We start from the raw sequence: 57,671 nt of genomic DNA, 5'->3' as shown, positions 1-57,671 counted from the left end.
TTTTTTGCGCGTACGCCGCCTCGAATACCTGCTCTGCGCGACAAATGCGCCGGTTTGTGCGGGGGACGAGCAGATGCTATAGGCTTGTCGCTTCCTCCGACCAGCATCCTCAGTGAGACCAAGATGGGTGGCTTTTTTCAACGCCAACTTGCCGTTTATGTCGAGTACCATCGCGATCCGCGGAACACGGCGATGCATGTCATCGGTATCCTTTTGCTGTTCACGGGCGCTGTAATGCCACTGACGCTGGTGAACGTCCCGCTGTTCGGATTCGAGTTCAGTCTTGCGCTGATTCTGGCGTTGCCGGTCCTCATCTATTGGCTGCTGCTGGATGTGGCGCTCGGGACCGGCATTCTGGCCGTGTCGATCGTGCTGTTTTCAATCGCGACGACCATTGCGGCGCAAGTCAGCACCGTCGCGATGTGGGCGATTTTCGCCACGCTGGTCGCGCTCGGCTTCGCCGCGCAGGCGATCGGCCATAAGGTTTTTGAGGGGCGCGAGGCCTCGTTGTTCACCTTTCCGTCTCATCTTTTGCTTGGACCGATGTTTGTAATGGCGAAATTTTTCATTGCGTTGGGTTTTCGTCGTGACCTTGCCGCGATTCTCGCGCCTGTTCCGACCAATTCCCTTTCAACCCGATAAGATTCCAGAGCGGAACAGCAGCAAACCTTCTTCATGGCTCTCGTACTGGTTACCGGTGGCAGCGGTTTCATCGGACATCATCTTGTAGAAGCGCTCCGCGCCAGAGGGCAGCGGGTGCGCGTTCTCGATGTGCGGCCGCCGGCCGCGCCGTGTGCTGACGTCGACTACGTCGCGGGCTCGGTGCTCGACGGCGACGCGGTGGATCGCGCGCTCGCGGGCGTCGATCAGGTCTATCACCTCGCCGGCCTGCCCGGCATGTGGGTCGCCAACAAGCAGGATTTCCACGAGGTCAATTGCCGCGGCACCGAGGTCGTGTTGACGGCGGCGCAACTGCGCGGCGTGTCGCGCTTCCTGCACTGCTCGACGGAATCGATCCTGTTCCCCTATTCGCAGCTCCGCGGCGTCCCGGCCGAGGAGGCGCTGCAGCCGGCCGACGCGATGCCGGGCGCCTATACGCGGTCGAAGTCGCTTGCCGAACATTGCGCGGCAAAGGCCGCGGCGGCGGGCTTCCCGCTCGTCATCGGCACGCCGACCATGCCGATCGGGCCGGTCGATCACAATCTCACGCCGCCCACCGCGATGCTGTGGTACTTCCTGCAAAAGAAGGTGCAGCCGCACATCAACTTCCTCGTCAACCTGGTCGATGTGCGCGATGTCGCCACGGGCCTCGTGCTCGCGATGGAGCGCGGCCGCATCGGGCACCGTTATATTCTCGGCGGCGACTGCGTCCGGCTCGGACAGATCCTGCGCATGATGTCAGTGATCAGCGGCCGCAAGCATTATCCCATCGCAGTGCCCGGCAGGCTCGCCGAGCTTTCGGCGATGATGCTCGAATACATCTCCGACCACGTCACGCACCGGCCGCCCAACGGCACGGGCGAGGGCGTGCGCATCGCGCTTGCCGCCAGCGACCTTTCGATCGACAAGGCGCGTACCGAGCTCGGCTACGCGCCGCGCCCGATCGAGCCGTTGCTGCGCGAAACCATCACCCATCTGCTCGCACGCGGCGGCCTGCAAACGCCGTCCGGCATCGAACGTCACGCGCTCAGCTCGCGCGCGAGCTGAGCCCAAGCCCAAAAGCAAGAACCTTTCCGTATGTCCTTTGATTTCAGCAAACTTCTCTCTTTCGCCTGGGGTGGCTGGACCACGACCTGGCCGACCAAACTCCTGGCGCTGATCTGGCTCGCCTGGCTTGCGAGCTGGGTTGGAGCCTCGTTCTGGCAGGGCCGCACCAAGAAGCAGGTGATGACGCTGGACTCGCAACGCTATCGCCTGCCGATCCTGATCGGCGGCATCCTGTTCACACCGTGGACTGCGGGAGTGCTGAACGAGAAGCCGCTGTGGGTGTTCGGCGAGACCGGCGTCTACATCGCGGCGCTCGTTGTGCTCGCCGGCATCTCCTTCACCTGGTGGGGACGTCTTCATCTCGGCAAGTTCTGGTCGAACACCATTACCCACAAGGAAGACCACCGCGTCATCGACACAGGCCCGTATGGCATCGTGCGTCATCCGATCTACACCGGCCTGATCGCCGGCATGCTCGCGACCGGCATCGCGGTCGGCACCGTGACGGCGATCCTCGGCGCCATCCTGATCTCGCTCGGCATGTGGCAGAAGGGCCGGATGGAAGAAGTCTTCCTGTCGAAGGAGCTCGGCGAAGATGCCTACGGCGCCTATTGCCGCCGCGTCCCGATGATCATTCCGTTCCTGTCGCCGCGGTAACATCTGCGCGCGGGCCTGCCGCCCGACATCCGGTTCCGACGGAACGAATTGTCGCATCCGGACATTCCCCCTTCATTCGGCAAATGGAGAATGGGAATGAGGAAATATCTCTTTGCAGCAGCCATGATCGGCGCAATGGCGGTTCCCGCGCTCGCGGACGAGGTGGGCGTCGGCGTTCGCGCCGGCCCGGTCGGCGGTGGCGTGACGGTTGGTGAATCCCACGAATATCGAGATCGCGATCGCGATCGCACCACCATCATCAAGCAGCGCGAGCCGCGTGAGGACAGGACGACCGTCATCAAGAAGCAGAATGAGGACGGCAGTCGCGAGAAGACCGTCATCCATCACGACAACGACTGACAAAAAGGGCCCGCGAACCGGGCCCTTCTTCTTGCAGCCTTTTCGCGAGCGTCAGCGTAGCGACTTCAACGCACCGACTTGGGCGGCGTGGCGGCGGCCTGCGCCGGCATGGCCGGCAACAGATGACGCGGGATGATGACATCCTGAGCGGCAGCAAGGGGCGCGCTTTCGGACAACCCATTGGCCTGCGCGAGCGACCAGACCGGCACGTGATATTGCGTGGCGATGCGATCGAGCGTGTCGCCGGCACGCATCGGTAGCTTCACGCCCGAGTCCCACAATTCCACCAGCGTGTCGCCAGGAACGAGATAGCGCAGCGGCACGGGGTCGCCCTGCGCCTGCGCCGGCACGCGCGGCAATTGCGCGACCATGTCGACGATCTGGCGATGGATGTCTTCAGACTTCTCGATGTTGATGTGGGTGACGCGCTTGTTCTGCTTCAAATCGAAGCTCGCATAATGGCCGCGATAGCCGGGCTCGGCGACCACGTCGCCGCCGCCGAGCACGCTGTCGGACAGATAGATGTTGATGAAGCGCTCGACGTTGAGCGGCACGTTTCCAGTCGCGTGCGCGGGATCGATGGTGATCACGAGGCTGACCGGAATCTTCTCCTCGGCAAGCATCTCGGCGAAGATGATCGAGCACAGCCCGCCCATGGAATGCCCCATCAGCACGATCGGCGCAGGCTGTTCGCGGTAGGCGGAGATCGCGCGCTGGGCGACCAGCCGGCAGATCGTGAATTCGTAGACGTCGGCCTTGAAGCCGGCTTCCGTCAACCGCTCGGCGAGGCGGTCCATGCCGGTCGAGAAGATCGGCCCCAGCGCACCGCGGAAGAGATAGACGCGCGGCGACGGCCCAGGCTCGGCCTCAGCGGGCAGCGGCGGCGGTTGCGGCAGTGACGGCGCCACGATCGCGACAGCCTTCTTCGGCTTTGCCGGCGAAGCGACCGCCACGGCGGTCGACAAGCCGAGGAGCACGCCGGCCGCCAGCAGGACCAATCGCCTCAAAACAACCATGCGTCCTGCAACCCCACCGCGGGAAGGCGGGCGCCTTCCCTGTTCCGGCCTTACTGACCACCGATTTGGCAGAATTTGGGGCACATAGCCTGCTCAATTGCACGCCAACGCCAATGCGCCCGCCTACCGCTCGCTTATCGAGAACCGGCGATGCGTCTGAACCAGTCGTCCAGAAGCGCCTTCTCGTAGCCGTAGCGGCCACCCAGGCGGCCGGAGGGGTTCATGAGATAGTTCATGTCGCTCAGATCGTCCTCGCCGCTCGTCGTGCGCCGGCCTCCGCCACTCAGCGTGTAGCGCAGCTTGATGCGCGGCGGCGTGACGTCGCGCATCACTCGCACGTCCGAGCCACGCCCCCTTGGCTCGTCCTGGCCGGCAAGATCGACATCCAGAACATCGATGCTCAGATTCTGCCCCGGAGCGAGAAGCCGCCTGCCCTGGCTTTCGAGATAGGCGCGAAACTCGGCCAGCGTGGCCTCGCGCGATCCGCCACCGTAAGCATCCGCGTCGGTGTACCGCTCAGGATTGATGAGGCGGACCTTGACGGCGGCAATGCCGGACGACGGACAGACCAACGCAGCCATCAGCACGGCGGCGGCAACCAACCCCCTGATCATGTGAGCCTTGCTTTTCCGAATGCGTTCAGTCGAGCTTCCCACGAACTCGGGAACGCCAGAATTGACATCGATAGTCCGTTTCGGCACTTAGAATCGTTCAATCGGGCCGGCACGTGCTCTCGCCTGATCATCTGGCGGCGTGATCGGCCCTGACGTTCATATCCGAGATCGCTCATATCCGAGATCGCTCATGACGACGCCAGCCTACATCGAACCGCTCAGCGGCACGCTCTATCCGCTGGACCAGCCGCGCTGGTGCTCCGACGACCGCAAGCCGCTGATGGTGACGCCGCTGCGCGGCATCTCGCGCGACGAGGTCGATCGCAGCGTGCGCTCGCTGTGGCGGTATCGCGCGGCGCTGCCGGTCGATATCGCGAGCCCGATCTCCATGGGCGAAGGCTGCACGCCCCTCGTGCAGAAGGAGTGGGGCGCGTTGAGGCCCTACTTCAAGCTCGAATGGTTCAATCCGACGGCCAGCTTCAAGGATCGCGGCACCACGGTGATGCTGTCTTTCATCCGCCAGCTCGGCATCAACGCAGTGCTCGAGGACAGCTCGGGCAATGGCGGCGCATCGGTCGCCGCCTATGGCGCCGCCAGCGGAATGAAGATCAAGATCCTGGCACCCGCGTCCACCTCGCCGATGAAGATCGCGCAGGTGCGCGCTTATGGAGCGGACATCCAGCTCGTGGAAGGGCCGCGCGAGGAGTCGGAGGCGGAAGCGATCCGCCAATCCAGCCACATCTTCTATTCGAGCCACAACTGGCAGCCCTTCTTCCTCGAAGGCACGAAATCGCTCGCTTACGAGATGTGGGAGGATTTCGGCTATTCGGCCCCCGACAACGTCGTCGTTCCCGTCGGTGCCGGCAGCAGCCTGCTCGGCTGCTATCTCGGCTTCAAGGAACTGCTCGCGGCGGGGCAGATCGCGCGGATGCCAAAGCTGTTCGCCTCGCAGCCCCTGAACTGCTCGCCGCTCGATGCGAGCTTCACGGCAGGCGTCGATACGCAGGTCTCGCGCGAGGTCCACAAGACCATCGCCGAGGGCACCGCGATCAAGAGCCCGCTACGCCTGCGGCAGATGGTGGCGGCATTGAGGGAAACCGGCGGGGGCACGGTGGCCGTCCCCGAAGAAGGCATCGTCGCGGGGCTGAAGAAGCTCGCGGTCACAGGCCTGTTTCCCGAGCCGACATCGGCAAGCGCCGCCGCCGCGCTCGACGAGCTTGCCCGGCGTGGCGCCATTCGCCCCATTGAGCGCACCGTCGTCGTCATCACGGGAACGGGAATCAAGGCGGCGTCGCTGATCACCGAGATCCTCGGCTAGCGCCGACGCGGCGGGGCGAGACGCCCCGCGGGACTCGCCTAGTTCCGAGCCGGCGCGGCAGCCGCGGCCGAACGCGCGACCGGCTTCGGCGCACGCGGCTCGGCCTGCGGGGCCGCGGGTGCACGCGAGCGCATCACCGCGGCATCGATCTCGGCGATCACGCGGCGCTGGATCAACTCGTTCTTGTCGATCGTGATGTGACCGGCGCCGGAGCCACGCACGTCGACATTGTCGAGCTTGCCGCGGAAGCCATCCGCCGCGCGCACCGGCTCGCCGGGGCCGTCGCCGATATAGAGATTGATGTAGCGCTCGGCGCCGGTCGAGAGCTTGGTCTTGAACACGGAGTCGAGGCCGATCGCGAGCTTCACGGGCACGCCGAGACGATTGAGCTTGGCGATCATGTCGGGCAGCGCGGTCGCACCCGAGGAATGCCCGACCAGAATGATGGTCTTCAGCCGCCCAGCCTTGTAGGCGGCGGCGGCCTCATCCGCGAGCGAGGACCACGAGACGAAGTTCGCAACCGTCACCGGGATGCCCTGTGCCTCGAGCCGCGAGCCGATGGTGTCGAGCCCGAGCGAGAAGATGTTGAGCACGCCGCGCAACAGATAGACATGCGTCGTCGCCGCCGGGTTCGGCGCCGTCGGAGCAGCCGTGGCGGGCCGCGGGCTGATGGCGAGTGCCGTCACCAGGCACAGGCAGAGCGCCCATGTCTTGAGTGCTGACAAGTGGCTTGCGCCGGCTGCGTAACGGCCGTTCGGTCTCATCGATCTTTTCCCTGGGAACACGCTTTCGCAATTGGCCGGAATCGTAGCCATGGCCTGCTCGCAGACGCAACAAAGAGCCGCGTGAGCAACAATCTTATCCGCGGCCCGTGACTGTTGCGCAACAGTTGCCCGGAACCCGTCACTGAAGAGGCTGTTTTGAGACCATTTTTCTCCAGGGAATTGCAGCCGGGGAAAGGCGTTCCTATTTCAGGGCTCCGCTGACCTGCCCTCCAGGGGCGGGTTCCAGCGTCCCCTCCCCAGTCCTTTCGGCCATCATGTCCTCCATCATCTCCGTCGCCAACCTGTCGAAGACCTATGGGTCCGGCTTCAAGGCGCTGAAAAACGTCAACCTCGACATCAAGCGGGGCGAGATCTTTGCGCTGCTTGGCCCCAACGGCGCCGGCAAGACCACGCTGATTTCGATCATCTGCGGCATCGCCAATCCGACCGAAGGCAAGGTCATGGTCGGCGGCGAGGACATCGTCAGCTCCTGGCGCAAGGCGCGCTCGCTGATCGGCCTGGTGCCGCAGGAGCTGCACACCGACGCATTCGAGAGCGTGTGGGCAACGGTGAGCTTTTCCCGGGGCCTGTTCGGCAAGCCGAAGAACCCCGCCCACATCGAGAAGGTGCTGAAGGACCTCTCGCTCTGGGACAAGAAGGACAACAAGATCATCACGCTCTCCGGCGGCATGAAGCGTCGCGTGATGATCGCCAAGGCGCTGTCGCACGAGCCGCAGATCCTGTTCCTGGACGAGCCCACCGCCGGCGTCGACGTCGAGCTGCGCAAGGGCATGTGGGAGGTGGTGCGCACCCTTCAGCAATCCGGCGTCACCATCATTCTCACCACCCACTACATCGAGGAAGCCGAGGAGATGGCCGACCGCATCGGCGTCATCAACAAGGGCGAGATCGTGCTGGTCGAGGACAAGGCGACCTTGATGCAGAAGCTCGGCAAGAAGCGGCTGACGCTGCATCTTGCGCAGAAAATCGATGCGCTGCCGGTGAGTCTGGCGCCCTACGCCCTTGAGCTTCGCGAAGGCGGCGCGACGCTGGTCTACGACTACGACACCAAGGGCGAGCGCACCGGCATCACCAGCCTGCTCGGCGACCTCCGCAGCGCCGGCATCCGGTTCGCTGACCTCGACACGACGCAATCGTCGCTCGAGGATATCTTCGTCGACCTCGTGAGGACGTCATGAATCTGCACGCCGTTCGTGCCATCTACCTGTTCGAAATGGCGCGCACCTGGCGCACGCTGGTGCAAAGCATCGTCTCGCCGGTGGTCTCGACCTCGCTGTATTTCGTGGTGTTCGGTGCCGCGATCGGATCGCGCATCGACCATGTCGAGGGCGTGAGCTACGGCACGTTCATCGTGCCGGGCCTCGTGATGCTGTCGGTCTTGACCCAGAGCATCGCCAACGCCTCCTTCGGCATCTACTTCCCGAAATTCGTCGGCACGATCTACGAAATCCTCTCCGCGCCGATCTCCTATTTCGAGATCGTGCTCGGCTATGTCGGAGCGGCCGCGACCAAGTCGATCATTCTCGGCCTGATCATTCTCGCCACCGCCGGGCTTTTCGTGCCGCTGCATATCCACCATCCGATCTGGATGCTGACCTTCCTTGTGCTGACCGCGGTGACCTTCAGCCTGTTCGGCTTCATCATCGGCATCTGGGCCGACGGCTTCGAGAAGCTCCAGATGATCCCGATGCTGGTGGTGACGCCGCTGACCTTCCTCGGCGGCAGCTTCTACTCCGTGAACATGCTGCCGTCGGGCTGGCGCACGGTCGCGCTGCTCAACCCGGTGGTCTATCTGATCTCCGGCTTCCGCTGGAGTTTCTTCGAGATCGCCGATGTCAGCGTGGCCTTGAGCATTGGCATGACCACGGCCTTCTTGGTGGCCTGCCTGGTCATGATCGGCTGGATCTTCCGCACCGGCTATCGGCTGAAGAATTGACGTCTGCCGTCATTCCGGGGCGTGCGAAGCATGAACCCGGAATCTCGGGCCACAACCTCTAGATTCCGGGCTCGCGCGCTCTGCGCGCGCCCCGGAATGACGATCTGAGCCGTCACCTGTAGCAATGGAAGTGGTGGTAGCCGTCATAATAACCGCGGCAGCGATGGCGCCAGCCGTGATGGGGAATGCCGAACACGCCCTCGACCGCGCCCACGGCGCCGCCGACACCAGCCCCGACAGCGCCTCCGACCACGCCGCCGACAGGCCCGGCGACGCGGTTGCCTTCATAGGCACCTTCCTGGGCGCCGCGCACGATGCCCTGGGTATGTCCCGGCTCCGGCAGGAGCGCAAGCAGCAGGCATGCGGCAAACAGGGGGCGTAAAGGCAAACCAGCCGGCAACGCGGCCGCGGTTGAGCGAGCTTTGTTCATCTCAATATCCCAGTGGATGGACCGGCGACTTGACCGGTGACGGCAGGCGGTTTGAAACGCCGCTGCGGCCAAATGGTTGCGCATCCGTGACGGCGAATTGGCGATGCGCCGCGCTCGCGAAAATGTCACGCCGCACGCGCGGATTCGTGATGAAGCAGCCTTGCTTACGCCCGGCGCCAAGTTAACGATGGGCAAGTCGGGCCACTGGAACCGAAACCTGATTGCGGGCATAGTACACGCCGGGGGACGGAGAGCCGCGGCGCTTGCGCGAACGGGCCGGAGGCCAGGAGTAAAATGCGTACCTTATTTGTTGCAATCGTCTCATTGATGCTTTTCAGCGCGGGCACCGCGCAGGCCAAGGTCGACATCACCATCGACAAGGACAATCAGCGGATGACCGTCGCGGTCGACGGCGTCGCGCGTTATCACTGGCCGGTCTCGACCGGCATCCCTTCCCGCGAGACGCCGAGCGGCAGCTTCCGCGCCTTCCGCATGGAAGAGGATCACTACTCCAAGGAATTCGACGACGCGCCGATGCCGCACTCGATCTTCTTCACCAAGATCGGGCATGCGATCCACGGCACCGACTCGGTCGGCCGGCTCGGCACGCCAGCGTCCCATGGCTGTGTGCGGTTGTCGCGCGAGAATGCCTCGACGCTCTATGCGCTGGTGCAGGAGCAGGGCGTGCTCAACACCACAGTGACTCTGACCGGCTCGGCCCAGGTCGCCTTGATGCGCAATCCGCGCAGCCGCGGCACCAGCGCGGTGGCGCGCGCCGCGCAGCCGTACGGTGACCAATACACTGCAGCCGGCGAACCCGTCGACCTGACGCCGCAGGCGCAGCCGGGACGCCGCGTGGTGCCGCAGGACGACGGCTATATCTACCCGGCCGACGGCAGCGACACCGGCGCCCGCTATCCAGCACCGCGCAGCTCGCGCCAGGTCTATGATGCGCAGGTCTATCAGCCGCAGCGGCAGTACCAGACTTACGATCCGAGCTACGGCCAGCAGGGCTATTATCAGCAGCAGCCCCGCCAGTACTATCAGCCGCGCACCTACTACAACTATCAGAACTGACGGCTGAAGCGACCGGCTATCTGGACGCGCTAACCACCTTCGCCGACCAGCACGAACGGCGCCCAGACGGCGGGATCGGCATTGCGCGGCGAGGCGCGGTCGGCGATCAGCGCCCGCATGGAGCGGCGCAGTGCCTCGGCGCGGCCGATGCCGGGATGTGAGGCGAGTTCGGAGAACGCGCCGGTGGTCAGCCGCACGGCCGCCTCGGAATCGACCGGCCAGTGCGACACCAGCAGCGCGCGGGCACCGGCGTAGAAGAATGCGCGCGCAAGGCCCGACAGGCCCTCGGCACCGGGCCTGTCGCCGGCCGCCGTGTTGCACGCCGACAGCACCGCCCAGTCGGCATCGAGCTTGAGCCTTGCGATCCGGCTGGCGGTGAGCAGGCCGTCGTCCTCGCGCGTCGGCTTGTCCGGCAAGGTCAGCACCAGGGCGGGCTCGGCGAGACCGTTGACCTCGCCGGCCACGAGACCATGCGTCGCGAAATCGACGACGCGATACTGATCGAGCGGCAGCGTGCTGACATTGGTGACGGTCGCGGCCGGACCGAGCTTGACGTCGTCCTGCGGCGAGGCGCCGAGCGCGCGCGCCACCGCCTGCAATTCGCCCGCGGTTTCCGGGAGCGCCGGCAAGCCCGTGCGCAGCCGCTCCAGATCGACGCTCGTGCCATCATAGTAGCTCTGGTAAGGCTGCACATTGCGCCCGGCGCTCGCGCGCTTGTCGCCGCTCGCGCGCTGGAACACAGGATCGCCGAACCCGACGAACGGTCTCGACGCACGCGAATCCTTCGCAAAGCTGCGTAGCGCGCGCAGGCTCGCCACCGAGGGCAGCACGGTGATCACGCGCTCATTGAGCAGCCAGGCCGCCTGCCGGTAGCGATCATCCTTGCCGAGCGCTGGATCGGGTTTCTTCGTCACCAGCACGTGGAACGGCAGGCTGGTCAGCGCGCCCGCGGGAACCACCAGCAGTTTCGGCTTGCCGGAGATGTCCGCCATGACCGGACCAAGCAGCGCGGCGTAGAGCTCAAAGGCGGCATCGAGATCGAACGATGTCTGCGTCGCCTCGGAATTGGCAAGTCCGAGCCGCAGATGCGCGACGCGGTCGCTGATCGCCTTGCTGCCGAGCGCGATCTGGCGCAGCGCGCTCGTCTCACGTGTCACGGCGAACACGTAGGTCTTGTCGTCCAGGACGAGAAAGGCGACCTGCGCCTCATCGGGCTTCAGTAGAGCCTGCGCCTGCGCGATCGGCAGCGGCTCGGGATCCGACAGTTCGGCGTAGGCGGGAAAGCCCTTGTCGAGCAGGGTCGAGGCCTCGTCGTAGGATTTTTGCGTTCGCGCGATCTCAGCGCGAAGGCTGCTGATCAGCACGTCGTTGCGCTTACCGTCGGGCTGGCCGAGCTCGGTCGTGACGCGCTTGTCGAGCGTGTCGAGCATGACTTTCAGGTCCTGCTGCCGCCGCACCAGCACCGCGATTGCGTCACTGCCGGCGCCGAACCGCACCGCCATCTGCGACAGCGCCGCGCCCGCCTTGGTATCATGGGCCCGCTGCGCGGCGCCAAACGCCTCGTCCCTTGCCGTATCGTCAGGCCTGCCGTCCGAAACGCGCCAGATCGCTTCGATCAACGCCGGGTCAATCTCGGTGAAACGGGTGAACTGCGTATTGCGCAGCGCGTTCAACGCCGCCGATGCCCGCCGCAGCATCGCGAGCGCATCGGTCCATTTGCCTTCGCGCGCGTCGACGTCGGCGAGATTGACCATCGTGGCAATGGTGTCCTGATGGTTCGCGCCGAGCCTCTCCTGTGCGATGGCGAGCGCACGGCGAAGTTTTTCCCGTGCATCGGCGAGCTGACCGGTCCTGAGATCGAGCACCGCGATGCTGCGAAGATCGCCGATGAGCTGCGGATGGGCATTGCCCAGCAGGCGCTCGTCGATCTCGAGCGCGCGGCCGAGATATTGCCTGGCCTCGTCGGCTCGTCCAGCCTCCACCAAGGCCTGACCGAGCGAGTTCGCCGCGACGGCGGTCTGGGCGGCGCCCTGGCCGAACTTCCGCTCCATCAGCAGCAGCGAGCGCTGGTAGAGCGGGATCGCCTGTTCGGCTCGGCCGAGGCTGCGATAGCTGTTGGCGAGGTTGGTGAGGATGCGCCCGACATCGGCGCTGTCGGCGCCGAACGCCTTCTCGTCGATCGCAAGCGCGCGCTCCTGCAGGCCCACGGCCGCCTCGACCTTTCGCTGGTCGACATAGTTGTTGGCGAGGTTGACGAGCGCAATCGCCGTGATCGGGTGGTTGGGGCCGTATTGCTTTTCATAGGCCTGAAGCATCTGCTGATAGAGTTTTTCCGCTTCGGCAAAGCGCGACTGCCGCTCCAGAACGATTGCCAGATTGCCAGTCGCCCCCGTAACGAGCGGATGATCCTCGCTACGCCGCGCGCGGCCGACCGCGAGTGCGCGCCGGAAGATCGCCTCGGCATCGGCAAAGCGGCCGACGGCCTGATAGAGGTTGCCGAGATCGTTCAGCGTCTTCTCGTGGTTGGGAGCAGCTTCAGCATCGCGGCCATAGGCCTTGTCGAGTGTGTCGAGCGCCTGCTTCAGGAGACGCTCGCCGTCGTCGAAGCGTCCGAGCAGGCCGTACACGTCGCCGAGATCGTCCATCGCTGTGGCAATTTCGTGCGGCGGTGCATTCGGGGTGTTTTGCCAGCTCGCCAGCGCGGTTTCGAAATAGCGCGCGGCCTCACCAAAATTCTCCTTGTCGCGCGCAAGCCCGCCGAGAGCGGCAAGGGTGCTTGCAAGCCTGACGTCATTGGCGCCGAAGGAAGATGTGCCGAGCGCCAGCGCACGCTCGGCGATCGCCGTCGCCTCGGTGCGTCGGTCGAGCATGCCGAGGGAGGTGACCAGGATGTTCGAGGTACGCAGCGTCGAGGCAACGTCGGTGTTGCGCAGCTTGATCGCGAGCGCCGCGTTGAGCTTGTCGACGGCCTCGCCGTAGCGTCCGAGATTGTGCAGGCACAGGCCTTCATTGTGCAGCACCCCGGCATAGTTCATGTTGTCGGTGCCCTGCCGCCGGCGAACCAGCACCTCGAGCTTCTCGGCGGCCGCCAGGGCCTCGGCCATGCGGCCCGCCTGGATGCTTGCCGCCATCTGCGCCTGGAGCGAATCAAAATCATTGCCGCGCTGGGCGAAAGCGGGCTCGCCGAATAACGAGACCGCCAGCATGAGGGCGGCGAAGACGCGAGCGCGGCGCATATGGAGGCCCCCGTCACACGCTTCAAATGACAATGGCCTCAAGAGTAAAGGCCGCAGCCGCCGCTGTCGACAGCATGCGAGGACGCCGGGCCGCGGCCTGAAAGCCACGGTCTCCGATCTTCAGCACTCGGGCGAAGCCAACGGGCGCAAATGCCTGTAGACTGGCCAAAGCCGTCGAAAACCGGTTCAAACCTCCTGCTTCCCTCTTGCCCTGCGTGCCCCGATGCCATCCCCTGCCCTGACGATCCTAACGGCCTTTTGTGTTCTCATCGCTGGACGGGCCATGGCCTTCGATTCAACCTTCGATCTCGAAGCGCATCGCGGCGGGCGCGCGCTGCTGCCGGAAAACACCCTGCCCGCCTTCGCCAACGCGCTGTCGATGGGCGTCGACACGCTGGAGCTCGACGTCGGCGTCACCGCGGACGGCGAGGTCGTCGTGTCGCATGAGCGCGGCCTCAATCCGGATCTCGCGCGCGACGCCGCAGGCGCCTATGTCGGTGCTCCGGGGACGCCGTTCGTAAAACTGCGGCTCGACGAGGTCAGGACGTATGACGTCGGTCAGATCCGCCCTGACAGTGCCTACGCCAAGCAGTTTCCCGAGCAGCGCGCGGTGCAGGGGACGCGGATTCCGACGCTGAAGGAGGTGTTCGCGCTAGTCGAAAAATCCGGCAATACGCGCGTGCGCTTCAACATCGAGACCAAGATCGATCCGAACCATCCGGACGAGTCGCCGGATCCGCGAGCCTTTGTCACGCATCTTCTCGGCCTCATCGACGCCGCGGGGTTTTCGGGCCGCGTCATGATTCAGTCCTTCGACTGGCGGACGCTGCTTCTGGTCCAGCAGCAGGCACCGAAAATTCCGACCGTCTATCTGACGCTGCAGCGCGGCTCGGCGCCGACCAACGCCCTCGACAGAGCCACCGAGTGGACGGCGGGCTTCAATCCGGCCGATCATGGCGGCTCTCTGCCACGCACGATCAAGGCGGCCGGCGGCGCGGTCTGGTCACCCTATTTCGGCGACGTGACCGCGGCTCTGGTCACGGAAGCTCACGAGCTCGGCCTGCGCGTCGTCGTCTGGACCGTCAACAAGGCGGACGACATGGCGCGGATGATCGAGATCGGCGTCGACGGCATCATCTCCGATCGCCCCGACCTGTTGCGGCAGGTCGCCGGCGAAAAAGGCATCGCGCAGCCCGCAGGCACGCCGGTCAGTCCGTAGGTCTCCCCTCGCGCGGGCGCCGGGCTACGAACTTTCAGCTACTCCCCGTCCCGCAGACGCCGGTACAGCGCGCCGATGATGTTGGAGTAGTCGTCGGTCCAGACCCGCACCTTGTCGTCGGCCTCGGTCTCCTCCCATTGCTTGGAGGAGGCGAGCTTTCCGACATCGGCTTCCTCGCGCGCGGAGACGACGACGTCGGTCGCGAAGATGTAGTCCGCATCACGCCCGGAATCCTCGTTGTAGACCCAGCTCTTGAGATCGTTGGCATCGGCAATGCCGACCACGACCGGCTCGAGGTCGAGATGGCGGTTGGAGATGTGCATCACGACTGCGCCGTGCGGGGCGAGCTTGTCCTTGTAGATCTTCATCGCTTCTTCGGTCGCAAGATGGATCGGGATCGCGTCCGAGGAGTAGGCATCGACGATGATGAGGTCATAGATGCCGTCAGGCTCCTTGGCGAAGGTCAGACGCGCATCGCCGATCACCGGCTTCAGGCCCGGCGCACAGCTCGAGATGTAGCGGAAATATTTGGGATCGCTCGCGGTATCGACCATGGTCTGGTCGATCTCGAAGAACTTCCAGCTTTCGCCGGGTTCGGCGGCGCAGGCGAGCGTGCCGGAGCCGACGCCGATCGCGGCCACCTTTAGCGGTGCGCCCTTGCGCTCGCGCATGGCAGCGATGGCCTGACCGATGCCGCCATCCCTGTGATAGTAGGTGATCGGCTCGGGCCGCCCCTCGACCGGCGTGCCGTCATTGTTGCGGAAACGCTCGGCGCCGTGGATCGTGGTGCCGTGCATCAGCACGTGGAAATAACCGCCGGGCGTCACCACGATCTTGTGCACGCCGAAGAAGCTGCGCACCGTCTCGACGCGGCCTTCATCCGCCGGGTAGACGCGGGTCAGCGCCAGTGCGAGCACGATCGTTGCAAAGATCTTCCAGCGGTTGGCATTGAGCGCGAGCGCCAGAAGCGCTGCGAGCAGGCCGACGGCGCCGGCGATCCAGACGCGGTGATCCTCGAACCAGGTCGTGACCTGCTCTGGGATTTGGCCGGTTGAATAGGACGGCGCCACCAGTGCGATGGCGAGCGCGGCGAGCACGAGCCAGTACCACTTCATGATGGAAGCAAGCCGCTCGCCTGCCGATGGCCGGCATAGCGCGGCGAGCGCGATCAGGATCGGATATTCCGCGATCCAGGAGAAAGTGAAAGGCGCGACGAGGCCGGCGAACAGGCCGCCGACCATGCCGCCGAATGACAGCGCGACATAGAAGCCGGTGAGATATTTTGCGGCCGGTCGCGTGCGCGCCAATTCGCCATGGCAGGCCATAGCGATGACGAAGAAGCAGAGCTGGTGGCCGCCCAGCGTCAGCAGCAGATTCTGCTCGCCGCCGAAAGCCAGCAGGATCACGGTGCCGGCAATCGCGAGCGGCTGGAGCCTCAGCATCCATCTGTGCGGCAACAGCGGCCGCGACTGGAACACCAGCACCCAGGTCAAGAGGTAGAGCGACAAAGGCACCACCCAGAGAAGCGGTGCGGCGGCGACGTCAGTCGAGATATGCGCGGTTACCGCGATCAGGAGGCCGGAAGGCACCGCAGCAAGGAAGATCCACCGTGTGCGAACGAGCCAGCTCGGGGCCGGCGAGCTCGTGTCCTCGGTTCGCGCCTCAGCCACCGCCGGCGCCGGCGAGCGCAACAGCAGCACGCCACAGGCCGCGATCAACAGGATCAATAACCCATAGCCGACGGTCCAGAGCCAATTCTGTGTGCGCAGCGTGAACACCGGCTCCAGCAGCACCGGATAGGACAACAGCGCGAGGAAGCTGCCGATATTGGAGGCGGAGTAAAGGAAATAGGGATCGGGACCATCGGGGTGGCCAGTGCGGACGAACCACGCCTGCAACAGCGGATTGTTGGCGGCGAGCGCGAAGAACGGCAGGCCGATCGACACTGCAAACAGGCCGAGCAGCCAGAACGCATAGCCCGAGGTCGGAGGCTCGCCGAACGAATGCGCAATCCCGAGCGGCAGCGTCAGCAAGGCCACTACCAGCAGCACGAGATGGATGACGACGGGAATCACGCGGTTCCTGATCTGCATCAGGAAATGCGCATAGGCATAGCCGGCGAGCAGTAGCGACTGGAAGAACACCATCGCCACCGACCACACCGCCGGCGAGCCGCCGAGCCGCGGCAGCACCATTTTCGTGAACAGCGGCTGCACCGAGAACAGCAGCAGCGCGCTGACGAAGATCGCGGCGGTGTAGACCGTCAGCACCAGCCGGTTGCGCGAGGCGGACGGCTGCTCGGTGACGGTGGGAGGCACGATCGAATCCATGAAAGCTCCGGCAAAACCCCGGCGGGCGCCGGGCGCGCGCAATGGAGCACAAGGCGCATGAACGGGCAATAAAGGGTGGGACTGTCGCGACAGCGAATGCCTGATATACAGGCGTCATTTCCGGGACCGCCTCTGCGGCGGCAGTCGAGAATGTTGAAGCTTTCATGACCGAAACCGACGTCGTCATCATCGGCGCGGGCCATAACGGCCTCACCTGCGCGGCCTATCTCGCGATGGCGGGGCTGCGGGTGACGGTGGTCGAGCGGCGCAAGGTTGTCGGGGGCGCCGCGGTGACCGAGGAGTTCCACCCCGATTTCAGGAATTCGGTCGCCGCCTATACGGTGAGCCTGCTCAATCCGCAGGTCATCAGCGATCTCAAGCTCGCCGAGCACGGCTTGCGTATCGTTGAGCGGCGTGCGCAGAATTTTCTACCCGCAGCCGATGGCAGCTATCTCGTCACCGGTGAAGGGCGAACGAAAGACTCCGTGGCCCGGCTCAGCGCGCATGATGCCGAGGCGCTCGACGGCTTTTCGCGCGAGCTCGAGGCCATCGCCGACGTGCTGCGCCAGTTCGTGCTGCGCGCGCCTCCGAACCTCGTGGAGGGCTTTGGCACGGGTAGCATCCGCGAGAGCATCAACGCTCTGCAAAGCGCCAACATCCTGCGCCGCTTGAGCCTGGAGCAGAGCCGCAGCCTGCTCGACCTGTTCACGCGGTCGGCCGGCGAGATGCTGGACGATCGTTTCGAGCACGATCTCGTCAAGGCGCTGTTCGGATTCGACGCCATCGTCGGCAACTACGCCAGCCCATATGCGGCTGGCTCGGCCTACGTGATGCTGCATCACGCCTTCGGCGAGGTGAACGGCAAGAAGGGCGTCTGGGGCCACGCCATCGGTGGCATGGGCGCAATCACGCAGGCGATGGCGCGCGCCGCGCGCGACCAGGGCGTTGCGATTCAAACCGACGCCGGCGTGCGCGAGGTGATCGTCGAGCGTGATCGTGCTGTGGGCGTCGTGCTGGAGAGCGGCCAGAGCATCCGCGCGAAATACGTTGCCTCCAACGTCAACCCAAAGCTACTCTATACGCGCCTCGTCGCAGCGGACGCCGTCCCTGCCGACTTCCTCGCCCGCATCCGGCACTGGAAGAACAGCTCTGGCACCTTCCGCATGAACGTCGCGCTGGATCGCCTGCCGTCCTTTACGGCGCTCCCTGGCGACGGCGATCATCTGACCTCCGGGATCATCATCGCGCCGAGTCTCGCCTATATGGACCGCGCCTATCTGGATGCGCGCGAGCAGGGCTGGAGCAGCTCACCTGTCGTCGAGATGCTGATCCCCTCGACGCTCGATGACACGCTCGCACCGGCAGGCAAGCACGTCGCCAGCCTATTCTGCCAGCACGTCGCGCCGGAGCTGCCTGAGGGCCAATCGTGGGACGACCATCGCGAGGAGGTCGCCGACCTCATGATCGCGACGGTGGACAAATACGCACCGGGCTTTGCCGCGAGCGTGCTTGGCCGCCAGATCCTCTCCCCGCTCGATCTCGAGCGGCAATTCGGCCTGCTCGGCGGCGACATCTTCCACGGCGCACTGACACTCAACCAGCTCTTCTCGGCCCGCCCGATGCTGGGACACGCCGACTACCGCGGGCCGCTGAGGGGCCTCTACCATTGCGGCTCCGGCGCGCACCCCGGCGGCGGCGTCACGGGCGCGCCCGGCCACAATGCGGCGCGGACGATCTTGAGGGATCACCGCTCTCTGTTCGCAGGCCGTGGATAAGCGTGTGGATAGCCCGTGCACAGGCGTGTCCAACGCGTAGGGAAAGCTAGCGTGATAATCGGGAGAAACCCTGGGGACCGACTGGGGACATCCTCGCACGACGGCCGGGATATCCCTGTGGACAAGCCGGTGGACAAACCTTGGGCTAACGAAGGGAAACCCTGTGCAGCGGGTAGCGTCTCACTTTGAATCTGGAGGCCTGTGGCCAGAGACCAGTTGGATATGAAGGTCTTGGGCCACTATTTGACGCGCCCATTCGGCCTGGTCTTCCATTATCAATTTTGCGACCAGCAATTCGTCGACGATTGACGCGCCGACTTCTTCGCTCCAACGAAGGTCTGCGGCGTTTCGCTTCTCATCTATCACACGTCACTCCCTTTCGAAGCTTAGAGACACCACCGGACACCGTCAGAAACGACTGCGCCCGCAGGGGGCGTTCCCCCGCGGGCGTCGATCGCTGTCTTCAATGAAATAGCCCCCGCTCGGAAAAGGGAGGCGGAAATTACTTCAAGGAGCTGCTAACTGAACCGAACTTGTCATTCAGGCTGGTACCCAGGTTGTTGACCACGGTAATGATCGCCAGGGCGATGCCGGCTGCGATCAGACCGTATTCGATCGCGGTGGCGCCAGACTCATCAGACCAGAACTTTTGAACCATGCGCTTCAAGATTTGCCTCCAATTTCCAGTTTCGTTGGCTGCACCCAACATCCGGTAATCTACGGAGCGGAACCTAAAGTTGAATAAACACGGGAACCACAAGTTTTGAGAATGATGCGAGGCGATAACTCATTAAATTGGATCGAATTGAGCGAGTAAATTTGAATCAAATGCCCCCATTCCCCACCCACCGCGCGAGCTTTGCGATAGGCGACGAGGCCGCCGCCAAGCGTGTCGTCGACATCCTGACCGAGGTCTTTTTCGATGGTGACGCGGCGGTCGCCGCATTCGAGCAACCCGACGGGCGCTGGGATGTCACCCTGCACTTCGCGGATGCGCCGGATCAGGATTTCCTGAGGGGAATCATCGCTGAAGCGGCAGGTAGCCAGACCGCGGACACGCTGGTGTTCGACAGCGTCGAGGCCAAGGATTGGGTCAAGGCGAGCCTTGCGGATCTGGTGCCCGTTCCGGCCGGGCGCTTCGTCGTCCATGGCAGCCACGATCGCGATCGCGTGCCACCGAACAAGCTGGCCATCGAGATCGAGGCGGCGCTGGCCTTCGGCACCGGCCATCACGGCACGACGCGCGGCTGTTTACTGTTGCTTGACCATGTCTTGAAAGGTTCTCGGCCGAAGCGCGTGCTCGACCTCGGCACCGGGACCGGCGTGCTGGCGATCGCAGCGGCCAAGGCGCTGCATCGCGTGGTGCTGGCGAGCGACATCGACCCGCCCTCGGTGCGCGTGGCTCGCGAGAACGCGAGCCTGAACGAGGCCGGTCACCACGTGCATGCGATCCGTGCCACCGGCTTTGCCGCGCCCGATTTTGCCGCGTGGGGACCGTTCGACCTGGTGCTGGCCAACATTCTAGCCAACCCCCTGCGGCAATTGGCGGGCCCCATGACGCGCCGCCTCGCGCCGGGCGCGCAGGTCATCCTCTCCGGGCTCCTGACGCCCCAGGCGCCCGCGGTCATCGCGGCCTATCGCGCGCGCGGGCTGGTGCCGGTGCGGCACTTGCGGATCGAGGGCTGGAGCAGCCTGTTGCTGCGGAAGATGGGGTGAGGTGCTGTAGGGCGGGCAAAGGCGCGCTCTTCGCGCGCCGTGCCATCATCGATCCGCACCGGGCGATAGAAGTGGTGGGCACGCTTCGCTTTGCCCACCCTACGGACTACGCTGTCGACGATGCAGCGCTTGCTACTCCGTCGATTTGTCGTCGCGGCCAATCGGAACGCGCTTCTCGCGCAACATCCGCTTGGCGCGGCGCTCGGCGAAACGGTCGATCATCTGGTAGATGACGCCGCGCGGCTTCTCGGGCTCGGGAGGAGAGGGTCCGCGACGGACCGGAGGCGAGATCTTTTCAAACATAAACGCAGGCATCGTGTGTCCCCTCGCCATTGAGATGAACCACTTGCTCTTTTTGCCCTGTCATCCGGACGAAGCGCGGAAGCCGCATCCATTACTCCACTCAACGCGAATGGAACTTCGCAAGCACAGTCTATGCCAATGCACAACGATTGCGTCCACATTGCGGAGCAATCACCATCACCCTAAGATAGTCACAGCATGTTCGAAGCTCACTTCCAGACATTCGAGGAGCCGGAGGCCGGCGTCGCATTGAGCGCGCGGCTTGCAGCACTTCGCGAGGAACTCGCCCGCCGCAAGCTGACCGGCTTCGTCATTCCGCGCGCCGACCAGCAGCAGAATGAATATGTGGCCCCGTCGGAGGAGCGGCTGGCCTGGCTCACCGGCTTCACCGGCTCGGCGGGACTGGCGGTCGTGCTGCCGCAAGAGGCGGCGGTGTTCGTCGACGGCCGCTATACGCTGCAGGCGGCCAAGCAGGTCGACGCAAAGGCCTGGGCTGTGGAGTCGCTGATCGATCCACCGCCGGAAAGCTGGCTGTCCGCGCATCTGAAGACGGGCGACCGCCTAGGATTTGATCCGTGGCTGCACACTTTTGCGGCAGCCGAACGCCTATCCGCCGCCTGCGCCAAGGCCGGCGCCGAGCTGGTGGCCGTCGATTCGAACCCGGTCGATGCCATCTGGCACGACCGGCCGCCCGCTCCAATCGCGCCGGTCGTGATTCACGCCCTGCAACATGCGGGGATCGCGGAGGCGGAGAAGGTCGCGCAGATCCGCAGCGAGATCGGCAAGCTGGGCGCCGATGCACTGGTGCTGTCGGACAGCCATGCGGTGGCCTGGAGCTTCAACATTCGTGGCAGCGACGTCGCGCACACGCCGTTGCCGCTGTCCTACGCCTTGGTGCCGAAGGACGGCCGGCCGACCGTGTTCATCGACCACCGAAAGCTCTCCAACCTGACGCGCGACCATCTCGAGCAATCCGCCGATGTGCACGAGCCAGATGCATTGACGCCGACGCTGATGGCGCTCGCCAAGAGCGGCGCAGCGATCGCGCTGGACAATGCGACGGCCGCCGACGCGCTCAGCCGGCTGATCACGAGCGGCGGCGGCAAGCCGCTGCGCGGCGCCGATCCGGTGGCGCTGCTGAAGGCGGTCAAGAACGCCACCGAGATCGCTGGGACGAAGACTGCGCACCGGCGTGACGCGGTGGCGTTGGCCCGCTTCCTCGCATGGGTCGATCGCGAGGCACCCTCGGGCAAGCTGACCGAGATCGACGCAGTGGAGGCGCTGGAGACGTTCCGCCGTGACACCGGCGCACTAAAGGACGTGTCGTTCCCGACCATTTCCGGAACGGGCCCGAACGGCGCCATCGTGCATTACCGTGTCACCCGCAAGAGCAACCGGCGGATCGCACGCGGCGATCTGCTCTTGATCGATTCCGGCGCGCAGTATGAGGATGGCACCACCGACGTCACGCGCACCATGGCCGTTGGCGAGCCGACCGCGGAGATGCGCGACCGCTTCACGCGCGTGCTGCGCGGCCATATCGCGATCGCACGCGCAGTGTTTCCCGACGGTACAACCGGCGCGCAGCTCGACACGCTGGCCCGGCAATATCTCTGGGCCGCCGGCGTCGATTTCGAGCACGGCACCGGCCACGGCGTCGGCAGCTATCTCTCCGTTCATGAAGGGCCGGCGCGCATTTCGAAGCTCGGCACCACGCCGCTCAAGCGCGGCATGATCCTCTCCAACGAACCCGGCTACTACAAGACCGACGGTTTTGGCATTCGTATCGAGAATCTCGAGCTGGTGGTTGCCGCCGACATCGCCGGCGCCGAGAAGCCGATGAACGCCTTCGAGACGCTGACGCTCGCGCCGATCGACCGGCGCCTGATCGCTGTCGCGATGCTGAGCACGGATGAGCTCGACTGGCTCAACGCCTACCACGCCCGCGTCAGGGCCGAAGTGCGGCCGGCGCTCGATGATGCGACGAAGGCTTGGCTCGATGAGGCGACGGCGGAGCTGACATAGTGCATAGCACCGTCGCGTTCGCCGCAACTCTCGCCCCAACCTCCGCTGTCATTCCCCGCGCAGGCGGGGAATCCGGTATTCCAGAGGCACTGGTCGTATCCTGAGAAGCCGCGGCGTACTGGATCGCCCGGTCGAGCCGGGCGATGACACCTGTTTTGTGGCGACGCCTCGTGGGATGACGGTAGATTTGCGGTGCCGGCATCGCGCATGGCCGTATTCCGAAACATCGGTATTCGCTGATCCCGTCATGCGGCTAGTGTCGATCCATGCATGGCATGATGGGCAAGCCGACGCTCTCGGCGCAACAGAACCTCGCGACCTCTCGCGTGATGCTGATGTTGCTCGTCGCCATGACCGGCGTCGCGCCGATCTCGCTTTACATGCTGGTTCCGGCGCTGCCGGTGCTGGCGACGACGTTCGGTCGCGACATCTCGGTCGCGCAGATGACGGTGTCGCTCTACATGGTCGGCATCGCCTGCTCGCAGATCATCATGGGACCGCTGTCCGACCGGTTCGGCCGGCGACCGGTGCTGCTCGCAGGGCTCGCGCTCATGGTCGCGGCAAGCATCGCCTGCATCTTCGCGGATAACCTGCCGCAACTGATCGCAGCACGCTTCTTCCAGGCGCTGGGCGGTGCCACGGGCATGGTGGTGAGCCGCGCCATCATCCGCGACCTCTACGAGCGCGAGCGCGTCGGCGCGATGATCAGCCTCGTCGTCGCCGTCATGATGATCGCGCAAATGCTCTCACCCCTGACCGGCGGCCTGATCGAGACTGCGTTCGGCTGGCGCGCGATCTTCTACGCCATCACGGGAGGTTCGCTCTTAGTCTCCGTCGGCATCGCGCTGACGCTGCCCGAGACGCGCCGCGCTCGCGCCGCCGGCAGCGGCTTTCGCGGCGACGTCGGCAGCCTCATCCGCAATCGCGCCTTCGTCGGCTATGTGCTGTGCCAGGTGCTGGCCTCGCAGATCATTTTCACCTTCGCCGGTGGCGGCCCCTACATCGTGGTCACGCAGATGGGCCGCAGCAGCGCCGAATATGGCGCGTGGTTCGCGACCACGGCGTTTGCGTATCTGGTCGGCAATCTCCTTTGCGTGCGCTTTTCGCCGCGGCACTCGCTGGAGAGGCTGATCTGGTTCGGGCTCGCACTGCAGCTCAGCGGCAGCGTCCTGAACCTTGTCTGGAGCCTGACCGGCTGGAACGAGGCACCAGGCTGGCTGTTCGGCACGCAGATGATCGTGATGGTCGGCAATGCCTTCGTGATGGCGAACTCGGCCGCGGGCGCCATCAGCGTCCGCCCCGAAGCCGCCGGCACTGCGTCAGGCGCGATGGGCTTCCTGCAACAGGGCATCGGGTCGCTGGTATCGCAATTCGGCGCCTATCTCGGCGGCCACTCCACGACGACGCTGCCGCTGACTTCAGCGATAACGGCGATCTCACTGCTGTGCGCCTCCACCATGATCTTCATCGTGCCGCGACGCGAGGTCGTGGTCAGCGAAGAACTGATCGAGCAGGCGGAAGAGGAAGAGAGCGGGATGATGTGAGGGGTCGCCGCGAGCGACAGCTGTTCCAACACTCTCGGTGTCATCCCCCGCGAAAGCGGGGGATCCAGTACGCCGCGGCCTCTCCGTATCCTCGCACGGCCCCTGGAATACTGGATCGCCCGCCTGCGCCTGCGCGGGCGATGACGGCGAAGCAAGAGGCAGCAGCGAGCGCCAAAACCTCACTCCCCGATCAGCTTCAGCCACTCATCCTCGGTCAGCACCTTGACGCCGTGCTTGTTGGCGTCAGCCAACTTGGACCCTGCGCCGGGGCCGGCGACGACGAGATCGGTCTTCTTCGACACCGAGCCCGACACTTTCGCGCCCAGCCGTTCCGCGGTCGCCTTGGCCTCATCCCGCGTCATCTTCTCCAGCGAGCCCGTGAACACCACGGTCTTGCCGGCGACGGCCGAGTTGCTCTTCGGCTTCTCGGCGTCGATGATGTCGACTTCGCCGGTCAGCCGCTCGACGATGCCGCGGTTGTGGCTCTCGCCGAAATAGTCGGCGATGCTCTTGATCACGGTGTCGCCGATCTGGTCCAGCGCATCCATGTCGGCAATTGCCTCCTCGTCGCCGTGAGCGACCTTCAGGCAGGCGTCGTGGAAGGCATCCCATGAGCCATAGCCGCGCGCCAGCGCGAGCGCCGTGGTCTCGCCGACATGACGCATGCCGAGCGCATAGATGAAGCGCTCCAGCGCGATGTTGCGCCGGCTTTCGATGGCGCCGAAGAGGTTGCGTATCGAGGTCTCGCCGTAACCCTCGATCTCCTCCAGCTTCAGCTTCGCATTGCGCTTCTGCAGCGTGAAGATGTCGGCGGGCTCCTTCACAAATCCTTCGTCGAAGAAGTACTGAAGCTGCTTCTCGCCGAGGCCATCGATGTCGAACGCCCGCCGCGACACGAACAGCTTCAAATGCTCGATCTTCTGATAGGGACAGGCGAACTCGCCGGTGCAGCGGGCGCGCGACCCCTCCTCGCCCGTCGCCGTCTCCTCGCGCACCACATCGGTGTGTAGCGGGCACGGGCACTTCTTCGGGAACTGGAATTCCTTCGCATTCTTCGGCCGCTTGTCGATCACGACGTCGACGACCTGCGGGATGACGTCGCCAGCGCGTTGGATCACGACGGTGTCGCCGATCCGGATGTCACGGCCCTCGCGCAGCACCTCACCCTTGTTGCCAATGCCCTTGATGTAGTCCTCGTTGTGCAGCGTGACGTTCTGCACGATCACGCCGCCGACGCCGATCGGTTCGAGCTTGCCGACCGGCGTGAACGAGCCGGTGCGACCGACCTGGATCTCGATGTCGCGCAGCACCGTCATGGCGCGCTCGGCCGGAAACTTGTGCGCAATACCCCAGCGCGGCGTGCGCGACACGAAGCCGAGCCGTTCCTGCCAGTCGATGCGGTCGACCTTGTAGACCACGCCGTCGATGTCGTAGTCGAGCTCGGCACGCTGCTCTTCGATTGAATGATGAAACGCGAGCAGCTCCTCAACGGAGTGACAGAGCTTGGTCAGCGGATTGGTCTTGAAGCCGCAGCGCTCGAACCAGTGGATCATGCCACTCTGCGTGCCCTCCGGCATGGCACTCATCTGCCCCCACGCATAAGCAAAGAAGCCAAGCGGGCGCGAGGCGGTGATCCCGGGGTCCTTCTGCCGCAGCGAGCCTGCGGCCGAGTTGCGCGGATTGGCGAAGATGGTGTCGCCGGCCGCCTTCTGCCGCTCGTTGAGCGCAAGAAAAGCCTTCTTGGTCATGTAGACCTCGCCGCGCACCTCGCAGATGTCGGGGACGTTGCGGCCTTTGAGCTTCTTCGGCACGTCCTCGAGCGTACGGATGTTGGCAGTGACGTCCTCGCCCTCCGCGCCGTCGCCGCGTGTCGCCGCGGTGACGAGCTCGCCGCCCTCATAGCGCAGCGACATCGAGAGCCCGTCGATCTTGGGCTCGGCGGAGAAATCGATCCTGTCGTCGGCAAGCTTCAGGAAGCGCGCAATGCGACCAACGAAATCACGCACGTCCTCTTCCGCAAAGGCGTTGTCGAGCGACAGCATCGGCACTGCGTGCCGGACCTTCTTGAAGCGTCCGGACGGCGCCGCGCCGATCTTCTGCGACGGCGACTCGGCGCTGACGAATTCCGGAAAGCGCTTCTCGATCGCATTGAAGCGCTGGCGCAGCGCGTCATATTCGGCATCCGTTATCGTCGGCGCGTCGTCCTGATAGTAGCGCTTGTCGTGCCCCTCGAGTTCGAGGGCAAGCCGCACGTGCTCGACCTTGGCCTGCGCCTTGGTGAGATCGGCGACGTCGGGAAGCGTCTTCGTTTTGGATTTTGCTGCTCTTGCCATGACCGTTGAATACGACAGACGCTGCGCGAGGTTAAGGGCGTGTGGAAATCTCGTGCCCCGGACGCTGCGCAGCGCAAAGCGGTGCGCTGCTGATCCGGGGCCCATCTTGAGGCACCATTGTGGGTCCCGGCTCTGCGGAGCAGCGCTGCGCGCTGCACCGCGTCCGGGACACGAGATCTACGCCGTCGCCGCCCTCAACAACCGCTCCGCCGCCGCCCTCGCCTCCGCCGTGATCTCCGCCCCCGCCAGCATCCGCGCGATCTCCTCGCGGCGGTGGTCGGCGGCGAGCGCATTGACGCGGGTGGCGACGCGCTTGCCCTTGTCGAGGGCGTCCTTGGAAATCAGCAGATGCTGGTCGGCGCGTGCGGCGACCTGCGGGGCGTGGGTCACGGCCATCACCTGCACCTGGCCGGCAAGCCGCGCGAGCCGTGCGCCGATGGCATCTGCCACCGCGCCGCCAACGCCGGTGTCGATTTCGTCGAACACCAGGGTCGGCGCCGAGCCGCGGTCGGACAGCACGACCTTCAGCGCGAGGAGGAAGCGCGACAGCTCGCCGCCGGAGGCAACCTTCATCAGCGGCCCCGGCTTGGTGCCCGGATTGGTCTGCACCCAGAACTCGACGCGATCGAACCCCTGCGGTCCCGGTGCGCGCTCATCCGTCTCGACCTGGGTCATGAATTTCGCGCGTTCGAGCTTGAGCGGCGCGAGCTCGGCATTGACGGCCTTGTTGAGCTTTTCGGCCGATTTCTGGCGTGCAGCCGAGAGCTTCTCGGCAGCTGCCGCGTAGCGCGCATCAGTCTCGATCGCGGACTGCTCGAGCTTCTTCAACTGTTCGGCGCCGGCGTCGATCAGCCTGACATCGGCCGCGTACTTCGCGGCAAGCGCTGCCAGGCCATCGACGGGCGTCGAATATTTGCGCGAGGCTGCACGCAGCGCGAACAGCCGCTCCTCGATACGCTCGAGCTCCAAGGGGTCGAAATCGGTGGCGGCGAGCGCGGCCTGGAGATGCTGGTCGGCCTCCTCCAACGAATTGATCGCGGCGTCGATCGCCTTCACCGCGGGCTCGACCAGCGCCGGTGAATTGACGCCGCGGCGTTCCAGCCTTCGCACTGCCGCCGAAAGAGCCGCGACCGGCGAATTGTGACCGCCGACGATTTCCTGCGCCTCGCGCAGGTCGGAGGCGATCTTCTCGCCCTGCATCATGGTGGTACGGCGGGAGGCCAGGGCGGTCTCCTCGCCGTCCTTCGGCGCAAGCTGCTTCAATTCGTCCGAGGCATGACGCAGATAATCCGCCTCGCGCGCGGCGCGCTCCATGCCGGCGCGATGCTCCTCCAGCGCGGTGTTGGCGGTGCGCCGCGCATCCCACAGCGCTTCAACGGCCGTGACATCCTTCTCCAGCCCGGCAAAGGCATCGAGCAGGCGGCGATGCGTGGAAGCATCGACCAGCGCGCGCTCGTCATGCTGGCCGTGGATCTCGACCAGCGCGGCACCGACCGCTTTGAGGGTCTGCACGCTGATCGACTGGTCGTTGATGAAGGCGCGGGTGCGGCCGTCGGCGAGCTGCACGCGGCGCAGGATCATCTCGCAAGAATCTGCAAAACTCGCCTCTTCCAGCCCGTTCTCGGCGAGGATCTTCGTCGCGGGATGGGCCTTGGGCACGTCGAACACGGCCGTGACCTGCCCCTGCTCCGCGCCGTGGCGCACGAGGCCGGCGTCGCCGCGGCCGCCGAGCGCCAGCGCAAAGGCATCGAGCAGGATGGATTTTCCCGCGCCGGTCTCGCCGGTCAAAACCGCAAGGCCGGTCGCGAATTCGATATCGAGCCGTTCGATCAGGACGATGTCACGGATCGACAGACGCGCCAGCATGGAACCCCAAAATTTCCTAGCCGCCGAGGCCCATCTTCTTGAAGGTCCTGCTGATCCAGGACCCCTGATTCTCGCTCGGCTCGAGACCGCCGGATTTTACAAGATTATAGGCGTCCTTGTACCAGCGGCTGTCAGGAAAATTGTGCCCGAGCACGGCGGCGGCGGTCTGCGCCTCGCCAACGATGCCGATCGCCATATAGGCCTCGGTCAGGCGGTAGAGCGCCTCCTCGACGTGGCGCGTGGTCTGGTACTGCGTGACCACGGTCTTGTAGCGGTTGATCGCGGCCGTGAAGTCGCGCTTCTGCGCGTAATAGCGACCGACGGCCATCTCCTTGCCGGCGAGCTGATCGCGCCCGCCCTCGATCTTGGCCTTGGCGCTGGTCGCGTATTCGGAGTTCGGATATTTGCGCACCACCTCTTCGAGCGAGGCGATCGCCTTCTCGGTGCGGGTCTGGTCGCGGCTGATGTCGGGGATCTGGTCGTAATGGGAGGCCGCGATCAGATATTGCGCGTAGGCCGCGTCCGGGCTGCCGGGATGCAGGGTGACGTAACGGCTCGCAGAGCCGATGCAGCTGTCATAGTCGCCCGCCTGGTAGGACGCGTAAGCCGACATCAGAAGCGACTTGCGGGCCAGGTCGGAATAGGGGTGCTGCCGGTCGACCTCCTCGAACTTCTTGTTCGCCGCCTTGATGTCCTTCTTCTCGTTCATGAGGTACAGGCCCTCATTGTAGAGCTTGTCGGCCGGCTCCTCGACGAAGGTGTCGTCCTTGGCGGTGAACTTGTCCCACAGTTCGCCCGCGCCGCAGCCGCCGAGCGGCAGCGCGAGCACGAGGAACGTGGCAGCCTGCAGCAACCGTCGCGCCGAGGGCGCGAGCGAAGCCGTGAGTGATTCGCGCGTCATACGCTGTGCTGACATAAATTAAGACCTGACGCCCTGTGATGCGCTGCCCGCCACGCCATGACCCCGCCACGGCCGCGAAATCTGTTTGCCCGTGCTTCGGCGCCCTGCCATGCGACCCAAGCCGGTATAGCCCAAAAACGATCGGTAACGTCCCGGATAGGCAGGCATTTCGCCCGGATTAAGGCGACGGTGCACTGAAGCTAGTCGATCATGGTTACCAGGAAATGCGCTGGCTAGCCAAAGCGGCCGGAATCGGCCGTTCAGGACACGTCCGGCCCGTAGGCGGCGGCAATCCGGCCACCCACGATACCGCTGCCGACCTCGACCACCGGACGCGTGGTGCGGCGAGCCGCCTCACCTTCTACCACCCGCCAGGCAGTCCGATCGGCAAGCAGCGCGGTCAGGACGGCGTGGTTGAGCTTGTGGCCGCCGCGGACCGAACGGTAGGCGCCGAGCAGCGGAAGGCCGGCCAGCGCCAGATCTCCCACCACGTCCAGCACCTTGTGGCGCACGCATTCGTCGGCGTAGCGCAGACCTTCGGTATTCAGCAGCCGCTCCTCGTCAAACACGACGGTGTTCTCGAAGGAGGCGCCGCGCGCAAAGCCCGCGCTCCAGAGACGCGCCTGATCGCACATCAGGCCGAAGGTGCGGGCCCGCGCGATCTCGCGGCGGAAGCGCTCCGGGCTGAGCTCGAACGTGTAGGCCTGCCGGCCGATCACGGGATTGGCGAAATTGATCTCGACCTCGGCACGGAAGCCGTTGGCGTAAGGCCGCAGCTCGCCGAAGGAATCACCAATCGCAACCGAGACCGGCTTCAAAATCTGGATGAACCGGCGCTGTGCCGGCTGGCTGACGATGCCGGCCTGGTCGATCGCCGCGACGAACGCCGCTGCGCTACCGTCCATGATCGGAACTTCCGGACCGTCGATTTCGATGGTGGCGTTGTCCACGCCCATGCCACGCAGTGCCGCAAGCACGTGCTCAGCGGTCGACACCAGTGCGCCGTCGCGGTCGCCAAGCACGGTCGCGAAATCGGTTGCGATGACCTGTTCGGCGGTGGCCTGCACTTCGCGGTCGCAACCTTCGAGACCAGTGCGGACAAAAACCAAGCCTGCATCGACAGGTGCAGGCCCCAAGGTCAGCGTGACGGGGAGACCGGAATGAACGCCGACGCCAACCACTGTGGCCTGCGCGCGGAGCGTTGTTTGCCGGCTAAATTTCATCGGGAACTGCCCACCCTACGACCCACTGCGACTTATACTGAACCGAACTGGCCGTCCGAGGCACCAGCTCGAATCTCCGTATCCCCAAGTCACGCGCAGACCATAGTCACTGCCCCAAACAAGCCAACTCACGCTTTTTTACCAATTGTTACCCCAACTCTGCCGCATTCGGGCGTGGCGTGAACCAATTTGCGCCACGTTTGGAGGTGGTTTCGGCAACTTTACTCCACCACGGAATACATAATTAATCATTTAAAATCAGTCAGTTGGTCTCGCAGCCCGGAATCCTCCCGGCCAAAAGCAAAGGTCCCGGCGATCGATTCGCCAGGACCTTTTCCGCTCGGAGGATTGTAACAATCCTCACGTCGCCTGCCGGCGGAGGAAGGCCGGGATGTCAAGATGGTCGTCTCCCTGTGGCCCCGGCGCAACAGGCGCAGGGCGGCCATGGACGTCCAATCCCTGCGGCGCCGGCCGGCGGGCATACTCCGATACCGGATCGCTGGCTGCGATCTGCTGAGCCACGCTGCGCTGCGGCTTGCGCTCGGGCATTGGCGGCATCGCCGGGCCGGTGGTGCGCGCCGTAACCGGCGGCTCACTCTCCTCGTCGCGACGGCCAAGGCCGACATTGGCAAGGCGCTGCAGCAGCGACAGGCGGGTCTTCTGGGTCGGCTCGTCCTCGGCCTCGCGGCCCTGGCGAATCTCGGCCTGAGCCGGCATCGGCAGGTCCTCGAGGCGCGGCATCCGCGGCGCACGCAGCGGCGGACGCTCCGCCTGCGGCGGGATGAAGGTTTCCGGCGTCATCGGCTCCTGCATCGCGACGGGTGCTGCTTCCGGCTCGGGGAACAGCGAGGGCTTTTGCGCGATCGGGCGCACGGTGACGTCGCCATAGGTTTGGGGCGCCGGGGCATGCGGCACTTCGGGAGCCACAGCGGCGGCAATCGCAGCCAATGCGGCACGCTCGACATTGGGACGCGGCGCCATGGGGGCGGCAGCGACCGGCGCGGCTGCGGCCGGCGGGATCTGCGCTTCCAGCTTCTGGGCGCGCTCGGCGAGCCGCTGGTTGTCCGCGCGCAACCGCGCGGTGAGATCGGCGAGCCGGGTTTCAGCCACGGCGGCCGGAGCCTGCGGGGCGGCAACGGCGACCGCCGGTGCGCTGGAGGCCTGGCTGTTGCGGGCGATCGCCGCCTGCTCGATGCCGGTGGCAACGACCGAGACGCGGATCAGGCCGTCGAGGGCTTCGTCGAAGGTGGCGCCGACGATGATGTTGGCGTCCTGGTCGACCTCCTCGCGGATGCGGGTCGCGGCTTCATCGACCTCGAACAAGGTGAGGTCCTTGCCGCCGGTGATCGAGATCAGGAGGCCCTTGGCACCCTTCATCGAGGAATCGTCGATCAGCGGATTGGCGATCGCAGCTTCGGCCGCGGTCAGTGCGCGCTTGTCGCCGGAGGCTTCGCCCGTGCCCATCATCGCCTTGCCCATCTCACGCATCACGGCGCGGACGTCGGCGAAGTCGAGGTTGATCAGGCCTTCCTTCACCATGAGGTCGGTGATGCAGGCAACGCCCGAATAGAGCACCTGGTCGGCCATCGCGAAGGCGTCGGCGAAGGTGGTTTTCTCGTTGGCGACCCGGAACAGGTTCTGGTTCGGGATGATCAGCAGCGTATCGACGACCTTGTGCAGCTCGTTGATGCCGGCTTCAGCGGTGCGCATGCGGCGGCCGCCTTCGAAGTGGAAAGGCTTGGTCACCACGCCGACGGTGAGGATGCCCATGTCGCGCGCGGTCTTGGCGATCACCGGAGCTGCACCGGTGCCGGTGCCGCCGCCCATGCCGGCGGTGACGAACACCATGTTGGCGCCCGAGAGATGGTCGCGGAGCTCGTCAATCACCTCTTCCGCGGCGGCCGCACCGACGTTCGGCTGCGAGCCGGCGCCGAGGCCTTGCGTGACCTGCGTACCCATCTGCACGATGCGCTGCGCCTTCGACATCGTCAGCGCCTGCGCGTCGGTGTTGGCGACCACGAAGTCGACGCCCTGAAGGCCCGCCGTGATCATGTTGTTGACGGCGTTGCCGCCGGCGCCGCCGACGCCAAACACGGTGATCCGCGGCTTCAGTTCGTGAATATCAGGAACGTTGATGCTGATGGTCATGGTTGCCTCTCGATCACGCGCGCGTGGGTTCGCCCCGGCCGGCGGCCGCGGGAGTTGGTGAAAATCCGGGAACGTGGAAGCCTGTCATCAGAAGCCCTCGCGAAGCCATCGTCCGACCTTTCCGAAATAACCGCCGGTCCCTGTCTTGATCTGCCGCGTATGCCGCGGTTCGACATGTTCAAGGTGAACATATTGCGGGTAGACCAGGAGCCCGGCGGGCACCGCGAAGGCGGCGTTCTTCGCCTCATTGGGCAGCCGGCCGAAGCCGAGCGGGCGACCGATCCGCACGGGACGGCCGAGAATTTGCGTGCCGAGCTCGACGAGCCCGGTGAGCTGCGAGGCGCCGCCGCTGAGAACGATGCGGCCATTCGGCTCGGCCGCGAAGGGCGATTCCTTCAGCTTGTCGCGGACCATCTCGAAGATTTCCTCGGCCCGGTGCTTGACGATGTTGGCGATGGTGGCGCGGGAGACGATCTGCGGCAGATCCTGCTCGTCGCCTGCGGTCGGCACCGACATCAGCTCGCGCGAGTCCGATCCGCCGGTGATGACCGTGCCGTAAAGCGTCTTGATCCGCTCGGCGTCAGCGATGGTCGCCGACAGTCCGCGCGCCAGGTCCATCGTGATGTGATGACCGCCGAGCGCAAAGCCTGCCGCATGCACGAAGCGGCCGCCGGAATAGACGGCGATGGTCGTGGTGCCCGCCCCCATCTCGACGACGGCGGCGCCGAGATCGGCCTCGTCGTCGGTCAGCACGGAGAGGCCGGCGACATAGGGGCTCGCCGCCATGGCTTCGACGTTGATGTGGCAGCGCTCCACCGCCAGCATCAGGTTGCGCGCCACGGTGGCGTCGCAGGTGACCACGTTCATGTCGACGCCGAACTGGCGCGCGATCATGCCGCGGGCATCGCGGATGCCCTTGACGCCATCGAGCGTGTAGCCGACGGGCAGCGCGTGCAGCACGGTACGGCCCTCGCCGGTGGCATGGCGCATGCCGGTGGAGGTGACGCGACTGACGTCGGCCGGCGTGACCGCACCGCCGCGGATGTCGGCGGCGGCTTCGACCATGTGCCCGGCGAGCCTGCCGCCGGAGACCGACAGCAGCACGGATTCGACCCGCACCTTCGCCATCTTCTCCGCAAGCCCGACGGCCTGGCGCACCGCCTGCTCGCATTCGCCGAGATCGATCACCGCGCCAGCTTTCATGCCGCGCGACTGGATCTGGCTGTAGCCGGTCAATTCCACCGCATGGGTACGGCCGCGCAGCGCCTCGCTTGGCGCGGACGGCTTCAGCCGCGCGATCATGCAGGCGATCTTGCTGGTGCCGATGTCGAGACAGGCGACGAGCCCGGCGCGCTTATGCGGCATCGGGCGGGTCTTCGGCGTCTGGGTGCGATCGAGACCGGTCATGCGGAATCACCGGCCTTCTTCTTGGACTTCTTGTCCTTGAACATTTCTTCGCGCGCCTTCGCGACGTCGTCGGAGAGCTGCACTACGAGACGATCGGGCAGGCGCATGTCGACGGCGACGATATCCTTGGAGAACAGCTTCTCCTCCTTGTCGAGCTTGGACAGGGCGGCAAGCGCATTGCCGACGTCCTGCTCGGGCAGCCGCACGTCGAGGCCGTCCTTGAGCCGCAGATTCCAACGGCGCTCGCCGATGAAGATCGCCGCCTTGGTCACCGACTGCACCTGCGGGTAGCGCGCGAGCAGCGCGAGGAAATCGCGCGCCTGGCTGGCTGCGCCCTTGCCGACCACGAGCGGCAGCGTCAGGAAGCGGCGCGAAACGTAGGGCTCGAGCACAGCGCCATCGTCGGCGATCACAGAGAGTCGGCCAGCTTCCTGCCACAGCGCGAACGCCTTGCGCTCGGTGATGTCGATCTGGAGCTGGCCAGGATAGAGCTTCAGCACAGTCGCGTCCGCGATCCAGGGATTGGCCTTGAGCTTGTCGCGCAGGCCGTCGGCATCGAGGAACAGCAGCGATGAGCGGCCGCTGACGCCGCCGATGGCGAGGATCTCGTCCTGGCTGAGCTGCTTGCGGCCGTTGATGACGACGGACGTGATGCGGAAGCCGGCGGAATTGGCCAGCGCATTGCGGGCATCGCTGACCGCGATGATGAAATCCTGGAGATGGCCGCCCTTGACGATGCCGAGACCGGTAGCGCCTGCGAGCAGGATGACGGTCAGGCTGATGCCGACCCGGCGCGGCAGGAAGCGTTCGACCAGCGCGACGATGCGCGGCGTCGGCTCGCGCTCCGGAAGGGCCTTGGCGCGGGCACGCTTTTCCTCGAGCTTCTCTTCGCGCTTGTCTTGGCGCTTCTGCTCGACCCACTCGCGCAGAAGCACGACCGCTCCAATAGCGGCCGCCTTCAGGTCAGCTTGGGGCCTCAGCGATCGAAGTACTGACCGGGTGAGACTGCCTGCACCATCCATTGCACGAGCTCATCAACAGTTAGCCCGCGGAAAATTCGCGGGTTCTGACGCCCATGACGTCTCGGACCGGCCGGCCGGGTCAGCAGAAGAAGCCTCTCCCCTTCAAAGCGTTGGCCGGAGTCGGGAACCCCCGCGACAGCCCACGCGCCGGCAGCCAAATCGCCATATGCGCCGCCAGCGTTAACCTTCGGACTTCCTGGTAAACAAAAGGTAAACTTCGTTAACGGCTGGAGCTTTTTGCCTCGTCTTGTGAGGCATTTATGCCGCTATCCCCGGCATTTTACCGATTTTGGGTTCCAAAACCGGCCGTTTCGTCCGGCCGGCCGTTAACCAGCCTCAATTATTTCCGCACCCGCCCTTCGGCGAGCTCGATCAGGTCATGCAGGAAGTCGACGAACTCGATCCCCTGCGCCTTCAGCGCCTTGGGATAGAGAGAGGACTTGGTGAGGCCGGGCAGCGTGTTGGTCTCCAGGTAGACGAGCCCCTTGTCCGACACGATGAAGTCCGACCGGGAATAACCGGTGCAGGACATCGCCCGGTGCGCTCGCATCGCCTGGTCCATCAGCGCGGCCGTGACCTCCGGCGAGAATCGGCCGGGGCAGATCTCCTGGGTCGATGAGAGCAGATACTTTGCGGCGTAATCGAAATTGCCCTCGCCCGGGATGATCTCGATCGGCGGCAGCGACATCATCGAGCCGTCCGGCCGCTCCAGCACGCCGCAGGTTGCTTCGATCCCGGCGATGTAGGGTTCGATGACGTATTCTTCATGCTTGGCCGCATTGCGGACCGCGACGAGATCCTGCTTGGCGTTGACGAAGATCAGGCCGTAGCTCGAACCATCGCGCGCCGGCTTTGCGATCAGCCTGCCGTATTCGGCAAAGGCGTCGTCGATATTTTCGAGCGCAATGCCAATCGGCGGCGTCACACCGCCGAGGGTGGCAAACTGCTTGGCGGCAATCTTGTCGAAGGCCAGATGCGAGGACGCCGAGCCCGATCCGGTGAAGGCTACGCCGCGCGATTCGCACATCACCTGCAATTCGCCGTTCTCGGCGCGGCCGCCATGTAGCGCGAGCACCAGCACACGATCCTCGACCTTGGCCTGGTCGAGCGCCTGTTCCAGCGGAACGCCGCGCGTGCCCGGATTGAACTCGTCCTCGAAGGGACGGGCGTGTTCGGCGAGCTGCTTCGACTGGACGACGTGGACGTTGTCCTCGATGTCCCAGAACCAGAGATCGGCTTCGGGCAACGCCTGCTGCAGCGCCTGCGCGCTTGCGGCCGAGACCAGACGCTCCCTGTTGGAGCCGCCGAAGAGAATGGTGATGCGCATGTGTTCAGTCACCTATCCGTAGGCGTCATTCCACATTGCGCATTTGCGCAATGTGGAATGACGATCATGCGGGAATCCCAATCCGTTTGATTTCCCAGTGTAGCTCAATTCCGGAATTTACCTTCACGCGTTCGCGCACGGTCTCGCCCAGTGTCTCGATGTCGTGACCGGTCGCATCGCCGGTGTTGATCAGGAAGTTGCAGTGCATCTCCGACACCTGCGCGCCGCCGACGCGCAGGCCGCGGCAGCCGGCAGCGTCGATCAGCTTCCAGGCGGAGTGACCGGGCGGATTCTTGAAGGTCGAGCCGCCGGTTTTTTCTCGGATCGGCTGGGCGGTCTCGCGATGGTTTTGCACCTCCGCCATGCGGGCGCGGATTGCCTCCGCATCCTTGATGACGCCACGAAAGCGCGCGGACGTGAAGATGACCGAGGGATCGACACCGCTGTTGCGGTAGACGAACTTCATGTCGGCATTGGAGAAGATGTGCCTTGTGCCGTCGCGACCGATGCCGGTCGCCTCGATCAGCACGTCCTTGGTCTCGCCGCCATTGGCCCCCGCATTCATCCGCAGCGCGCCGCCGATCGTGCCGGGAATGCCGAAGAAGAATTCGAGCCCGCCGATATCAGCGCTGGCCGCCACTTCGGCAACGCGCTTGTCGAGCGCGGCAGCCCCCGCGGCGACGATGTCGCCGCTCGCGCTCGCCTCGCCAAAGGCGCGCGGCGCAAGACGGATCACGACGCCCGAGATGCCGCCATCGCGCACGATGAGATTGGAGCCGACGCCGACGACGTAGACCGGAATGTCGGTCGACAGATGCGCGAGGAAATAAGCGAGATCGTCTTCATCGGCCGGCGTGAACAACACCTGCGCGGGACCGCCGACGCGAAACCAGGTGAGCTCGGCCAGCGACTGGTTCGCCAGCAGCCGCCCGCGCAGGTCAGGCATCGCGGCTTTGAGTTCGGGCGTGATGTCGGGAAAGCTCATGCGACGGCTCACCCCAGCGCCTTCAATTCGCCGGGCAGCGCGTAGGCCCATTGCGTGATGTTGCCGGCGCCCAGGCACACGACGAGATCGCCTGACTTCGCCGTGCCCTTGACGATGCCGGCGAGGTCCGAGGATGCCGGCAGCGGGATCACCTGGCGATGGCCGTGGGCGCGCAGGCCGGCGACGAAATGATCGCGGTCGATGCCTTCGATCGGGGCCTCCCCTGCGGGATAGACCTCGGCGACAACAACCGCATCCGCATCGTTGAAGCAGGTGCAGAATTCCTCGAACAGCGATTGCAGGCGGGTGAAGCGGTGCGGCTGCACCACGGCGACGATCTTGCCGTTGGTGGATTCGCGCGCCGCCTTCAGCACCGCAGCAATCTCGACGGGATGGTGACCGTAGTCGTCGATCACGGTGATACCATTCCACTCGCCGGTCTTGGTGAAACGGCGCTTCACGCCGCCGAAGGTCGCCATCGCCTTGCGGATCGCCTCGTCGGAGACGCCGAGCTCATGCGCCACTGCAATCGCGGCTGTCGCGTTGGAGGCATTGTGACGTCCCGGCATCGGCAGCATGAGATCCGCGATCTCATGCACGGCACCGCTCTTGCGATCGCGGATCGCGACCTTGAATTTCGAGCCGCCACCCATCGGCGTGAGATCGACAAGCCGTGCATCAGCCTGCGGGTTCTCGCCATAGGTGATGATGCGGCGATCCTCGATCTTGCCGACCAGGCTCTGCACGGTCGGATGATCGATGCACATCACGGCAAAGCCGTAGAACGGCAGGTTCTCGACGAATTGGCGGAACGCATCCTGCACGGCTTCGAACGTCTTGAAGTGATCGAGATGCTCTGGGTCGACATTGGTGACGATCGCGACATCCGTCGGCAGCTTCAGGAACGTGCCGTCGCTCTCGTCCGCTTCCACCACCATCCAGTCGCCAGCACCGAGCCGTGCATTCGAGCCATAGGCGTTGATGATGCCGCCGTTGATCACGGTTGGATCGAGGCCGCCGGCATCGAGCAGCGTTGCGACCATCGTCGTCGTCGTGGTCTTGCCATGGGTGCCGGCGATCGCCACGCAGCTCTTCAGCCGCATCAATTCGGCCAGCATCTCGGCACGGCGCACCACGGGAATGCGCTGCGCGCGCGCCGCCATCAATTCCGGATTGTCGCGCTTGATCGCGGAGGACACGACGACGACGTCGGCGCCATCGACATTTTCGGCCCTGTGGCCGACCGAGACCTTTGCGCCCTTCTTGCGCAGCCGGTCGAGATTGTAATTGTCGGAGGCGTCCGAGCCCTGCACGGCGTAGCCGAGATTGACCAGCACCTCGGCAATGCCGCTCATGCCGATGCCGCCGATCCCGACGAAGTGGATGGGTCCGATCTCGCGCGGCAGTCTCATGTTGTCTCCTCGACGTCATCGTCCGCCTTGTGCGCTCTTGCGCACTGGGGCGGGACGATCCAGTACTCCGCGAAGCCTGAGATTCAAATCAGCCTGCGCCGGTTACTGGATGCCCCGCTTTCGCGGGGCATGACAAGGGGCATTTTTGGTCATTCCGGGGCGGAACTGACGTCAGATTCCGGCGACTTTGACCACCAGGTCGGCCAGCCGCTCGGCGGCATCGAGCCGGCCGGCACCGCGGGCGGCCTCGGCCATGGCGGCAAGCCGCGCGGGCTCGACGGCGAAGGCAGAGATCTCCGCGGCCAGCCGGTCCGAGGTGAACTCGGTCTGCGGGATGCGCAGACCGCCGTTCACCTGGGCGAGCACCCCGGCATTGGCGAACTGGTCCTGGTCGATCGAGCCGGGCAGCGGTACCAGGATCGAGGGCCGCCCGATTGCCGCGAGCTCGGCGACCGTGCCGGCGCCCGAGCGCGACACTACCAGATGATTCGAGGCAAGCCGCGCCGGCAAATCGGTGAAGAACGGCGCGAGCTCGGCATTGATCTTGAGCTTGTCGTAGACCGCGCGCACCCGCGTCATGTCCTCATCGCGGACCTGCTGGGTGAGGATCAACCGGCTCCAGATCGCGGGCGCGAGCCGCTCGATCGCGCCGGGCACGATGTCGGCCATGATGCGCGCGCCCTGGCTACCACCAACGACAAGCAGGCGCAGCGGGCCGTTGGGCTCCGGCGGCGTGTACTTCACCGCGGCGGCTGCGAGGATCGCCGGACGCATCGGGGTGCCGACCGTCGTGGTCTTCGGCGCCAGCGTGGGATCCCGGTCGAGCACGCCCGGCAAGGACGTCGCGATCGCGCGTACATGGCGCGACAGGAACCGATTGGCACGACCGAGCACCGCGTTGGCATCGTGGATGATACCGGGCACACCGGCGAGCCTGGCCGCGATCAACGGCGGCAGCGTCGGATAACCGCCGAAGCCGACGACTGCGACCGGCCGCAATCGGCGCATCAGATTGAAGGCGGAGAGCGTGCCGGTGGCGAGCGTGAAGCCGGCATGGGCAAGCTGCAGCGGATTGCGGCCGCGCGCGGTTTCGCTCGCCACGACGTCGATCATGTCCTTGCTGAATAGCCCGCTGTAGCGGAGCGCACGCGCGTCGGTGACGAGACGCACGCGAAACCCGCGCCGGATCAATTCGACGCCGAGCGCCTCGGCCGGGAACAGATGACCGCCGGTGCCGCCTGCGGCGAGAAGAATCAGGGGGGAAGTGTCCATGGCGGAGGGTTTTACCGGGACTTTTCCGTCATTGCGAGCGGGGCAAATCCAGGATGCCAATCCTCATCCTGAGGAGCGCGGAACGCGCGTCTCGAAGGATGAAGGCCCGGCCGCTGGCCTCGCCCTTCGAGACGCCGCGCGAGCGTGGGTCCTCAGGGTGAGGGTCGGGCATCACGCGTAGCTGCGCATCGCCTCGGCGCGGCCGATCGACTCGACCTCGGTGCGCGGACGCAGCCGTGTCAGCGCCAGCATCATGCCGACGCCGTAAGCGAGCGTCACGATGGAGGAGCCGCCATAGGAGATGAACGGCAGCGTCATGCCCTTGGCCGGGATGAGCTGAAGATTGACCGACATGTTGATCGCGGCCTGCACGCCGAACAGGATGGCAAGGCCGGAGGCGGCAAAGCGCGAGAACATGTCCTCATTGGCATAGGCGCGCGACAGCGTGCGGATGACGATGAAGGCGAACAGCGCCAGCATCGCAAGGCACAGGATGATGCCGAACTCTTCGGCCGCGACGGCAAACACGAAGTCGGTGTGGCTGTCCGGCAGGCTGCGCTTGGCGATGCCCTCGCCCGGCCCCAGGCCAAACCATCCGCCGTTGTAGAAGGCTTCCATCGCGGTATCGACCTGGAAGGTGTCGCCAGAAGCCGGATTCATGAATCGCTTGATGCGCCCGGCGACATGCGGAACAAAAAGATAGGCGCTGAACAGGCCGGCGGAGGCGGCGCCCGCAAGCCCGAACACCCAGATCATGCGCATGCCCGCGATGAAGAACAGCGCGCCCCACACCATCAGGATCAGCATGGTCTGGCCGAAATCGGGCTCCATGACGAGGAGCGAGACCAGCATCAACAGCAGCACCAGCGCCATCGAGGTCGCGGGCATCTCAGGCCGCTTGGTCGATTCTGCGAACAGCCAGGCGGCGATGACGACGAATGACGGCTTTGCGGCCTCGGAGGCCTGGATGTTGACGCCGAGCAGCGTGATCCAGCGCCGCGAGCCCTTCACCTCGGGGCCAATGGCGAGCGTCACCACGATGAGTATGATGCTGATCGCGAAGATGATCAGCGCGCTGCGCCGGATCGCACGCGGCGACAGAAACGACACGCCGATCAGGACAATGAAGGACGGCGCCAGAAACATCACGTGCCGGCTGAAGAAGTGGAAGGGATCGAGCCCGATGCGGGTCGCAACCGGCGGGCTCGCCGCCAGCGACAGGATGACGCCAGTCAGCATCAGCGCCAGGATGACGCCGAGCAGCGGCTTGTCGACGGTCCACCACCATTCGGAAAAGGGGGTGCGTTCTTCACGGGAGAGCATGGGGCGGCCGACTTTCGGACAGAGATCAGCCCATTGGTCGCCGAGGTTGGTTTACGGGGGGTTAATGGGATCGATAACTTTGGAAATAGCGCACAGCGCGTCCCCAAATGCTCGTCATGGCCCGGCTTGACCGGGCCATCCAGTACGCCGCGGCCTCGCCGTATTCGTCGCCGTCTCTGGGGAATACTGGGTCGTCCGGTCAAGCCGGACGACGACAGCGGAGTGCAAGGAATAAGTGCACCCTACACCACCGGCTTCACACCCGGCAGCGCCTGGACCAGCTCGCGGTACCTGGCGCCGCGGATCTCGAAATTTCGGTACTGGTCGAAGGAGGCGCAGGCGGGCGAGAGCAGCACGACGGCCTCGCTGATGCCTGATGCTTCCGCGTCGCGCGCGGCGTGCTCGACGGCGACGTCCAGCGTCTGGCTAATCTCGTGGGCGACTCGCGTGCCCAGCGTGCCGGAAAACTCCTGCGCGGCCTCGCCGATCAGATAGGCCTTTCGGATGCGCGGGAAGAAGCTCGTCAAGCTGGTGATGCCGCCCATCTTCGGCTTGCCACCGGCAATCCAGAAGATGTCGGCAAAGGACGACAGCGCATGCGCGGCAGCGTCTGCGTTGGTGCCCTTGGAGTCGTTGACGAACAGCACGTTGCCGCGGCGGCCGACCTGCTCCATGCGATGCGCAAGGCCGGGAAAGCTGCGCAGGCCGTTCTGGAGCACGTCGAGGCTGATGCCCATCGCGAGCGCGGCGGCGGAGGCGCAGGCGGCATTCTGCGCATTGTGCAGGCCGCGCAGCGAACCGATGCCGCCGAGCTTTGCGACCTCGCTGCGGGCGCCGCCCGAGGCGCGGACGATCGTGTCGTGCTCGACATAGATGCCGGTCGCAAGCGGATTTTTGACGGAGATGCGCACCACGTTCTTGCCGGCGCGGTCGAGCCGGTCGGCGATGTCGCGGCACCAGCCGTCGTCGACGCCGACGATCGAGGTGCCGCTCGCTTGCACTCCGGCGACGAGACGCTCCTTCACCGCGGCATAGTGCTGGATGGTGCCGTGGCGGTCGATGTGGTCCTCGCTGACATTGAGCAGAATGCCGGCGGAGGGATCGAGCGACGGCGTGAGATCGATCTGGTAGGACGACATCTCGACGACATGGACGCGGCCCATGCGCGGCTGCTCCAGCGACAGGATCGCGGTGCCGATATTGCCGCCCATCTGGGTGTCGTAGCCGGCAACCTTGGTGAGATGCGCGATCAGCGCCGTGGTGGTGGACTTACCGTTGGTGCCGGTGATGGCGACGAACGGTGCGTTCGGCGCGTGGCGTCGCCGCTCGCGGCAGAACAGCTCGATGTCGCCGATCACCTCGACGCCGGCCTCGCGCGCCCTCAAGACGCTCCAGTGCGGCGCCGGATGGGTGAGCGGCACGCCGGGCGCGAGCACCAGCGCCGAGAAATTCGCCCACGACACGGTGCGCAGTTCGGCGGTGATGAAACCTTCCTGCGCTGCCTTGGCGAGATTGTCGGCACTGTCGTCGCCGGCGATCACCTCGGCGCCGCCGGCTTTCAGGGCGTGGCAGCTTGCGAGGCCCGAGCCGCCGAGCCCGAACACCGCGACCGTCTTGCCGGCAAACGATGTGACCGGGATCATCGATCGATCACCGCAGCTTCAGCGTGGAAAGGCCGGCGAGCGCCAGCATCACCGAGATGATCCAGAAGCGGATCACGATCTGCGGCTCGGTCCAGCCGAGTTGCTCGAAATGGTGATGGATCGGCGCCATCCTGAAGATGCGTTTTCCCGTCAGCTTGAACGAGACGACCTGCACGATCACCGAGACCGCCTCCAGCACGAACAGGCCGCCGATCACGGCGAGCACGATCTCGTGCTTCACCGCAACGGCGATCGAGCCGAGCATGCCGCCGAGCGCCAGCGAACCGGTGTCGCCCATGAAGATCGAGGCCGGCGGTGCGTTGAACCAGAGGAAGCCGAGGCCCGCTCCCAGCAGCGCTCCGCAGAGCACGGCGAGCTCGCCGGTGCCCGCGACATATTTGATCTGGAGGTAATCGGCGAACACGGCGTTACCGGCGAGATAGGCGATCATGGCAAAGCTCGCGGTGGCGATCATCACCGGCACGATGGCGAGGCCGTCGAGACCGTCGGTGAGGTTCACCGCATTGCCGGCGCCGACGATGACGAAGGCGCCGAAGATCACGAAGAACCAGCCGAAATGCAGAACGGTGTCCTTGAGGAAAGGAATCGTCAACGCGGTCGACGCGGGATCGCGATTCAGCCGCACCAGCGCATAGCAGGCGACCAGCGCGATGACCGCCTCGATCAGCAGGCGAAGCTTGCCGCCGAACCCGCTCGTCGTCTGCTTGGTCACCTTGAGGTAATCGTCGTAGAAGCCGACGAAGCCGAAGCCGAGCGTCACCGCGAGCACGATCCAGACATAGGGATTGAGCGGGTTGGCCCACAGCACCGTGCCGACCGTGAGGCCGGACAGGATCATCAGCCCGCCCATGGTGGGCGTGCCCTTCTTGCTGAGATGCGATTGCGGGCCGTCTTCCCGAATCGGCTGGCCCTTGCCCTGGCGGATGCGCAAATGATCGATGATCCAGGGCCCGAACAGGAACACGAACAACGCGCCGGTGACAACGGCACCGCCGGTGCGGAAAGTGATGTAGCGGAAGACGTTCAGCACGGTGCGAAACGCACCGAAGCTCGGAAACGTGTTGGAGAGTTCGATCAGCCAGTAAAACATTCAGACAGTCCTATACCGCCTCATCACATGCGGCCTTGCCGAAAGCGCTTTTGGCGTATTTCGCCGGCTTCCATGGTGTGGTCGGGCGACCCTCAAAAATCGGACGGCCGGTGTTGTGGGATCAGACACGGCGCTTAACCAGTTTACGCCTTTGCCTGCAAGGCAGCCACTAGCCCCGGCACAAACTTGTTGACCCAGAACATCTTTTTGCTGCCCTTGACAACCACGACATCGCCTGCCTTCAGCAGATCTGCGACATCTCGCGGGGCCAGCGTGGCAGGATCGTCATGCCAGCCGAGGCTCTTGGCCAGCGGCAGCTTCTGGTAGAGATGATGCATCAACGGACCGACACAGTAGACGCCGTCGATGCCGTCGAGATGTCTTGCAAGATTCACGTGATAGGACGGCGCGTCAGTTCCCAGCTCGAGCATGTCGCCGATCACGGCGATGCGGCGGCCACTGGTCATGTGGCGCGCCTTGAGACTTTCCAGAGCCGCGGCCATGCTGGCCGGATTGCCGTTAAAGCTGTCGTCGATCACGGTGATGCCGCCGACGGTCTGCTCGACGCCGCGGCCAGTCATGATGCCGACACCATCGAGCCTCGCCGCGAGCGCAGCGGCATCGAGACCGGCCGCGTGAATCGAGGCCAGCGCGGCGAGCGCGTTGTGGACGCGGTGCGGCGCGCCGGGCGTGAGGCTGAAGTCGATCTCCTTGTCGCCGACTTGCGCCCTCACCTGCCAGCTTTCACCATGTGGCGTGTGCCCGAGCTCGCGGACCTCGGTGCCGTCGCCGAAACGGATGACCTTGCCGTTCCATTCGGGCGCGGCGATATCGGCCGGCAACACCAGCACGCCGTCATTCGGCAGGCCGAGTGCGATCGAAACCTTCTCGCGCCGGATGGCTTCGAGCGAGCCGAGCTTTTCCAGATGCACCGGCTGCACGTTGACGACCAGCGCCACCGTCGGCCGCGTCAGCTCGCTCAGTCGCGCGATCTCGCCGGTCTGGTTCATGCCCATCTCGACGACCCAGAGGCTCGCATCAGGCCTCGCATTGCACAGCGTCAGCGGCACGCCCCAGAAATTGTTGAAGCTGGACGGGTTCGCATAGGCGTTCGGGTAGGCGGCGAGATATTCCTTGGTGCTGGTCTTGCCGGCGCTGCCAGTGAGCCCGACGACCGGCCCCGCAAAGCGGGCGCGGGCGGCACGCGCGAGGCCCCAGAGGCCGTCGATCAGCGTGTCCTTGACGATGAGCTGTGGGATGCGGATGCCCGCGATCTCATGCGGCACGATCATCGCGACCGCGCCGGAAGCTTCCGCCTTGTCGGCAAACTCCCAGCCGTCGCGCGCGCTGGCGAAGGCCGAGATGAAGCCGCCGCTAGGCGTGCCGCTCAGCGCGACGAACAGGCTGCCCGGCTTCACCAGGCGGCTGTCCTGGGTGACGAAGTCGATGGCCGTGTCCGGGAACGATCCCGCGATCCCCAGCGCGCGCGCGACCTCGGCAATCGTCCACAATGGCGCGCTCATGAAACCCTCGTCGCTAATGCGGCGGCGACCGCCTCGTGATCGCTGAACGGCAGCACCTGGCCGCCGATGATCTGCCCGGTCTCGTGGCCCTTGCCGGCAATCAGCAGCGCATCGCCCGGCTCGAGCTCCTCGATTGCCGCGCGGATCGCCGCTGCGCGATCACCGATCTCTTTCGCGCCCTTTGCAGCGCCAAGGATTGCGGCGCGAATGGCTTCCGGCTTTTCGCTGCGCGGATTGTCGTCGGTGATGATGACACCGTCGGCATTCTCCGCCGCGATAGCGCCCATGATCGGTCGCTTGCCGGCATCACGATCACCGCCGGCGCCGAACACGACGATCAGCTTGCGTTTGGCATAGGGCCGGAGCGCCTGAAGTGCCTTGACCAATGCATCCGGCTTGTGCGCGTAGTCGACGAAGATCGGCGCGCCATTGCGTTCGCCAACGAGCTCGAGCCGCCCCTTGGCGCCTTCGAGATGTTCGAGGCTCGCAAACACGCCTCCCGCATCGCTGCCGGTGCCGATCGCAAGGCCAGCGGAGACCAGCGCGTTCTCGACCTGGAACGCGCCGACCAGCGGCAGCCTGATCGAATACGCCTTGCCGCGATGCCCGATTGCGAGCGCTTGCGAAAAGCCGTCGACCTTGGCATCGACGAGGCGGATGCCCTCGCCTGCCCCGTCGCCGTTGCGGCCGACCGCCATCACGCGCAGGCCGCGCGACCTCGCGGCCTCGATCGCCTCAGTCGAGCAATCATGATCGGCGGAGATCACAGCCGCGCCGCCAGGTGCGACCAGATCGCGGAACAGCCGCAGCTTCGCTGCAAGATAGTGCGCGATGGTCGGGTGATAGTCCATGTGGTCGCGCGTGAGGTTGGTGAAGCCGCCGGCCGCGACGCGCACGCCGTCGAGGCGATATTGATCGAGCCCGTGCGAGGACGCTTCGAACGCCAGATGCGTGACGCCATCGCGCGCAATCTCATCGAGCTGCCGGTGCAGCGCAATCGGATCGGGCGTCGTCAGCGAGCCGTAGACGGTACGCTTGGGCGAGACAAGGCCGATGGTCCCGATGCTGGCGGACGCGTGGCCGAGCCGCTCCCAGATCTGCCGCGTGAAGGCCGCGACTGAGGTCTTGCCACTGGTGCCGGTCACCGCCGCAATCGTCGCAGGCTGGGCGGGGAAGAATCTTGCCGCGGCCAGAGCCAGCGCACGCCGCGGATTGGAGACCGCGATGAACGGCACCTTGCAGGTATCCGGCGCATGGTCGCCGACGACAGCGACCGCGCCTGCGGCGATCGCCGCGTCGGTGAAGCGTGCGCCGTCGGTCTTGCTGCCGGCGAGCGCGAAGAAGAGATCACCCGGTTTGACGACGCGGCTGTCGAGCGCAAGCCCCGTCGCATCGAGCGCCGCGACGGCGGGCTCGATTGCGGCATCATTGCCCAGAAAATCCTGACCTAGGAGGTCGCGCAGTTTCATGGCCTTCCAGTCGAAATGCCAAGCCGGATCCAGGAGGAAACCCGACTCGGGGCAGCCCGGTTACGGCTTACTGGGTTGTCCTGGATGCTGCAAGAATAAGGCGGTCGGACGGCGGCAGGTTGAAACGGGGCTCGATCCCGAGCAGCGGCGCGATCCGCTCGATCACCTTGCCGCCCGTGGGCACCGCGTTCCAGCCCGAGGTAATCAAGCCATAGGTCTCTTTCAGAGGCTGCGGCTCGTCCAGCATGATCAGGAGCTGGTATTTCGGATTGTCCGCCGGCAGGATCGCGGTGAAGGCGTTGAGCACACGCTTCTTGGCGTAGTGGCCGTTGATGACCTTTTCGGCCGTGCCGGTCTTGCCGCCGATGTAATAGCCGGGAACGTCGGCCTTCTTGGCGGTACCGACCTCGGCGTTGAGCCGCATCAGATAGCGCATCTTGTCCGAGGTCTCGGGCTTGATGACGCGCTTTGCCATCGCCATCGCCTCGGCCTCCGTGCGCTTCAAGAAGGTCGGCGGAATGAGATAGCCGCCATTGACCAGCGCATCGATGCCCATCACCGCCTGCAGCGGCGCGACCGCGATGCCGTGACCGAAGGAGATGGTCACCGTGTTGAGCTCCGCCCAGCGCTTCGGCACGATCGGCGAGGCGCTCTCCGGCAATTCGGTGCGGAGCCGCTCGAGCTGCCCCATCTTGCGCAGGAAGGCCTTGTGCGCCTCGACGCCTTGCGAGAGCGCGATGCGCGCCGCACCGACGTTGGAGGAGTAATAGAACACTTCCTTCATGCTGATGAAGCGGCCGAGCGCGTGATCGTCATGAATGGCGAACTTGCCGTAGTGCAGCGGCCCGCGCGCGTCCCACATCGAATTGAGATCGACCTTGCCGGAGTCGAGCGCCATGGCGAGCGTAAAGGCCTTGAAGGTCGAGCCCATCTCGTAGACGCCGGTGGTCAGGCGGTTGATGCGATCGGGGTCGTGGGCTTCCTTCGGGTTGTTCGGGTCGAAGTCCGGCACCGAGACCATCGCCACGATCTCGCCGGTCTTGACGTTGGAGACGAGGCCCGACGCCGCCTTGGCGTGAAACTTCTCCTTCGCCTTCAACAGTTCGTCGCGCAGCGCGTGCTCGACGCGCAAGTCCACCGACAGCTCGATCGGCTTTTGCAGGCGGTCGGTGGCAAAGCCCGCACGGTGGAGATCGGCGAGCCCGTTATTGTCGAGCCACTTCTCCATGCCGGCGATGCCCTGGTTGTCGATGTTGACGAGACCGATGAGGTGGGCGACCTCGTTGCCGGTTGGATAGACGCGCTTGTTCTCGCGCAGGAACCCGATGCCGGGAATGCCGAGCTTGTGGATCTCCTGCTGCTGCTTCGGCGTGATCTCGCGCTTCAGCCAGACGAACCCCTTTCGCGCGGATAGCCGCTCGCGTACCTCGGCCTCGTCGAGGTCAGACACGGTGGCGGTCAGGAGTTCGATCGCCTCGTCCTTGTCGATGATGCGGCGCGGTTCGCCGAACAGGCTCGGCGCCTTGACGTCGGTGGCAAGGATCTCGCCGTTGCGATCGACGATGTCGGGCCGCGCGGTCGCAACCACGTCCTGCGCGCCGCCGCGCCGTGCGCTGTGGACGTCGGCACCGATGGCGAACATCACGAGACGGCCGCCGATTAGCGCATAGACGGCCGAAAACGCCAGGATCGCAAGGCCCACGCGCGCACGCGCCTTCGCCGCGCGATCGACGTTGCGCCCGTAGAGCAGGCTGCGGATCAGCCGCTGACGCCAAGGCTCGGTTGCCCGCTGCGCCGGCTTTGCGGGTTTGCCCGGAGTGGCGGCGCTCATTGCTTGTCCTCCGGCTCTCGCACCGAACCCGTGACCGTGTCGGCATCGGTCGCAGCTTCAATGGTGTTGATCATGGCGCCGATCGGATCGGGCTCGCCGGGCTTGACCAGCCGCGGCGGGCGGTCGGGCAGGTTCTTCAGCTGATCGTATTGCGTGCCATTGACCGGCTTGAGCGGCAGATGCCGCTCGGCAAGTCCTTGCAGCCGCAATGGCGCATCGAGCTTGGCCCATTCGGAGCGCAATGCGGCGATGGCATCGCGCTGCTCGCGGATGTCGGCATGCAGGCGCAGCACTCGCTCGGTGCGCGCGGTGGACTCCATCTTGATCCGGTAGACATAGGCCGCGGCGAAGATCAGCGCGCCGATGACCAAGAGGTGAATGATGCGCATGCGCTAGCCGCCCCTCATGACATCGGAAAGGCTCGGCCAGGACGATGACTCGCCCTCGGCATGCGCGGCAGAGGCGGTCCGCTCGGCGGCGCGCAACTTGGCGGAACGCGCGCGCGGATTGTGCGCGACCTCATCTTCGCCAGCGACGACCGGACGCCGCGTCAGGAGCTGGAAACTCGGCGGCACCTGCGCGACCTCGGGCAAATGCCGCGAGCCCCCGCCGGTCTTGGCGCGTTCGCTGAGGAAATTCTTGACGATGCGGTCTTCCAGCGAATGGAAGGAAACCACGACCAGCCGCCCGCCAGGCCTCAGCACGCGCTCGGCGGCTGCAAGCGCCGTCTGAAGCTCTTCGAGCTCTTCATTAACGAAGATGCGCAAGCCCTGGAACGTCCGCGTCGCCGGATGGATGTCGCCGGGCTTCGAGCGCACGACTCGTGCAACGAGATCGGCGAGCGCGCGCGTGGTCGTGATCGGTGCTTCCTGCCGTGCTGCGACGATGGCGCGCGCGACTTTGCGCGAATGCCGCTCCTCGCCGAAGAGGTAGATGATGTCGGCAAGATCGCTCTCGGACGCCTTTGCGACGACGTCCGCTGCGGTCGGTCCAGCCTGCCCCATCCGCATGTCGAGGGGACCGTCGAGCCGGAACGAGAAGCCGCGGCCGGCCTGGTCGAGCTGCATCGAGGAGACGCCGACGTCCATGACGACACCGTCGACGGCGTCAACGCCTTGCGCGGCGCAGACCTCGGCGAGATTCGAGAAGCGGTCTTCGACCAAGATAAGGCGCCCGCCAGAGCGGTCGACCAGGTCAAAGCCACCGGCGATCGCGGTGCGATCGCGATCGATGCCGATGATACGAGTTCCCGGCATATCCAGGATGGCGTGGCTGTAGCCGCCGCCACCGAAGGTCGCATCGACATAGACGCCACCCTCGCGCGGCGCGAGATGCTCGATCGCCTCACGGCCGAGAACGGGAATGTGGGCAGCCGAACTCATGCGCCCGGCTCGCAAGCGGCGCGGGCGAGAACGATGGTTAACGCGTCCATCACGTCTCGAATTGTTCCGCTTCGCGGCGGTTCCACGGCTCAACCCCTGTACGGCGCGCTCGCCCAGCCCGGCGGTCCCAGGCTGCAGACCCTGTTTTCCGCATGGAATTTGTCGGGCAGCCATGGGATTTCGAACAAAAAACGCGTTGGCCACCTCCGGACGCGGGGCGGCTCTTCACTCTCAGTAACGGCCCTTAGCGTTAAGAAAGCGTTGATGGTTCGATTACAAGTCAAAAAGGTAAAATCCGTGGTGATGCGTCATCCACACACATCGGACAAAATGCGCCCGTTAACCGAAGCCGGCGATTGCGCCGCCGCAAGGGTAAAGGAATAGTAAAGTGAAGGGCTTGAAGCGCCCGCCGCTCTCTCTGATTGAGCGTTATTCCGATTGAGCCCCATAATGTCGTCCGGTTCGTCCGCGTCATCAGGATCTGATTCGAAGCGTCAACGCGTGCTCCCGGTTCCCAAGGCCGCGGCGAGCATGCGGACGTTCGATCCCGACTCCTCCATCGTCTCCGACATCATCCCCTCTCCGAACTATGGCGAGCGCAACAAGGCCCGCCAGCCGGACATGATCCTCTTGCACTACACCGGCATGCCCGATGTCGAGGGCGCGCTGGCGCGGCTGTGCACGGCGGGCACCGAGGTGTCGGCTCACTATGTCGTGCTTGAGGACGGCCGCATCGTGCAATGCGTGCCGGAGAGCAAGCGCGCCTGGCACGCCGGCGTCTCGTCATGGGCGGGTGAGGACGACGTCAATTCCTGCTCGATCGGCATCGAGATCGTCAATCGCGGCCATGACTGGGGCTACCCGGAATTTCCGCTGCGCCAGATCGCTGCCGTAATCGCGCTCTGCCGCGGCATCATGCTCCGCCGCAAGGTGGCGCCGCATCGGGTGCTCGGCCATTCCGACGTCGCGCCGGCGCGCAAGAAGGATCCCGGCGAGAAATTCCCGTGGCACTCGCTGGCCAATTCCGGCGTCGGTCACTGGGTGACGCCCGCGCCTATCGTGCGCGGCGAAAGTCTGATGCTCGGCACCATCAGCGACGAGGTGCTGAGCCTGCAGCAGGCGCTCGCCAAATATGGCTACGGCATCCCGCTCACCGGCAAGTACGATGCAACGACGATGGAGGTCGTCACCGCCTTCCAGCGCCATTTCCGCCCGGCGCGGCTGGATGGTGTCGTCGATCATTCGACGCTGTCGACATTGCAGGCACTGCTGGCGAGCTTGCCGGCCGAAGGCACGACCGTCGCGTCGAAGTGACGGCGGCGGTCGAGCAGCTCACTCTCATGTCCCGGACGCGCGACAACGCCCTCGCGTTGGCGCGCAGAGCCGGGACCCAGTGGCAACGCGGTCCGCTGCGGTGAGATGGGCCCCGGCTCTGCAGCGCATCGCCAAAGAGGCGCTGCGTCCGGGGCACGAAGGCGGAATTCGAGGCGGTTAATCCAACTCCCTGATCCTTCGCGCATACAGCCTCCGCAGCGGCGCGAGCTGCGTCGCCGCCGTCGCCGCAACATATGCCTGTCGCGCCTCTTCCTTCCGGTCGAGCCGTCGCAACAAATCAGCGCGCACCGCAGGCAGCAGCTCATAGCCGTCCAGCCCGCCGCGCGCTGCGATCGCGTCGACGAGATCAAGCGCGCGTGCGGGGCCGTCGACCATCGACACGGCCGCCGCATGATTGAGCTCGATCACCGGCGACGGGCTGATCCGTAACAGCACTTCGTAGAGTCCGGCGATCTGCGGCCAGTCAGTCTCCTCATAACTTGGCGCCCGCGCATGGAGCGCAGCAATCGCCGCCTGCACGGCGTAGGGCTGCGGCCGGCCGGGCAAGCGCAGCGCATCGTCGACCAGGCGCAAGCCTTCTTCGATCTGCGCACGATCCCACAGCGTACGGTCCTGCTCCTCCAGCAGCACGATGTCGCCGGCCGACGTCTCGCGCCCGGCGCGCCGCGCATCGTGCAGCAGCATCAGGGACAGCAGACCCTTGATCTCGCTGCGCCCTGGCATCAAGCGATCGAGCAGCCGGCCAAGCCGGATAGCCTCGATCGCAAGATCAGGTCGCATCAGGTCTGCACCCGACGTCGCGACATAGCCTTCGGTGAAGACGAGATAGATGACGGCAAGAACGCCGCACAGCCGCGGCGCGAGTGCGTCGCGCTCCGGCACCTCATAGGGAATGCCGGCGAGCCTGATCTTCTGCTTGGCACGGACGAGACGCTGCCCCATCGCCTCCTCGCTGACGAGAAATGCGCGCGCGACCTGCGCGGTGGTGAGTCCGCATACCGTGCGCAGCGTGAGCGCGACCTGGACTTCGGGCGCAAACGCAGGATGACAGCAGGTGAAGATCAGCCGCAACATATCGTCGTCGAGCATCGTCGGCGGCTCGTCGGGCGCTTGCGCATCCAGCGTGAGCTCATGCACGAGCGCCTGCTGCTTGCCGCGAAACGCGACCTGGCGACGAATGCGGTCGATTGCCTTGTTGCGCCCGACATTGACGAGCCAGGCGCGCGGGTTGTCGGGCACCTCGCATGCAGACCACCGCTCCAGTGCAACCGCAAAAGCGTCCTGGAGTGCATCTTCAGCGAGATCGAAATCACCGACGAGGCGGATCAGCGTGGCCAGCGCCCGCCCCGCCTCGTCGCGAAAGACCTTGTCGATGTCTGCGGACGAGATCACTTGTAGATCATGATCGGACGAACCTCGATCGATCCGTACCTGGCACCGGGAATCCGCGCGGCGAGTGCGATCGCGGCGTCGAGATCCTTGGCTTCGACCAGATAGTAGCCGCCGAGTTGCTCGCGCGTCTCCGCGAAGGGACCATCGGTCGTCAGGGTCTTGCCGTCGCGCACACGCACGGTGGTCGCGGTCGTCGTCGGCTGCAGCCCGTCGCCGGCCTTGAAATGGCCGCTCTGGACGATGGATTGCGTGTAGACACCGTACTCCGCCGACATCTCCTGCCGGTCCTCGGGCGTCATCTTGCCCAGGTCAGCTTCGTTCCGATAAATCAGCAGCAGATACTGCATCGCTCACTCCTGTTGTTCGGCTGGATCGCCGACATCCGGTCGAACGGGGCGCACATCAAACGACATCTTCAGGATAAATTATTTTGGATGCCGCGTGGACGCCGATATCGCCTTGACGAAACCGTCATAAATGCCCATTGCGTACACCGTCAGTCGGCCGGACGGCCGCCCCTGCAAGTGCCGAAAGGCCGCCGGGGAGGAAAGTCCGGGCTCCCTTGACATGCGGTGCCGGATAACGTCCGGCGGGGGCGACCCTAGGGAAAGTGCCACAGAGAACGAACCGCCCCGCTTGCCTTCGGGCTTTGCGGGGCAAGGGTGAAAAGGTGCGGTAAGAGCGCACCGCGGTTCCGGCAACGGAGCCGGCATGGCAAACCCCACCGGGAGCAAAACCGAATAGGGACGGCTTAAGCGGGCTGTTCGCGAAAGCGATAACGCCGCGGGGCGATGTCAGGCCCGCCGTCCGGGTAGGTTGCTCGAGGCAATGTGCAAACATTGTCCCAGAGGAATGGCCGTCACGTATCGCCGGCGCAAGCAGGCGGTGCCCTACAGAACCCGGCTTACAGGCCGGCTGATGCTCTAAAGCGTTTTCGAGCGAAGTGGTTTTCCGGTTCGCGTGAAGAAAGCGTGTCTTACTGAGGAAGCGACGAGGGGTTCGATGCCGACGCATCGGACCCCTCACCACTTCAAGGGCCGTCATTCCGGGGCTCGCGACTTGTCCGCCGAAGCTCGACGAGCGAAGGCGGAAGCGAGAACCCGGAATCCATCGGGCCGCAGGGCTGGTGGATGAATGATTCCGGGCTCGCGACTTCGTCGCGCCCCGGAATGACGATCGTGGTTACTCTACGATCTTCTCAAGCACCGCCATCAATGCCTCCGGCGCCGTGACGTTCGGCGCGTGGCTGGCGTCGATCTCGAAATGGCGCCAGCCGGCCTCGCTCTTCGTGCGCTTGGCGAACTGCCCGAACACGTCGCCAGGTGGAATGCGCGTGCAGTAGATGTAGCTGCGCGGCATCGTCGGCTCGCCGTGTCCAAGCTTCAGCTTCGTCTCGAAGCATTTCACCGGCATGCTGACGCGGCGGGCGTTTAGCCAGTCGAGATCGGCTTGCGGCGTATCCGGCGGCGGCGGGTTGGGCGGGATGCGGTAGCCATCGCCTGCGGCAGCGGCTTTTCGCATCGGCTCGCGCCCCTGCTCATTCAGATCGAACAGCGACTGGCCGTCGCGCGGCACGAAGGCGTCGACATAGATCAGTTGCGTGATGCGGTCGCGGGCGCGATCGGCAACGCCGGTCGCGACCATGCCGCCATAGCTGTGGCCAAGCAGCACGATGTCGCTGAGGTCGTCGAACTTGATGACGTTGAGGATGTCCTGGATATGCGTCTCCAGGTCAATCGAAGGATTTGCAAGATGCGACCGCTCGCCGAGACCGGTGTAGGTCGGCGCCACCAGACGATGGCCCGCCTGCGCCATCAGCGGATGCATCTTCTTCCAGACCCACCCGCCGGACCAGGCGCCATGACACAGCAGGAAGGTTTTGGGCGAGCGTGCGGTCACCGGCATTTCCATCGTTCTTGCTTGATACGATGAAGTCTAGCGGCCGACCGCGCGATGTAAACGTCGCGGGGCGTGCTCAGGCCGCTCGCGATGCAGCTTTGGCCTTGACGAGCACCGGCGTGAGCCGGCCGGCTTCGCGGCGCCGCTTGGCTTCCTCGAAGCCGTGCATGCCGACCTGCCATTGCAGTCCGACGATGGCGCCCTTGGTCGGCTGCAACAAAGCGAGCGAAGCAAACAACGTCACCGGTAGCCACACCGCCAATTGCAGCCAGACCGGCGGTGCATAAGCCGTTTCGATCGCGAGGATCGCCGGCACCACGAGGTGGCCGACCACGACGATGACGAGATAGGCTGGGAAATCATCGGCCCGATGGTGAAAGAGCTCCTCGCCGCAGACCTCGCAGCTGTCGGCCACTTTCAGGAAGCGCTTGAACAAATGGCCTTCGCCGCAATGCGGACACCTGCCGCAAAACCCGCGCCACATCGCCTTCGCCAGAGAGACTGAACCGGTCGCCATGACCACACCTCTTTCTTTCCAACGATCCATACAATACTATCTTGCATCCATACATTCAAAGAAAATGGTCAGATTTGCATGGATTGGATCCCTACAATCTCCGAGCTCAGCGGCCCGCGCTATCAGCGCATCGTCGACGCCATGGAGGCCGACATCGCCGCAGGCAGGCTGCTGCGCGGCCAGCAACTGCCGACGCAGCGCGCGCTGGCGAAGGCGCTTGGCATCGATCTCACCACGGTGACGCGCGCCTATACCGAGGCACGGCGGCGCGGGATTTTGGAGGCACGGGTCGGACAGGGCTCGTTCGTCTCGGAGACCAGCGCGCGACGAACGGTCGACCTGCCCCACCCGGTCACGATCGATCTGTCGATGAACGTGCCACCGCATCCACTGGAGGCGCAGCTCGACGAACGCATCCTTGCAAGCCTCGAGGCGATCCGCCAGCAATCCGGCCTCACCGCCTATCTCAACTATCAACCACCCGGCGGCAGCGCGCACGAGCTCGACGTCGCCGCAAAGTGGATGCGTACGCGCGTTCCCCACGTCCGCCCCGACCGGCTCGTGATCTTTCCGGGCACGCAGACGATCCTGTTCAACCTCATCGCCCATCTCACCGGGCCCGGCGATGTCGTGTTGACGGAAGCCCTCACCTTTCCCGGCATCAAGGCGGTCGCCGCGCGGCTCGGCGTCAAACTGGTCGGCATTGCGATGGATGAAGGCGGCATCCTTCCGGACGCACTGACCAGGGCGTGCCGGGAGCACAGGCCGAAGGCGGTCTATCTCGTTCCGACGCTGCACAATCCGACTACCGCGACGCTTTCGGCCGAGCGGCGGAACGCAATTGCCAAGATTGTCCGCGACGCCGATACGACGCTGATCGAGGACGATGCCTATGGCCTGCTCGACCGTTCGGCCTCGCCGATAGCCAATCTCATTCCGGAGCGGACTTATCTTGCCACCACGCTTTCCAAATGCATCGCGCCGGCGCTGCGCGTGGCCTATCTGGTGACGCCCGACGCCGACGCGCAGCAACGGATGCGCAGCTTTCTTCAGGCAACAGTGCAGATGCCCGCGCCGCTGATGGTTGCGCTCGTTACCCATTGGCTCGAGACCGGTGTCGCCGACCGCATCATCACGGCGATCCGCAACGAGGCGATTGGCCGTCAGCAGCTCGCGCAACGCGCGCTGAAAGGTCTTCAGTTCCTGGCCAAACCTGCCGCGCATCATCTCTGGCTGCGGCTGCCGGAGGGGCGGAGCCGGACGGAGATATCAGCGCAACTGCTGCGCAACGGGCTTGCCGTCATCGCCAGCGACGCCTTCGTGGTCGGCGATCATCCGCCGCATGCGGCGCGACTATCGCTTGGCGCGGCGCGCAATCGCGCCGAGCTCGGCCAGGCGTTGCAAATTCTCCTCAGTGCGCTGCACGGATCGGTCGACGCCAGGCAGATCGTCTAGTACACCGCCCATGACAACAAGGACATTGGTGTGGATACGCTCAGCTACGCGCTGTTGCTTTTTGGCGCATTGGCCGGCGGCTTCGTCTCGGGGCTGGCCGGTTTCGGCACGGCTCTGATGGCGCTCGGCGTCTGGCTCTACGTACTGCCGCCGTCGCTCGCCGTGCCGCTGGTGCTGATCTGTTCGGTCATCGCGCAAGCGTCCACGCTGCCCTCGATGTGGAAGAGCTTTGATCTCTCGCTGGTCTGGCCATTCCTGATCGGCGGACTTGCCGGTGTGCCGCTGGGAACCATGATGGTCGCCCAGGCCGACCCAAAAGTGTTCAAGCTCAGCATCGGCGTGCTGCTGCTGATCTTTCCAACCGCGCTCTATCTCAACAAACGGCCGCTCGCCTTCACGTTCGGCGGCAGGATCGCCGATGGCGCGATCGGTTTCGCCGGCGGCATCTTGGGCGGACTTGCGGGGTTGTCGGGACCGCTGCCGATCCTGTGGGCCAACATCCGCGGCTGGAACAAGCATGAGCGGCGCGGCATCTTCCAGCTCTTCAATTTCACGGTGCTGGCAGCCGCGCTGGTGTTGCAGACAGCGTCAGGCTTCGTCGCGACGCAGGTGATCTGGCTCGCGCTGATTGCGTTTCCGGCCACGCTGGTCGGCGCCTGGTGTGGCGCGCGCGTCTACCACGCGCTCAGCGACAAGCATTTTGGCGATATCGTGCTCGGCCTGTTATTCCTGTCGGGTGTCGGCCTCGTCTGGAACAGCGTGAGCGCGCACTAATCTTACTGTGTCATAAAATCATCCGCACGGTACGTCTTTGGATGAGAGCAGTACAGCACGGACATCGTCGCAG

At 65.1% G+C, this 57,671-nt stretch carries 47 protein-coding genes and 1 other RNA gene; 17 read left to right on the top strand and 31 right to left on the bottom strand.

Annotated elements, in window-relative coordinates; all coding sequences use genetic code 11:
* Nucleotides 1-123: 123 nt before the first annotated feature.
* From SO139_RS09150 to SO139_RS09135, 4 genes are all read left to right on the top strand, one after another.
* Complete coding sequence (locus SO139_RS09150) at nt 124-642, top strand: Mpo1 family 2-hydroxy fatty acid dioxygenase (RefSeq protein ID WP_449379279.1); 519 nt, start codon at nt 124-126, stop codon at nt 640-642.
* 33 nt (nt 643-675) lie between these two features.
* Complete coding sequence (locus SO139_RS09145; RefSeq protein ID WP_449379280.1) at nt 676-1,707, top strand: NAD-dependent epimerase/dehydratase family protein; 1,032 nt, start codon at nt 676-678, stop codon at nt 1,705-1,707.
* A 30-nt stretch (nt 1,708-1,737) separates the two neighbouring features.
* A complete protein-coding gene (locus tag SO139_RS09140; RefSeq protein WP_449379281.1) occupies nt 1,738-2,364 on the top strand; it encodes a methyltransferase family protein in 627 nt (208 codons plus the stop codon).
* Between the two features lie 96 nt (nt 2,365-2,460).
* Entirely contained in the window at nt 2,461-2,724 is a 264-nt protein-coding gene (locus SO139_RS09135) for a hypothetical protein (RefSeq protein ID WP_449379282.1), read from the top strand.
* Nucleotides 2,725-2,789: 65 nt separating this feature from the next.
* Here SO139_RS09135 and SO139_RS09130 read toward each other — a convergent pair whose 3' ends face one another.
* Both SO139_RS09130 and SO139_RS09125 read right to left on the bottom strand, forming a co-directional pair.
* Nucleotides 2,790-3,740 carry a LysM peptidoglycan-binding domain-containing protein gene (locus SO139_RS09130; RefSeq protein WP_449379283.1) on the bottom strand — a complete coding sequence of 317 codons (951 nt, stop codon included), beginning with the start codon at nt 3,738-3,740 and terminating at the stop codon, nt 2,790-2,792.
* Between the two features lie 134 nt (nt 3,741-3,874).
* On the bottom strand, nt 3,875-4,354 hold the full coding sequence (locus SO139_RS09125; RefSeq protein WP_449379284.1) for a DUF3016 domain-containing protein: 480 nt from the start codon (nt 4,352-4,354) through the stop codon (nt 3,875-3,877).
* A gap of 190 nt (nt 4,355-4,544) precedes the next feature.
* Here SO139_RS09125 and SO139_RS09120 point away from each other — a divergent pair, with 190 nt between their 5' ends.
* Entirely contained in the window at nt 4,545-5,672 is a 1,128-nt protein-coding gene (locus SO139_RS09120; protein WP_449379285.1) for a threonine synthase, read from the top strand.
* A gap of 38 nt (nt 5,673-5,710) precedes the next feature.
* Here SO139_RS09120 and SO139_RS09115 read toward each other — a convergent pair whose 3' ends face one another.
* Entirely contained in the window at nt 5,711-6,436 is a 726-nt protein-coding gene (locus SO139_RS09115) for a hypothetical protein (protein WP_449379286.1), read from the bottom strand.
* Between the two features lie 275 nt (nt 6,437-6,711).
* Here SO139_RS09115 and SO139_RS09110 point away from each other — a divergent pair, with 275 nt between their 5' ends.
* Both SO139_RS09110 and SO139_RS09105 read left to right on the top strand, forming a co-directional pair.
* Nucleotides 6,712-7,635, top strand: a complete 924-nt coding sequence (locus tag SO139_RS09110; RefSeq protein ID WP_449379287.1) for an ABC transporter ATP-binding protein — start codon at nt 6,712-6,714, stop codon at nt 7,633-7,635.
* Complete coding sequence (locus SO139_RS09105) at nt 7,632-8,393, top strand: ABC transporter permease (RefSeq protein WP_449379288.1); 762 nt, start codon at nt 7,632-7,634, stop codon at nt 8,391-8,393. Before SO139_RS09110 ends, SO139_RS09105 begins: the two co-directional genes overlap by 4 nt.
* 112 nt (nt 8,394-8,505) lie before the next feature.
* On the opposite strand, the gene SO139_RS09100 is transcribed toward SO139_RS09105, so the two are convergent.
* Entirely contained in the window at nt 8,506-8,823 is a 318-nt protein-coding gene (locus tag SO139_RS09100) for a hypothetical protein (protein ID WP_449379289.1), read from the bottom strand.
* Nucleotides 8,824-9,117: 294 nt separating this feature from the next.
* Between SO139_RS09100 and SO139_RS09095 the strand changes: the two genes are divergently transcribed.
* Nucleotides 9,118-9,900: a L,D-transpeptidase gene (locus SO139_RS09095; RefSeq protein ID WP_449379290.1), complete on the top strand. Its 783-nt coding sequence runs from the start codon at nt 9,118-9,120 to the stop codon at nt 9,898-9,900.
* A 29-nt stretch (nt 9,901-9,929) separates the two neighbouring features.
* On the opposite strand, the gene SO139_RS09090 is transcribed toward SO139_RS09095, so the two are convergent.
* On the bottom strand, nt 9,930-13,136 hold the full coding sequence (locus SO139_RS09090; RefSeq protein WP_449379291.1) for a CHAT domain-containing tetratricopeptide repeat protein: 3,207 nt from the start codon (nt 13,134-13,136) through the stop codon (nt 9,930-9,932).
* A 283-nt stretch (nt 13,137-13,419) separates the two neighbouring features.
* On the opposite strand from SO139_RS09090, the gene SO139_RS09085 reads away from it, so the two are divergent.
* Nucleotides 13,420-14,355 (top strand): glycerophosphodiester phosphodiesterase, encoded by a 936-nt coding sequence (locus SO139_RS09085; RefSeq protein WP_449379292.1) that lies wholly within the window; start codon nt 13,420-13,422, stop codon nt 14,353-14,355.
* Between the two features lie 38 nt (nt 14,356-14,393).
* Here SO139_RS09085 and SO139_RS09080 read toward each other — a convergent pair whose 3' ends face one another.
* Nucleotides 14,394-16,685, bottom strand: a complete 2,292-nt coding sequence (locus tag SO139_RS09080) for a fused MFS/spermidine synthase (protein ID WP_449379293.1) — start codon at nt 16,683-16,685, stop codon at nt 14,394-14,396.
* A 164-nt stretch (nt 16,686-16,849) separates the two neighbouring features.
* Between SO139_RS09080 and SO139_RS09075 the strand changes: the two genes are divergently transcribed.
* Nucleotides 16,850-18,460 carry a phytoene desaturase family protein gene (locus SO139_RS09075; protein WP_449379294.1) on the top strand — a complete coding sequence of 537 codons (1,611 nt, stop codon included), beginning with the start codon at nt 16,850-16,852 and terminating at the stop codon, nt 18,458-18,460.
* A gap of 502 nt (nt 18,461-18,962) precedes the next feature.
* On the opposite strand, the gene SO139_RS09070 is transcribed toward SO139_RS09075, so the two are convergent.
* Nucleotides 18,963-19,118: a Flp family type IVb pilin gene (locus SO139_RS09070; RefSeq protein WP_449379325.1), complete on the bottom strand. Its 156-nt coding sequence runs from the start codon at nt 19,116-19,118 to the stop codon at nt 18,963-18,965.
* A 170-nt stretch (nt 19,119-19,288) separates the two neighbouring features.
* Between SO139_RS09070 and SO139_RS09065 the strand changes: the two genes are divergently transcribed.
* Nucleotides 19,289-20,176 carry a 50S ribosomal protein L11 methyltransferase gene (locus tag SO139_RS09065; RefSeq protein WP_449379326.1) on the top strand — a complete coding sequence of 296 codons (888 nt, stop codon included), beginning with the start codon at nt 19,289-19,291 and terminating at the stop codon, nt 20,174-20,176.
* Nucleotides 20,177-20,308: 132 nt separating this feature from the next.
* On the opposite strand, the gene SO139_RS09060 is transcribed toward SO139_RS09065, so the two are convergent.
* The gene (locus SO139_RS09060; protein ID WP_449379295.1) at nt 20,309-20,491 is read right to left on the bottom strand and encodes a hypothetical protein; all 183 of its coding nucleotides are present in this window, start codon (nt 20,489-20,491) and stop codon (nt 20,309-20,311) included.
* A gap of 186 nt (nt 20,492-20,677) precedes the next feature.
* Between SO139_RS09060 and SO139_RS09055 the strand changes: the two genes are divergently transcribed.
* Both SO139_RS09055 and SO139_RS09050 read left to right on the top strand, forming a co-directional pair.
* Nucleotides 20,678-22,504, top strand: coding sequence for an aminopeptidase P family protein (locus tag SO139_RS09055; RefSeq protein ID WP_449379296.1), 1,827 nt, complete (start codon nt 20,678-20,680; stop codon nt 22,502-22,504).
* A 266-nt stretch (nt 22,505-22,770) separates the two neighbouring features.
* The gene (locus SO139_RS09050) at nt 22,771-24,048 is read left to right on the top strand and encodes a multidrug effflux MFS transporter (protein ID WP_449379297.1); all 1,278 of its coding nucleotides are present in this window, start codon (nt 22,771-22,773) and stop codon (nt 24,046-24,048) included.
* 179 nt (nt 24,049-24,227) lie between these two features.
* On the opposite strand, the gene ligA is transcribed toward SO139_RS09050, so the two are convergent.
* From ligA to rsmH, 19 genes are all read right to left on the bottom strand, one after another.
* Nucleotides 24,228-26,381 (bottom strand): NAD-dependent DNA ligase LigA, encoded by a 2,154-nt coding sequence (gene ligA, locus SO139_RS09045; RefSeq protein ID WP_449379298.1) that lies wholly within the window; start codon nt 26,379-26,381, stop codon nt 24,228-24,230.
* Nucleotides 26,382-26,558: 177 nt separating this feature from the next.
* Entirely contained in the window at nt 26,559-28,247 is a 1,689-nt protein-coding gene (gene recN, locus SO139_RS09040; protein WP_449379299.1) for a DNA repair protein RecN, read from the bottom strand.
* A gap of 16 nt (nt 28,248-28,263) precedes the next feature.
* Complete coding sequence (locus SO139_RS09035) at nt 28,264-29,163, bottom strand: outer membrane protein assembly factor BamD (RefSeq protein WP_449379300.1); 900 nt, start codon at nt 29,161-29,163, stop codon at nt 28,264-28,266.
* 245 nt (nt 29,164-29,408) lie between these two features.
* A complete protein-coding gene (gene lpxC / locus SO139_RS09030) occupies nt 29,409-30,371 on the bottom strand; it encodes a UDP-3-O-acyl-N-acetylglucosamine deacetylase (protein WP_449379301.1) in 963 nt (320 codons plus the stop codon).
* A gap of 360 nt (nt 30,372-30,731) precedes the next feature.
* Entirely contained in the window at nt 30,732-32,519 is a 1,788-nt protein-coding gene (gene ftsZ, locus SO139_RS09025) for a cell division protein FtsZ (protein ID WP_449379302.1), read from the bottom strand.
* 87 nt (nt 32,520-32,606) lie between these two features.
* Nucleotides 32,607-33,926 (bottom strand): cell division protein FtsA, encoded by a 1,320-nt coding sequence (gene ftsA, locus SO139_RS09020; protein ID WP_449379303.1) that lies wholly within the window; start codon nt 33,924-33,926, stop codon nt 32,607-32,609.
* Complete coding sequence (locus tag SO139_RS09015) at nt 33,923-34,948, bottom strand: cell division protein FtsQ/DivIB (RefSeq protein WP_449379304.1); 1,026 nt, start codon at nt 34,946-34,948, stop codon at nt 33,923-33,925. The genes ftsA and SO139_RS09015 overlap by 4 nt, the downstream gene beginning before the upstream one ends.
* A 340-nt stretch (nt 34,949-35,288) precedes the next feature.
* Nucleotides 35,289-36,275, bottom strand: coding sequence for a D-alanine--D-alanine ligase family protein (locus tag SO139_RS09010; protein ID WP_449379305.1), 987 nt, complete (start codon nt 36,273-36,275; stop codon nt 35,289-35,291).
* 64 nt (nt 36,276-36,339) lie between these two features.
* A complete protein-coding gene (gene murB / locus SO139_RS09005) occupies nt 36,340-37,260 on the bottom strand; it encodes a UDP-N-acetylmuramate dehydrogenase (protein ID WP_449379306.1) in 921 nt (306 codons plus the stop codon).
* An 8-nt stretch (nt 37,261-37,268) separates the two neighbouring features.
* A complete protein-coding gene (gene murC, locus SO139_RS09000; RefSeq protein WP_449379307.1) occupies nt 37,269-38,672 on the bottom strand; it encodes a UDP-N-acetylmuramate--L-alanine ligase in 1,404 nt (467 codons plus the stop codon).
* A 171-nt stretch (nt 38,673-38,843) separates the two neighbouring features.
* Complete coding sequence (murG, locus tag SO139_RS08995) at nt 38,844-39,944, bottom strand: undecaprenyldiphospho-muramoylpentapeptide beta-N-acetylglucosaminyltransferase (protein ID WP_449379308.1); 1,101 nt, start codon at nt 39,942-39,944, stop codon at nt 38,844-38,846.
* Nucleotides 39,945-40,115: 171 nt separating this feature from the next.
* Complete coding sequence (gene ftsW / locus SO139_RS08990; protein ID WP_449379309.1) at nt 40,116-41,267, bottom strand: putative lipid II flippase FtsW; 1,152 nt, start codon at nt 41,265-41,267, stop codon at nt 40,116-40,118.
* Between the two features lie 242 nt (nt 41,268-41,509).
* A complete protein-coding gene (murD, locus tag SO139_RS08985; protein ID WP_449379310.1) occupies nt 41,510-42,910 on the bottom strand; it encodes a UDP-N-acetylmuramoyl-L-alanine--D-glutamate ligase in 1,401 nt (466 codons plus the stop codon).
* Between the two features lie 7 nt (nt 42,911-42,917).
* Nucleotides 42,918-44,021: a phospho-N-acetylmuramoyl-pentapeptide-transferase gene (gene mraY / locus SO139_RS08980; protein WP_449379311.1), complete on the bottom strand. Its 1,104-nt coding sequence runs from the start codon at nt 44,019-44,021 to the stop codon at nt 42,918-42,920.
* Nucleotides 44,022-44,164: 143 nt separating this feature from the next.
* A complete protein-coding gene (locus tag SO139_RS08975) occupies nt 44,165-45,544 on the bottom strand; it encodes a UDP-N-acetylmuramoyl-tripeptide--D-alanyl-D-alanine ligase (RefSeq protein ID WP_449379312.1) in 1,380 nt (459 codons plus the stop codon).
* On the bottom strand, nt 45,541-47,013 hold the full coding sequence (locus SO139_RS08970; protein WP_449379313.1) for a UDP-N-acetylmuramoyl-L-alanyl-D-glutamate--2,6-diaminopimelate ligase: 1,473 nt from the start codon (nt 47,011-47,013) through the stop codon (nt 45,541-45,543). The genes SO139_RS08975 and SO139_RS08970 overlap by 4 nt, the downstream gene beginning before the upstream one ends.
* A 67-nt stretch (nt 47,014-47,080) precedes the next feature.
* Nucleotides 47,081-48,844 carry a peptidoglycan D,D-transpeptidase FtsI family protein gene (locus SO139_RS08965; protein ID WP_449379314.1) on the bottom strand — a complete coding sequence of 588 codons (1,764 nt, stop codon included), beginning with the start codon at nt 48,842-48,844 and terminating at the stop codon, nt 47,081-47,083.
* Nucleotides 48,841-49,233 (bottom strand): cell division protein FtsL, encoded by a 393-nt coding sequence (ftsL, locus tag SO139_RS08960; RefSeq protein ID WP_474799379.1) that lies wholly within the window; start codon nt 49,231-49,233, stop codon nt 48,841-48,843. Before ftsL ends, SO139_RS08965 begins: the two co-directional genes overlap by 4 nt.
* A 3-nt stretch (nt 49,234-49,236) precedes the next feature.
* Nucleotides 49,237-50,226 (bottom strand): 16S rRNA (cytosine(1402)-N(4))-methyltransferase RsmH, encoded by a 990-nt coding sequence (gene rsmH / locus SO139_RS08955; RefSeq protein ID WP_449379316.1) that lies wholly within the window; start codon nt 50,224-50,226, stop codon nt 49,237-49,239.
* A 450-nt stretch (nt 50,227-50,676) separates the two neighbouring features.
* Between rsmH and SO139_RS08950 the strand changes: the two genes are divergently transcribed.
* Complete coding sequence (locus SO139_RS08950) at nt 50,677-51,540, top strand: N-acetylmuramoyl-L-alanine amidase (RefSeq protein WP_449379317.1); 864 nt, start codon at nt 50,677-50,679, stop codon at nt 51,538-51,540.
* Between the two features lie 177 nt (nt 51,541-51,717).
* On the opposite strand, the gene SO139_RS08945 is transcribed toward SO139_RS08950, so the two are convergent.
* A complete protein-coding gene (locus tag SO139_RS08945; protein ID WP_498539952.1) occupies nt 51,718-52,953 on the bottom strand; it encodes an RNA polymerase sigma factor in 1,236 nt (411 codons plus the stop codon).
* A complete protein-coding gene (locus tag SO139_RS08940; RefSeq protein WP_449379319.1) occupies nt 52,950-53,300 on the bottom strand; it encodes a YciI family protein in 351 nt (116 codons plus the stop codon). Before SO139_RS08940 ends, SO139_RS08945 begins: the two co-directional genes overlap by 4 nt.
* 149 nt (nt 53,301-53,449) lie before the next feature.
* On the opposite strand from SO139_RS08940, the gene rnpB reads away from it, so the two are divergent.
* An RNA gene (gene rnpB / locus SO139_RS08935) (RNase P RNA component class A) lies at nt 53,450-53,876 on the top strand.
* 259 nt (nt 53,877-54,135) lie between these two features.
* Here rnpB and SO139_RS08930 read toward each other — a convergent pair.
* Nucleotides 54,136-54,864 (bottom strand): alpha/beta fold hydrolase, encoded by a 729-nt coding sequence (locus SO139_RS08930; RefSeq protein WP_449379320.1) that lies wholly within the window; start codon nt 54,862-54,864, stop codon nt 54,136-54,138.
* Between the two features lie 64 nt (nt 54,865-54,928).
* The gene (locus SO139_RS08925; RefSeq protein WP_449379321.1) at nt 54,929-55,369 is read right to left on the bottom strand and encodes a DUF983 domain-containing protein; all 441 of its coding nucleotides are present in this window, start codon (nt 55,367-55,369) and stop codon (nt 54,929-54,931) included.
* 78 nt (nt 55,370-55,447) lie between these two features.
* Between SO139_RS08925 and SO139_RS08920 the strand changes: the two genes are divergently transcribed.
* The gene (locus tag SO139_RS08920) at nt 55,448-56,824 is read left to right on the top strand and encodes an aminotransferase-like domain-containing protein (protein WP_449379322.1); all 1,377 of its coding nucleotides are present in this window, start codon (nt 55,448-55,450) and stop codon (nt 56,822-56,824) included.
* 30 nt (nt 56,825-56,854) lie between these two features.
* A complete protein-coding gene (locus SO139_RS08915) occupies nt 56,855-57,598 on the top strand; it encodes a sulfite exporter TauE/SafE family protein (RefSeq protein WP_449379323.1) in 744 nt (247 codons plus the stop codon).
* Nucleotides 57,599-57,671: the final 73 nt, after the last annotated feature.

Source organism: Bradyrhizobium sp. UFLA05-89, from assembly GCF_059803475.1.
The sequence above is the reverse complement of the archived record's forward strand: the minus strand, read 5'-3'. Positions and strand labels throughout refer to the sequence as shown.

Bases quoted from the DNA above. Each gene is read 5' to 3' on its own strand.
- SO139_RS09150 (WP_449379279.1), top strand. From the start codon at position 124: ATGGGTGGCTTTTTTCAACGCCAACTTGCCGTTTATGTCGAGTACCAT.
- SO139_RS09145 (WP_449379280.1), top strand. From the start codon at position 676: ATGGCTCTCGTACTGGTTACCGGTGGCAGCGGTTTCATCGGACATCAT.
- SO139_RS09140 (WP_449379281.1), top strand. From the start codon at position 1,738: ATGTCCTTTGATTTCAGCAAACTTCTCTCTTTCGCCTGGGGTGGCTGG.
- SO139_RS09135 (WP_449379282.1), top strand. From the start codon at position 2,461: ATGAGGAAATATCTCTTTGCAGCAGCCATGATCGGCGCAATGGCGGTT.
- SO139_RS09130 (WP_449379283.1), bottom strand. From the start codon at position 3,740: ATGGTTGTTTTGAGGCGATTGGTCCTGCTGGCGGCCGGCGTGCTCCTC.
- SO139_RS09125 (WP_449379284.1), bottom strand. From the start codon at position 4,354: ATGATCAGGGGGTTGGTTGCCGCCGCCGTGCTGATGGCTGCGTTGGTC.
- SO139_RS09120 (WP_449379285.1), top strand. From the start codon at position 4,545: ATGACGACGCCAGCCTACATCGAACCGCTCAGCGGCACGCTCTATCCG.
- SO139_RS09115 (WP_449379286.1), bottom strand. From the start codon at position 6,436: ATGAGACCGAACGGCCGTTACGCAGCCGGCGCAAGCCACTTGTCAGCA.
- SO139_RS09110 (WP_449379287.1), top strand. From the start codon at position 6,712: ATGTCCTCCATCATCTCCGTCGCCAACCTGTCGAAGACCTATGGGTCC.
- SO139_RS09105 (WP_449379288.1), top strand. From the start codon at position 7,632: ATGAATCTGCACGCCGTTCGTGCCATCTACCTGTTCGAAATGGCGCGC.
- SO139_RS09100 (WP_449379289.1), bottom strand. From the start codon at position 8,823: ATGAACAAAGCTCGCTCAACCGCGGCCGCGTTGCCGGCTGGTTTGCCT.
- SO139_RS09095 (WP_449379290.1), top strand. From the start codon at position 9,118: ATGCGTACCTTATTTGTTGCAATCGTCTCATTGATGCTTTTCAGCGCG.
- SO139_RS09090 (WP_449379291.1), bottom strand. From the start codon at position 13,136: ATGCGCCGCGCTCGCGTCTTCGCCGCCCTCATGCTGGCGGTCTCGTTA.
- SO139_RS09085 (WP_449379292.1), top strand. From the start codon at position 13,420: ATGGCCTTCGATTCAACCTTCGATCTCGAAGCGCATCGCGGCGGGCGC.
- SO139_RS09080 (WP_449379293.1), bottom strand. From the start codon at position 16,685: ATGGATTCGATCGTGCCTCCCACCGTCACCGAGCAGCCGTCCGCCTCG.
- SO139_RS09075 (WP_449379294.1), top strand. From the start codon at position 16,850: ATGACCGAAACCGACGTCGTCATCATCGGCGCGGGCCATAACGGCCTC.
- SO139_RS09070 (WP_449379325.1), bottom strand. From the start codon at position 19,118: ATGGTTCAAAAGTTCTGGTCTGATGAGTCTGGCGCCACCGCGATCGAA.
- SO139_RS09065 (WP_449379326.1), top strand. From the start codon at position 19,289: ATGCCCCCATTCCCCACCCACCGCGCGAGCTTTGCGATAGGCGACGAG.
- SO139_RS09060 (WP_449379295.1), bottom strand. From the start codon at position 20,491: ATGCCTGCGTTTATGTTTGAAAAGATCTCGCCTCCGGTCCGTCGCGGA.
- SO139_RS09055 (WP_449379296.1), top strand. From the start codon at position 20,678: ATGTTCGAAGCTCACTTCCAGACATTCGAGGAGCCGGAGGCCGGCGTC.
- SO139_RS09050 (WP_449379297.1), top strand. From the start codon at position 22,771: ATGCATGGCATGATGGGCAAGCCGACGCTCTCGGCGCAACAGAACCTC.
- ligA (WP_449379298.1), bottom strand. From the start codon at position 26,381: ATGGCAAGAGCAGCAAAATCCAAAACGAAGACGCTTCCCGACGTCGCC.
- recN (WP_449379299.1), bottom strand. From the start codon at position 28,247: ATGCTGGCGCGTCTGTCGATCCGTGACATCGTCCTGATCGAACGGCTC.
- SO139_RS09035 (WP_449379300.1), bottom strand. From the start codon at position 29,163: ATGTCAGCACAGCGTATGACGCGCGAATCACTCACGGCTTCGCTCGCG.
- lpxC (WP_449379301.1), bottom strand. From the start codon at position 30,371: ATGAAATTTAGCCGGCAAACAACGCTCCGCGCGCAGGCCACAGTGGTT.
- ftsZ (WP_449379302.1), bottom strand. From the start codon at position 32,519: ATGACCATCAGCATCAACGTTCCTGATATTCACGAACTGAAGCCGCGG.
- ftsA (WP_449379303.1), bottom strand. From the start codon at position 33,926: ATGACCGGTCTCGATCGCACCCAGACGCCGAAGACCCGCCCGATGCCG.
- SO139_RS09015 (WP_449379304.1), bottom strand. From the start codon at position 34,948: ATGGATGGTGCAGGCAGTCTCACCCGGTCAGTACTTCGATCGCTGAGG.
- SO139_RS09010 (WP_449379305.1), bottom strand. From the start codon at position 36,275: ATGCGCATCACCATTCTCTTCGGCGGCTCCAACAGGGAGCGTCTGGTC.
- murB (WP_449379306.1), bottom strand. From the start codon at position 37,260: ATGAGCTTTCCCGACATCACGCCCGAACTCAAAGCCGCGATGCCTGAC.
- murC (WP_449379307.1), bottom strand. From the start codon at position 38,672: ATGAGACTGCCGCGCGAGATCGGACCCATCCACTTCGTCGGGATCGGC.
- murG (WP_449379308.1), bottom strand. From the start codon at position 39,944: ATGGACACTTCCCCCCTGATTCTTCTCGCCGCAGGCGGCACCGGCGGT.
- ftsW (WP_449379309.1), bottom strand. From the start codon at position 41,267: ATGCTCTCCCGTGAAGAACGCACCCCCTTTTCCGAATGGTGGTGGACC.
- murD (WP_449379310.1), bottom strand. From the start codon at position 42,910: ATGATCCCGGTCACATCGTTTGCCGGCAAGACGGTCGCGGTGTTCGGG.
- mraY (WP_449379311.1), bottom strand. From the start codon at position 44,021: ATGTTTTACTGGCTGATCGAACTCTCCAACACGTTTCCGAGCTTCGGT.
- SO139_RS08975 (WP_449379312.1), bottom strand. From the start codon at position 45,544: ATGAGCGCGCCATTGTGGACGATTGCCGAGGTCGCGCGCGCGCTGGGG.
- SO139_RS08970 (WP_449379313.1), bottom strand. From the start codon at position 47,013: ATGAAACTGCGCGACCTCCTAGGTCAGGATTTTCTGGGCAATGATGCC.
- SO139_RS08965 (WP_449379314.1), bottom strand. From the start codon at position 48,844: ATGAGCGCCGCCACTCCGGGCAAACCCGCAAAGCCGGCGCAGCGGGCA.
- ftsL (WP_474799379.1), bottom strand. From the start codon at position 49,233: ATGCGCATCATTCACCTCTTGGTCATCGGCGCGCTGATCTTCGCCGCG.
- rsmH (WP_449379316.1), bottom strand. From the start codon at position 50,226: ATGAGTTCGGCTGCCCACATTCCCGTTCTCGGCCGTGAGGCGATCGAG.
- SO139_RS08950 (WP_449379317.1), top strand. From the start codon at position 50,677: ATGTCGTCCGGTTCGTCCGCGTCATCAGGATCTGATTCGAAGCGTCAA.
- SO139_RS08940 (WP_449379319.1), bottom strand. From the start codon at position 53,300: ATGCAGTATCTGCTGCTGATTTATCGGAACGAAGCTGACCTGGGCAAG.
- SO139_RS08930 (WP_449379320.1), bottom strand. From the start codon at position 54,864: ATGGAAATGCCGGTGACCGCACGCTCGCCCAAAACCTTCCTGCTGTGT.
- SO139_RS08925 (WP_449379321.1), bottom strand. From the start codon at position 55,369: ATGGCGACCGGTTCAGTCTCTCTGGCGAAGGCGATGTGGCGCGGGTTT.
- SO139_RS08920 (WP_449379322.1), top strand. From the start codon at position 55,448: ATGGATTGGATCCCTACAATCTCCGAGCTCAGCGGCCCGCGCTATCAG.